The organism is Algibacter lectus, assembly GCF_900112395.1.
GTDB classification, from domain to species: Bacteria; Bacteroidota; Bacteroidia; order Flavobacteriales; family Flavobacteriaceae; genus Algibacter; species Algibacter lectus.
This window is the reverse complement of record NZ_FOLN01000003.1, coordinates 57,672-115,342: the sequence shown is the minus strand read 5'-3', so window position 1 is coordinate 115,342 and position 57,671 is coordinate 57,672. Positions and strand designations below refer to the sequence as shown.

The 57,671-nt window shown below is 31.5% G+C and carries 52 protein-coding genes and 1 tRNA gene (2 of these 53 cut by a window edge); 38 read left to right on the top strand and 15 right to left on the bottom strand.

From position 1 onward, the window contains the following. From BM246_RS06330 to BM246_RS06295, 8 genes are all read left to right on the top strand, one after another. On the top strand, window positions 1-1,837 hold the 3' portion of the coding sequence (locus BM246_RS06330; protein ID WP_074936582.1) for a M1 family metallopeptidase. 11 nt of this gene lie to the left of the window's left edge; only the last 1,837 of its 1,848 coding nucleotides appear in the window; the start codon falls outside the window, past its left edge; its stop codon occupies window positions 1,835-1,837. Between the two features lie 243 nt (window positions 1,838-2,080). Further along, the gene (locus BM246_RS06325) at window positions 2,081-2,926 is read left to right on the top strand and encodes a hypothetical protein (RefSeq protein WP_139221860.1); all 846 of its coding nucleotides are present in this window, start codon (window positions 2,081-2,083) and stop codon (window positions 2,924-2,926) included. A 5-nt stretch (window positions 2,927-2,931) separates the two neighbouring features. Then, window positions 2,932-3,324, top strand: a complete 393-nt coding sequence (locus BM246_RS06320) for a hypothetical protein (RefSeq protein ID WP_074936578.1) — start codon at window positions 2,932-2,934, stop codon at window positions 3,322-3,324. A gap of 49 nt (window positions 3,325-3,373) precedes the next feature. Next, a complete protein-coding gene (locus BM246_RS06315; protein WP_074936576.1) occupies window positions 3,374-3,982 on the top strand; it encodes a hypothetical protein in 609 nt (202 codons plus the stop codon). Window positions 3,983-4,215: 233 nt separating this feature from the next. Beyond that, window positions 4,216-4,590, top strand: coding sequence for a ribonuclease P protein component (gene rnpA, locus BM246_RS06310; RefSeq protein WP_042496266.1), 375 nt, complete (start codon window positions 4,216-4,218; stop codon window positions 4,588-4,590). 11 nt (window positions 4,591-4,601) lie between these two features. Next, window positions 4,602-6,236: a S41 family peptidase gene (locus BM246_RS06305; RefSeq protein WP_074936574.1), complete on the top strand. Its 1,635-nt coding sequence runs from the start codon at window positions 4,602-4,604 to the stop codon at window positions 6,234-6,236. Window positions 6,237-6,350: 114 nt separating this feature from the next. Beyond that, a complete protein-coding gene (locus BM246_RS06300; protein WP_074936572.1) occupies window positions 6,351-7,229 on the top strand; it encodes an OmpA family protein in 879 nt (292 codons plus the stop codon). A 6-nt stretch (window positions 7,230-7,235) separates the two neighbouring features. Beyond that, window positions 7,236-8,642 carry a T9SS type B sorting domain-containing protein gene (locus BM246_RS06295; RefSeq protein ID WP_042496270.1) on the top strand — a complete coding sequence of 469 codons (1,407 nt, stop codon included), beginning with the start codon at window positions 7,236-7,238 and terminating at the stop codon, window positions 8,640-8,642. A 5-nt stretch (window positions 8,643-8,647) separates the two neighbouring features. Here the strand turns inward: BM246_RS06295 and BM246_RS06290 are convergent, their stop codons facing one another. The 3 genes from BM246_RS06290 to BM246_RS06280 are packed head-to-tail and all read right to left on the bottom strand — an operon-like array spanning window position 8,648 to window position 10,525. Then, window positions 8,648-9,091 (bottom strand): GNAT family N-acetyltransferase, encoded by a 444-nt coding sequence (locus BM246_RS06290; RefSeq protein WP_074936570.1) that lies wholly within the window; start codon window positions 9,089-9,091, stop codon window positions 8,648-8,650. A 36-nt stretch (window positions 9,092-9,127) separates the two neighbouring features. Continuing rightward, complete coding sequence (locus BM246_RS06285) at window positions 9,128-10,048, bottom strand: cation diffusion facilitator family transporter (protein WP_042496274.1); 921 nt, start codon at window positions 10,046-10,048, stop codon at window positions 9,128-9,130. Window positions 10,049-10,090: 42 nt separating this feature from the next. After that, a complete protein-coding gene (locus BM246_RS06280; RefSeq protein WP_042496276.1) occupies window positions 10,091-10,525 on the bottom strand; it encodes an RpiB/LacA/LacB family sugar-phosphate isomerase in 435 nt (144 codons plus the stop codon). A gap of 917 nt (window positions 10,526-11,442) precedes the next feature. Here BM246_RS06280 and rnr point away from each other — a divergent pair. Next, entirely contained in the window at window positions 11,443-13,647 is a 2,205-nt protein-coding gene (gene rnr, locus BM246_RS06275; protein ID WP_074936568.1) for a ribonuclease R, read from the top strand. Between the two features lie 398 nt (window positions 13,648-14,045). Here the strand turns inward: rnr and BM246_RS06270 are convergent, their stop codons facing one another. After that, complete coding sequence (locus tag BM246_RS06270; protein ID WP_042496279.1) at window positions 14,046-14,576, bottom strand: sigma-70 family RNA polymerase sigma factor; 531 nt, start codon at window positions 14,574-14,576, stop codon at window positions 14,046-14,048. 360 nt (window positions 14,577-14,936) lie between these two features. On the opposite strand from BM246_RS06270, the gene BM246_RS06265 reads away from it, so the two are divergent. From BM246_RS06265 to BM246_RS06255, 3 genes are all read left to right on the top strand, one after another. Beyond that, on the top strand, window positions 14,937-15,236 hold the full coding sequence (locus tag BM246_RS06265) for a heavy metal-binding domain-containing protein (RefSeq protein ID WP_042496281.1): 300 nt from the start codon (window positions 14,937-14,939) through the stop codon (window positions 15,234-15,236). 114 nt (window positions 15,237-15,350) lie between these two features. Next, window positions 15,351-16,025: a head GIN domain-containing protein gene (locus BM246_RS06260; RefSeq protein WP_074936566.1), complete on the top strand. Its 675-nt coding sequence runs from the start codon at window positions 15,351-15,353 to the stop codon at window positions 16,023-16,025. A 133-nt stretch (window positions 16,026-16,158) separates the two neighbouring features. Next, window positions 16,159-18,582 carry a hybrid sensor histidine kinase/response regulator gene (locus tag BM246_RS06255; RefSeq protein ID WP_074936564.1) on the top strand — a complete coding sequence of 808 codons (2,424 nt, stop codon included), beginning with the start codon at window positions 16,159-16,161 and terminating at the stop codon, window positions 18,580-18,582. Here the strand turns inward: BM246_RS06255 and BM246_RS06250 are convergent. The 4 genes from BM246_RS06250 to BM246_RS06235 all read right to left on the bottom strand — a co-directional run bounded on the left by BM246_RS06250 (window position 18,575) and on the right by BM246_RS06235 (window position 21,119). Beyond that, the gene (locus tag BM246_RS06250) at window positions 18,575-19,915 is read right to left on the bottom strand and encodes a sigma-54-dependent transcriptional regulator (RefSeq protein WP_042504172.1); all 1,341 of its coding nucleotides are present in this window, start codon (window positions 19,913-19,915) and stop codon (window positions 18,575-18,577) included. The genes BM246_RS06255 and BM246_RS06250 overlap by 8 nt on opposite strands. Before the next feature lie 114 nt (window positions 19,916-20,029). Beyond that, window positions 20,030-20,359: a hypothetical protein gene (locus tag BM246_RS06245; RefSeq protein ID WP_042496289.1), complete on the bottom strand. Its 330-nt coding sequence runs from the start codon at window positions 20,357-20,359 to the stop codon at window positions 20,030-20,032. Window positions 20,360-20,402: 43 nt separating this feature from the next. Beyond that, window positions 20,403-20,747 carry a hypothetical protein gene (locus BM246_RS06240; RefSeq protein WP_042496291.1) on the bottom strand — a complete coding sequence of 115 codons (345 nt, stop codon included), beginning with the start codon at window positions 20,745-20,747 and terminating at the stop codon, window positions 20,403-20,405. A gap of 42 nt (window positions 20,748-20,789) precedes the next feature. Beyond that, window positions 20,790-21,119, bottom strand: coding sequence for a hypothetical protein (locus BM246_RS06235; RefSeq protein ID WP_042504170.1), 330 nt, complete (start codon window positions 21,117-21,119; stop codon window positions 20,790-20,792). 383 nt (window positions 21,120-21,502) lie between these two features. Between BM246_RS06235 and BM246_RS06230 the strand changes: the two genes are divergently transcribed. Beyond that, on the top strand, window positions 21,503-22,090 hold the full coding sequence (locus tag BM246_RS06230) for a DUF3575 domain-containing protein (RefSeq protein ID WP_081959133.1): 588 nt from the start codon (window positions 21,503-21,505) through the stop codon (window positions 22,088-22,090). A gap of 84 nt (window positions 22,091-22,174) precedes the next feature. After that, window positions 22,175-22,855 carry a LysE family translocator gene (locus tag BM246_RS06225; protein ID WP_042496295.1) on the top strand — a complete coding sequence of 227 codons (681 nt, stop codon included), beginning with the start codon at window positions 22,175-22,177 and terminating at the stop codon, window positions 22,853-22,855. An 86-nt stretch (window positions 22,856-22,941) separates the two neighbouring features. Here the strand turns inward: BM246_RS06225 and BM246_RS06220 are convergent. The 3 genes from BM246_RS06220 to BM246_RS06210 form a co-directional block, all read right to left on the bottom strand. After that, a tRNA-Cys gene (locus tag BM246_RS06220) sits at window positions 22,942-23,012 on the bottom strand. A gap of 50 nt (window positions 23,013-23,062) precedes the next feature. Next, the gene (gene folB, locus BM246_RS06215; RefSeq protein ID WP_042496298.1) at window positions 23,063-23,425 is read right to left on the bottom strand and encodes a dihydroneopterin aldolase; all 363 of its coding nucleotides are present in this window, start codon (window positions 23,423-23,425) and stop codon (window positions 23,063-23,065) included. Further along, window positions 23,425-23,634, bottom strand: a complete 210-nt coding sequence (locus BM246_RS06210) for a zinc ribbon domain-containing protein (protein WP_074936562.1) — start codon at window positions 23,632-23,634, stop codon at window positions 23,425-23,427. Before BM246_RS06210 ends, folB begins: the two co-directional genes overlap by 1 nt. 114 nt (window positions 23,635-23,748) lie before the next feature. Between BM246_RS06210 and BM246_RS06205 the strand changes: the two genes are divergently transcribed. From BM246_RS06205 to BM246_RS06190, 4 genes are all read left to right on the top strand, one after another. After that, window positions 23,749-25,758 (top strand): glutamine--tRNA ligase/YqeY domain fusion protein, encoded by a 2,010-nt coding sequence (locus BM246_RS06205; protein ID WP_074936560.1) that lies wholly within the window; start codon window positions 23,749-23,751, stop codon window positions 25,756-25,758. A 21-nt stretch (window positions 25,759-25,779) separates the two neighbouring features. After that, window positions 25,780-26,883: a TPM domain-containing protein gene (locus BM246_RS06200; protein WP_074936558.1), complete on the top strand. Its 1,104-nt coding sequence runs from the start codon at window positions 25,780-25,782 to the stop codon at window positions 26,881-26,883. Between the two features lie 75 nt (window positions 26,884-26,958). After that, complete coding sequence (locus BM246_RS06195) at window positions 26,959-27,444, top strand: DUF1761 domain-containing protein (protein WP_042496305.1); 486 nt, start codon at window positions 26,959-26,961, stop codon at window positions 27,442-27,444. Between the two features lie 66 nt (window positions 27,445-27,510). Then, the gene (locus BM246_RS06190) at window positions 27,511-28,671 is read left to right on the top strand and encodes a GNAT family N-acetyltransferase (protein ID WP_042496307.1); all 1,161 of its coding nucleotides are present in this window, start codon (window positions 27,511-27,513) and stop codon (window positions 28,669-28,671) included. Window positions 28,672-28,739: 68 nt separating this feature from the next. Here BM246_RS06190 and BM246_RS06185 read toward each other — a convergent pair whose 3' ends face one another. Continuing rightward, a complete protein-coding gene (locus BM246_RS06185; RefSeq protein WP_074936556.1) occupies window positions 28,740-29,666 on the bottom strand; it encodes an SPFH domain-containing protein in 927 nt (308 codons plus the stop codon). 77 nt (window positions 29,667-29,743) lie between these two features. On the opposite strand from BM246_RS06185, the gene BM246_RS06180 reads away from it, so the two are divergent. Both BM246_RS06180 and BM246_RS06175 read left to right on the top strand, forming a co-directional pair. Beyond that, window positions 29,744-30,427 carry a hypothetical protein gene (locus BM246_RS06180; RefSeq protein WP_042504208.1) on the top strand — a complete coding sequence of 228 codons (684 nt, stop codon included), beginning with the start codon at window positions 29,744-29,746 and terminating at the stop codon, window positions 30,425-30,427. Window positions 30,428-30,443: 16 nt separating this feature from the next. Continuing rightward, complete coding sequence (locus BM246_RS06175; RefSeq protein ID WP_083415725.1) at window positions 30,444-31,559, top strand: glycoside hydrolase family protein; 1,116 nt, start codon at window positions 30,444-30,446, stop codon at window positions 31,557-31,559. An 82-nt stretch (window positions 31,560-31,641) separates the two neighbouring features. On the opposite strand, the gene gltX is transcribed toward BM246_RS06175, so the two are convergent. After that, the gene (gltX, locus tag BM246_RS06170) at window positions 31,642-33,153 is read right to left on the bottom strand and encodes a glutamate--tRNA ligase (RefSeq protein ID WP_074936554.1); all 1,512 of its coding nucleotides are present in this window, start codon (window positions 33,151-33,153) and stop codon (window positions 31,642-31,644) included. Between the two features lie 191 nt (window positions 33,154-33,344). Between gltX and BM246_RS06165 the strand changes: the two genes are divergently transcribed. From BM246_RS06165 to BM246_RS06145, 5 genes are all read left to right on the top strand, one after another. After that, window positions 33,345-36,791 carry a hypothetical protein gene (locus BM246_RS06165; RefSeq protein WP_074936552.1) on the top strand — a complete coding sequence of 1,149 codons (3,447 nt, stop codon included), beginning with the start codon at window positions 33,345-33,347 and terminating at the stop codon, window positions 36,789-36,791. Next, window positions 36,784-37,194 carry an rRNA maturation RNase YbeY gene (gene ybeY, locus BM246_RS06160; protein WP_042504164.1) on the top strand — a complete coding sequence of 137 codons (411 nt, stop codon included), beginning with the start codon at window positions 36,784-36,786 and terminating at the stop codon, window positions 37,192-37,194. Before BM246_RS06165 ends, ybeY begins: the two co-directional genes overlap by 8 nt. Before the next feature lie 84 nt (window positions 37,195-37,278). After that, window positions 37,279-39,150, top strand: a complete 1,872-nt coding sequence (gene mnmG, locus BM246_RS06155) for a tRNA uridine-5-carboxymethylaminomethyl(34) synthesis enzyme MnmG (protein WP_074936550.1) — start codon at window positions 37,279-37,281, stop codon at window positions 39,148-39,150. A gap of 618 nt (window positions 39,151-39,768) precedes the next feature. Next, complete coding sequence (locus BM246_RS06150) at window positions 39,769-40,629, top strand: class I SAM-dependent methyltransferase (protein ID WP_042504161.1); 861 nt, start codon at window positions 39,769-39,771, stop codon at window positions 40,627-40,629. Window positions 40,630-40,880: 251 nt separating this feature from the next. Beyond that, entirely contained in the window at window positions 40,881-41,411 is a 531-nt protein-coding gene (locus BM246_RS06145) for an OmpH/Skp family outer membrane protein (RefSeq protein WP_074936548.1), read from the top strand. Window positions 41,412-41,497: 86 nt separating this feature from the next. Here the strand turns inward: BM246_RS06145 and BM246_RS06140 are convergent, their stop codons facing one another. Next, window positions 41,498-42,652 (bottom strand): DNA polymerase III subunit, encoded by a 1,155-nt coding sequence (locus BM246_RS06140; RefSeq protein WP_074936546.1) that lies wholly within the window; start codon window positions 42,650-42,652, stop codon window positions 41,498-41,500. Between the two features lie 206 nt (window positions 42,653-42,858). Here BM246_RS06140 and BM246_RS06135 point away from each other — a divergent pair, with 206 nt between their 5' ends. From BM246_RS06135 to BM246_RS06125, 3 genes are all read left to right on the top strand, one after another. After that, window positions 42,859-44,046, top strand: coding sequence for a phosphoglycerate kinase (locus tag BM246_RS06135; RefSeq protein WP_074936544.1), 1,188 nt, complete (start codon window positions 42,859-42,861; stop codon window positions 44,044-44,046). Between the two features lie 296 nt (window positions 44,047-44,342). Beyond that, window positions 44,343-45,929: a lytic transglycosylase domain-containing protein gene (locus BM246_RS06130; RefSeq protein WP_042504152.1), complete on the top strand. Its 1,587-nt coding sequence runs from the start codon at window positions 44,343-44,345 to the stop codon at window positions 45,927-45,929. A gap of 17 nt (window positions 45,930-45,946) precedes the next feature. Then, window positions 45,947-46,954 (top strand): DUF4837 family protein, encoded by a 1,008-nt coding sequence (locus BM246_RS06125; protein ID WP_042504150.1) that lies wholly within the window; start codon window positions 45,947-45,949, stop codon window positions 46,952-46,954. A 73-nt stretch (window positions 46,955-47,027) separates the two neighbouring features. Here the strand turns inward: BM246_RS06125 and tatA are convergent, their stop codons facing one another. After that, entirely contained in the window at window positions 47,028-47,213 is a 186-nt protein-coding gene (gene tatA / locus BM246_RS06120; protein ID WP_042504148.1) for a twin-arginine translocase TatA/TatE family subunit, read from the bottom strand. Between the two features lie 141 nt (window positions 47,214-47,354). Between tatA and BM246_RS06115 the strand changes: the two genes are divergently transcribed. The 10 genes from BM246_RS06115 to BM246_RS06070 form a co-directional block, all read left to right on the top strand. Next, on the top strand, window positions 47,355-48,224 hold the full coding sequence (locus BM246_RS06115) for a M23 family metallopeptidase (protein WP_074936542.1): 870 nt from the start codon (window positions 47,355-47,357) through the stop codon (window positions 48,222-48,224). A gap of 289 nt (window positions 48,225-48,513) precedes the next feature. Further along, the gene (locus BM246_RS06110; RefSeq protein WP_074936540.1) at window positions 48,514-49,998 is read left to right on the top strand and encodes a GH3 auxin-responsive promoter family protein; all 1,485 of its coding nucleotides are present in this window, start codon (window positions 48,514-48,516) and stop codon (window positions 49,996-49,998) included. A 46-nt stretch (window positions 49,999-50,044) separates the two neighbouring features. Further along, window positions 50,045-51,736, top strand: coding sequence for a DUF6909 family protein (locus BM246_RS06105; protein ID WP_074936537.1), 1,692 nt, complete (start codon window positions 50,045-50,047; stop codon window positions 51,734-51,736). A 4-nt stretch (window positions 51,737-51,740) separates the two neighbouring features. Further along, window positions 51,741-52,811: a hypothetical protein gene (locus tag BM246_RS06100; RefSeq protein WP_074936535.1), complete on the top strand. Its 1,071-nt coding sequence runs from the start codon at window positions 51,741-51,743 to the stop codon at window positions 52,809-52,811. Between the two features lie 60 nt (window positions 52,812-52,871). After that, a complete protein-coding gene (gene rfbB, locus BM246_RS06095; protein WP_074936533.1) occupies window positions 52,872-53,924 on the top strand; it encodes a dTDP-glucose 4,6-dehydratase in 1,053 nt (350 codons plus the stop codon). A gap of 11 nt (window positions 53,925-53,935) precedes the next feature. Next, window positions 53,936-54,802, top strand: a complete 867-nt coding sequence (rfbA, locus tag BM246_RS06090; RefSeq protein ID WP_074936531.1) for a glucose-1-phosphate thymidylyltransferase RfbA — start codon at window positions 53,936-53,938, stop codon at window positions 54,800-54,802. Further along, on the top strand, window positions 54,802-55,347 hold the full coding sequence (gene rfbC / locus BM246_RS06085) for a dTDP-4-dehydrorhamnose 3,5-epimerase (RefSeq protein WP_074936529.1): 546 nt from the start codon (window positions 54,802-54,804) through the stop codon (window positions 55,345-55,347). The genes rfbA and rfbC overlap by 1 nt, the downstream gene beginning before the upstream one ends. A gap of 2 nt (window positions 55,348-55,349) precedes the next feature. Then, window positions 55,350-56,129, top strand: a complete 780-nt coding sequence (gene rfbD / locus BM246_RS06080) for a dTDP-4-dehydrorhamnose reductase (RefSeq protein ID WP_074936527.1) — start codon at window positions 55,350-55,352, stop codon at window positions 56,127-56,129. Between the two features lie 34 nt (window positions 56,130-56,163). Beyond that, on the top strand, window positions 56,164-57,351 hold the full coding sequence (locus BM246_RS06075) for a UDP-N-acetylglucosamine 4,6-dehydratase (protein ID WP_074937121.1): 1,188 nt from the start codon (window positions 56,164-56,166) through the stop codon (window positions 57,349-57,351). Between the two features lie 4 nt (window positions 57,352-57,355). Continuing rightward, window positions 57,356-57,671: the 5' end (the start) of a LegC family aminotransferase gene (locus BM246_RS06070; RefSeq protein WP_074936525.1), read on the top strand. 824 nt of this gene lie beyond the right edge of the window; the window shows 316 of its 1,140 coding nt (coding positions 1-316); it begins with the start codon at window positions 57,356-57,358; its stop codon lies beyond the right edge, outside the window.

The following is a 57,671-nucleotide window of genomic DNA, read 5'->3' as shown; positions in this document are numbered from 1 at the left end:
ATATATTTCAATTTTAAGTATCGCTTTACTAGCCTCTTGTACAAGTACCAAAACGGTAACAAATACAACAAGTTCTAGCACATCTATGGTTTTAAATTCTCCTGCAACAGCCACGTATTGGCAACAGCATGTAGATTATAAAATGGATATTGATATGGATGTAAACAACTATCAATACCAAGGGAAACAAACATTGGTTTATACCAACAATTCTCCCGATGTTTTAGATCGTGTGTATTATCATTTATTTTTCAATGCCTTTCAACCAGGTAGCGAAATGGATGTACGCTCGCAAACTATTGCCGATCCAGACGCTCGTGTTGGTAGCAGAATTGGCCAATTAAAACCAAACGAAATTGGTTACATTAAAGTAAACAGTTTAAAACAAAACGGAACAACTTTAACACACGAAACCGTAGGTACAGTTTTAGAAGTTAAACTAGCAAACCCTATTAAACCAGGAGAAAAAGTAACGTTCACTATGGATTTTGATGCACAAGTTCCTGCACAAATTCGTAGAACGGGTAGAAACAATGCCGAAGGTGTTGCTTTATCTATGGCACAATGGTATCCCAAATTAGCCGAATACGATTTTGAAGGTTGGCATGCCGATCCATATATTGGTCGTGAGTTTCACGGTGTATGGGGAGATTTTGATGTAAAATTAACTATTAATAAAGATTATACAGTTGCAGGTTCTGGTTACTTACAAAACCCAAATCAAATTGGTCATGGTTATGAAACTGGAGCGGTTACAAAATCGAATTCAGATAAATTAACTTGGCATTTTGTTGCACCAAACGTGCACGATTTTACTTGGGCTGCAGATAAAGATTATATCCACGATACTAAACAAGTACCAAACGGACCGCTTTTACATTTTTTCTATAAAAATAATTTAGATGCTGAGCATAAAGGTTACTGGAAAAAAATGCAACCAAAAACTGTAGAGCTTATGGAATACTACAGCGAAAATATTGGTAAATACCCATACAAGCAATACTCAGTTATTCAAGGTGGCGATGGTGGTATGGAGTATGCCATGAGTACTTTAATTACAGGTAATAGAAGTTACGGTAGTTTAGTTGGTGTAACAGCTCACGAATTAGCACACACTTGGTTTCAGTTTTTATTAGCTTCAAATGAATCTAAGCACGAATGGATGGACGAAGGTTTTACAACCTATATCAGTAATATGGCCATGAACGATATTATGGATGAAGGCAAAGAAAATCCTTTAGCCAACGCTTACAAAGGCTATATTTATTTAGCAAATTCTGGAAAAGAACAACCACTTACCACACATTCCGATCGTTATGCTTACAATCGCTCATACAGCATTGCCGCATACAGTAAAGGCGCTGTGTTTTTAAGTCAATTAGGTTATGTTATCGGAGCCGAAAACTTAAAGAAAACTATAAAAAAATATTATACCGATTTCTCATTTAAACATCCAAAACCATTAGATATCGTGCGTACCGCAGAACGCGTATCTGGCTTAGAGTTAGATTGGTATTTAATAGATTTCGGACAAACAACAAACACCATTGATTATAGCGTAAAAGCTATAGAAGGTAATAACATTACTTTAGAGCGTATTGGTTTAATGCCAATGCCTATAGATTTAAAAGTAACGTATGTAGATGGTACTTCGGAAGATTTCTACATTCCTTTACAAATGATGCGTGGTGAAAAACCAACCACAGCTACTATAGTTAGCGATTGGGCTTGGGCCTACCCAACTTACAGCTTCGATGCAAAAAAAGCTGTAAAAACAGTTGAAATTGATCCTTCTGGATTAATGGCCGATGTAGATAGCTCGAACAACAAAAAATAATACATTTTAATACCTTTTTAAAAGCCTTTTTGTGAAAACAGAAAGGCTTTTTTATTTTCTAAACTTTCCAAATAAAAATAAATTTTAACTGATTATCAATCACTTAAAATAATACAAGTTATAAAATATTGATTTCACCAGAAAAAAGATATAAATTAGTAGGGTAAATACTTCATACACAATTCGTGCTAATTTTAATTTAACACAAGCTATTTACTTAAACCAATAAAGTTCCCTTAAAAAATGATGAAACCTCTTAAAATTTACGGTCTATTATTCATGGCCATGCTTTGTGTTTCTAGCTGCGTAAATTTAAAACATGTGAATACTTATTCTTCAGAATCGTTAACAGGCGTTCAATATTTTGAAACCTTAAACTATAGTTTTCAACAAAGTTGTTTAGATAAATGTTTTGAAGAAAAAATTAATGCTTTAGAATTTCTAGATCAAAATTGCAATTGTAAACAAGAAAAAGTGGCCGATAGCATTACCTTAAAAATTTACGCTTCTGTTTTTGGGTATTTTGATGGTTTAACAAATTTATCGGATAACGATTTAACATCTTACAAAACCGAGGCTTTATCAAACGCTTTATCCGAAGGTGATTTTGGCTCCATTACTATTAAAAAGGAACATGTAGAATCTTATACCAAAGTATCGCAACTTTTAATTCATGCCTTTACCGATTCATACAGAAAAAAGAAAATTAAAACATACGTTAAAGATGCTAATGCCTCTGTAAAATATTTAATTTCATTTCTAGATTTTAATATTTCATCTAATTTAAACGGAAAATTAGAAGTGAAAAAAAACAGACTGAAAGCCGATTATTTCGATTTAGTAAAAGATACCTCACTCTCTAATTTTGAAAAGCGAAATACCATAAAAGAATACTACAATAGTATTTTAGAAATTGAACAACAACAAGCTAAATTTACGGCATACTCAAAAACCTTATCGGCTATATCTGCTGGACACCAAAAGCTTTATGATGATATTGAGCATGTATCGTCAAAGGCTGTAAAACAAGAACTTTTACAGTCGGCTAGTGAAATTAAATCGATTATTTCTGAATTAAAAAAATTATAAAAACCATGGCAAAATTAACTTCAAAACAGGTGAATGAGCTGGCTAATTATTTTTTAGCATTAGCACAATCTATGGGTGATTATAGAATTTTAAACTTCGATAAGTTAACTAAACTTGAAAATAAAAAACTAAGAGAAACGCATAGAAAAACATTAGAGTATTCCGATGATTTATTCACCATGTCGGCCACCTTTGTTTTAGACGATGTAACGGCTTCTCTCGAAACCTTGGATGCGATTACCAAAAAAATTAATAAATCGTACAAGGGTTTACAAGATGTTCAAAAAGCCATCGACATATCTACACATGTTGTTACGCTAGGTGCTTCTATTTTCACTTTTAATACATTGGCTATTATTGATAGCTTAGATAACTTAAAAGCATCTATAAAGGCTTAATTAAAATTTAGAAATGAAAAATTATTAATAGTTGTACACAATATTAGATATGAACCAAAAGGTTGATAAAAAATTAAAAGAACTAGAAAAACTAGAATCAAAAATCATCTCACTAGGAAAGGAAATGCACAAAAACAAAACCTTTCCTATTGACCTTTTAGCTAATGCAGTTCTAGATCGAAGTTTAAAACTAATTTTTGGCTTTACTACTTTAATTAAAAACGAAAATTATATTGCTGCTTGTCATCTTGTTAGGTGTCATTTAGATAATATACTTCGTTTTTCTGGTGCTTGGTTAGTTGAAAACCCTCATGCATTTGCAACAGAAATAATTAACGGAAAACAAATGGACAAAATTAAAGATAGAGAGGGAAACTATCTAAAAGACTGGTATTTGAGAAATAAAATGAACGAAGAGTTTCCTTGGATAGAAAATGTTTATAAAGAAACATCAGGTTTTATACATTTAAGTGATAAGCATTTTTTTGCAGCAACAAAACTAATTGACAGTAAAGAAAATATTATTGAACTAAGCATAAGTAAAAAAGACATCATTATAAATGACAATTTGAGAATTGAAGCCATACATGGAATGATTGAGATAACAAAAATTCTATTTTCATACATTGAAGGTTGGATTTCGACAAAACAAAATTAAAGAAACGTAAAAAATATTGGTAAAATATTATATAAAAATAATGAGTAAGTTTTTTTTTTAAATAAAAAGCTCATACTTATTTTCTTATATATAATTTTCCTTCGGAAAATCCTCGGACTCAAACTACGCACTATTCTTAATGCATAACCATCAACACCCTCTAAAATATTTACTACAAACCACTTCACTCCGGTTTTTTTATTTCATTACCTTTGAGCAATAATAAAAAGACATTGAGTTTTACATACCCACAACAAGAAAAATTAAAAAGCAAAAAGCTAATTGAAAAGCTGTTTACCGAAGGAAAATCGGTTTCGGCATATCCGTTACGTATGGTTTATTTATCAACGCGTTTTAATGAAGATATTTTGGCAAAAACCGGAGTATCGGTAAGTAAACGAAACTTTAAAAAAGCCCCAGACAGAAACCGTATAAAGCGCTTGTTACGCGAAGCTTACAGATTAAATAAAGCCGAGTATTTTAACAATTTAACCGCTCAACATGCGTTTATGATTTTGTACATTGGCAAAGAAAAGCCCACATTTGTGCAGGTTGAAACTAAAATGAAACAAGTTTTCGAAAAGTTTTCAAATAAAATTTCAGAATAAAATTACTTTACATGAAACAATTCTTCAAAAAGAAAATAATAATTCCAGTTTTAGCTTGTTCGCTGTTTTTTACAACCACAGCTTTTAAAAACGATTTTTTTGAAATTGCAAAACAGCTAGAAATTTTTACCACACTATTTAAAGAACTCAACATGAATTATGTTGATGAAACCAACCCTGGCGACTTAATGGATATCGCTATAAAAAGCATGCTAGCTAGTTTGGATCCGTACACAAATTTTATGAACGAGCAAGATGTGGAAGCCGCTAGAATTAACAATACCGGCGATTACACAGGTATTGGTGCTAGAATAAAAACATTTAAAGATAAACTTGTTGTTGTTGAACCATACAAAGATTATCCTGCCGATAAAGCCGGTTTAAAAGCTGGAGACGAGATTATAAAAGTGGGTAATGTTTTAATTGAAACGTATAAAGATTACGCAGGTGATTTATTAAAAGGGGCTCCAAATTCTGAAGTTGAAGTCACTTACAATCGCCAAGGGAAAACCCAAACAGCAACCATAAAGCGTGCCGAAGTAGAAATAAAAGCCGTGCCTTATTTTTCAATGATAAACGAAAAAACAGGTTACATTGTTTTAAGTAAGTTTAATAAAAAAGCACACAAAGAAACCAATTATGCATTACGCGATTTAAAAGCCCAAGGTGCCGAAAAAATAATTTTAGATTTACGCGGCAATCCAGGTGGTTTATTAAACGAAGCTATTAAAATTGTTAATCTTTTTGTGCCAAAAGGCCAGCTGGTAGTAACTACAAAATCTAAGGTAAAACAATACAATAAAACCTATTACACACAAAGCGAACCTATTGATACAGAAATTCCGTTAGTCGTTTTAATTAACGGCAGAAGTGCATCGGCAAGTGAAATTGTTTCGGGTGCTTTGCAAGATTTAGATCGTGCCGTTGTGGTTGGATCTCGTAGTTTTGGAAAAGGATTAGTACAACGCCCAAAGTTATTAACATACGGTACACAAGTTAAAATTACCATTTCTAGATATTATACACCTTCTGGGCGCTGTATACAGGCTTTAGATTATTGGCATCGTGATGAAAACGGAGAAGCTGTACGTGTAAAACAAGAACAATACAATGCCTTTAAAACTAAAAACGGTCGTCAAGTCTTTGATGGTGGAGGTGTTTATCCAGATGTTTTAGTGGGGCAAAATAAAAAATCGCCGGTAGCTACTGCAATTGTTAATAACGATTTAATTTTTAACTACGCAACCAACTATTATTACTCACATAAAATTGATGATATTAACACTTTTGAATTATCGGATGCTGATTTTATAGACTTTAAAAAGTATTTAAAAACAAACAATTTTTCTTTTGAAACCGAAACTGAAAAAGCACTTAGTAAAGCTTTTGAAACTGCAACAAATGAAGAACTTAACGATAATATTGAAAAAGACTATAACACCTTAATGGCGAATTTAAAACAATCGAAATCTGATGTTATAGATGAAAATAAAGCTTTTTTAATGGAATCCTTAACTGAAGATATCGTGAAACAATACGCCTACCGAGAAGGCCTATTTGATTACTACAAAACTCACGATGCTAGAATTAAAAAAGCAACCGAAATTCTTAGTAATCCTTCAAAATATTCTGAGTATTTAGAGTAAATCTCAAGTGGATTTTACGTTAGTTTATTTGGTTTCAAAGTTGGCTAAGTTTACATTCATAGAGGTTAAAATCTCAAAAACTGTATATTTACAGCCCCAATAGCCTTTAAAACTATGTATAAATTTATTTTATCGATACTTTTCATTTTAACAACTGGTAGCACTTTTTCGCAAAGTGAACTAAGCCACGATGTTTATTTTGATACCGATAAATTTGATGTGCCTTCTACCGAAAAAAATAGGTTACTCCTTTTTATTTCAACCCTACAAGATATGGACATAGAATCCATTTCTATCTATGGTTTTTGTGATGATGTTGGTGCCGACACCTATAATTTAAAACTATCTCAAAACCGAGCTAATGCCATAAAATCTATTTTTTCAGATAATGAAATTAGCGAAGATTTAATTACTAATGTTGATGGTAAAGGTGAAATTTTACTCAAAATTATTGAAGACAATAACATTTTAAACATTAGAGGCTTAAATAGAAAAGTAGAAATTAATGTTAAACCAAAACCACCTGTTGTAGAAGAGGTTGTAATAGAGGACATTGTAGAAGTTGAAGAACCACCAAAACCTAAATTACCTAAAAATGCACCAGAAAAACTGCAGGGTAAACTAAATATTGGTGATAAAATTATACTAGATAATATTCTTTTTAAAACGGGTTATAGCACCATTTTACCTTCATCTAAAAAAACATTAGATACACTTGCTAAAATATTGGTAGCGCGTAAAAATCTTTATTTTACTATACAAGGCCACGTGTGTTGCACGCAACTTACTAGAGATGCTGTAGATAGAAAAACAAAAGAACGTAATTTATCGGAAACACGAGCTAAATTTGTTTACGACTATTTTGTAAAAAAAGGTGTAAATAAAAGACGCATGCGTTACATGGGTATGCGCCGTAAATTTCCGCTTGGTGGCGATCCAAAACTAGATAGACGTGTAGAGGTTTTAATAACGCACGTTGGTGATACAAACTAATATATTATGAACAGGAAAACCTATTTTTTATTTGTTTACCTGTGCATAGTTTGTAATTATATTCAATCTCAAAATACTTTTGTTCCAGATGATAATTTCGAACAGTTTTTAATAGATGCTGGTGCAGATTCTGGACCTTTAGATAATTTGGTTCCAACTGCGAATATTAGCAGTATAACCAATTTAGATCTAGAATCTCAAAATATAACGGACCTTACCGGAATTGAAGATTTTACAGCATTATCCATACTTAATTGCTCCGATAATAACTTATCGTCTTTATCAGTTATTAACAATGTAAACTTAACCGAGTTATACTGTAGTAACAATAGTATTACCAGCTTAGATGTAACATCACTTAGTGCTTTGAAAATATTTTGGTGTGCTAATAATCAACTTTCTAATCTCGATGTTACTCAAAACCTAAATTTAATTTCTTTGGTTTGCGATGCTAATTTTTTAAATTATTTAGATACTACCGAAAACGGAAAACTCACTGTATTATCTTCTGCTAATAATACATTATTAGATTTAAATGTAACCGAAAACAAGAATTTAAATTCTTTGTTAATAAACGGCAATAGGCTAGCAAACATAGACCTTACGGAGAATTCTATTTTAACTATTTTAGACTGTAGTTTCAACTTATTAACAACCTTAGATCTTTCATTTAATAGAAATATTAGAACAGTGACTTGCAATGATAATGCGCTCTCTACATTAGAAACTTCTAATAATGGTGATTTAGTGGCTTTAAACTGCAGTAATAATAACTTATGCATACTAAATATTAAAAACGGAAACAATAGCAGTTTAAACAGCTTAGATTTTAGTTTAAATACTAATCTAAACTGTGTTGTAGTAGATAATCCGGAAAATAGCTATACACATTGGGAACCAACAACGTTTACAAATTACGTAAATTCTACAGAAGCATGCAGCGTTACTATACCTGTTGATAGCCTCGAAAATTATATTGGCATTAGCTATACATTACCACAAATTACTAACGGAAAATATTTTACTCAAGCTAATGGAAACGGTCTAGAATTAAGACCTGGCGAAGTTATTAACAATACACAAACCATATTTATTTTTAATGAAACGATATGCGATAGTAATCAGTCGTTTTTTACAGTTACCATTATAAACGATGCTTTTTATATCCCTAAATATTTTACACCCAATAATGATGGTAATCACGATTTTTGGCAGATTTACGATACTTTAAATTTAGTAGATCGTATTTATGTGTTTAACAGACATGGCAAGCTACTAAAAAGCTTCGATACCAATTATGTAGGTTGGAATGGTGTTTACAATGGTCAGTTATTGCCTCCTACCGATTATTGGTATTTAGTGACATTAAAAACAAAAGAAACGCTAAAAGGGCATTTTACACTAAAACGGTAGTTGTTTTACTGTTTTATCATGGCAATATGCGGAATACCATCTTCTAAATAAGATGCTCCAATTTCAGAAAAACCTAAATTATTATAGAATTTTTTAAGATATACTTGTGCTGAAATTTTTATAACCGTTTGGCTAAAGTGTGTTTGTATCGCTTCCGCGGAAGCGTGCATAATATCGTAACCATATTTATGCTGTCTTTCATTTTTAGCCACTACTACCCTACCAATGCTTGATTCTTCGAAATAATCGCCTGGTTTAAAAATACGCGTATAAGCAACAATTTTGTCATTTTTGATTCCTAAAACATGCAATGCTTTTTGATCTTTACCATCAATATCTTGATAAACACAATCTTGTTCTACACCAAAAACTTCGCTACGTAATTGTAACAAACTATATAATTCTTGCTTTGTTAAAGCTTCGAAGGTTTTTACTTCAATATTAATCATAAATAAGGGTAAATGGAGTTATTAACAATTGGAGATTTAATCTTGTACTATTATGTCTTTAGAGTCGTTTTTATCAAATTCTGGCTGAATAGTAACATGGTTAATATCATGATTTTCATGTAAATAAGTTTCTATCCTACTTAAAATAGCATCGAACTCAGTTATTAACACATTTTCTTCTAAATCCAAATGCGCCTCTAAATGTAGCTCATTATCACTTAAATTCCAGATATGCACATGGTGCAATAATTTCACCTTTTCGAACTTATTAACATCACTAACTAGGCTATTAATATCAATATGTTCGGGTGTAAATAGCATCAACATTTTGGTAGAAGTCTTTAAAAGATCAAAACCCACCCAAATTAAGTACAAAGCTATCAGAAATGTTAATAAACTATCGACCCAAAAAAGCTGGTAATATTTCATTAACATACCACCAATAAATACGGCTACACTAGCCAGCATATCGGTTAATAGGTGAATATAAGCCGATTTGATATTAATATTATTACCGGCATCTTTTTTTAACAACAACACGCTAAAACCGTTACCAGCAATAGCTAACAGGGCTAAAACAATAACTAAGTTAGACTCGATAACCTGCGGATTTTGAAACCGCACTACTGCTTCTTTAATTAAAATAAAAGCAACAATTACTAATGTAGATGCATTGATAAAAGCTGCTAAAATTTCTGCTCGTTTATAACCAAACGTACGGTGTTCGGAGGCTTTCCTTTTAGATAATTTTGAAGCTAGATAACTTACTACTAGCGAAATAACATCGCTAAAATTATGAAGCGCATCACTCAATAAAGATAGACTACCAGAAATTAAACCACCAATAACTTGAGCTACCGTAATAACGATATTTAAGAGAATAGAAATCAATAGATTTTTATCCTTCATATCATGATGGTGATGCTGCGAATGATTATGCCCGTGGTTGTGGCTCATTTATTTTATTTCAACTGTAGTTTATTAAAAAGAAAACTCTTATTAACAAGATAAAGGTATTTTATCTATACGGTTTTGGTGACGTCCGCCTTCAAATTCTGTATTTAAAAATACATCTACCATTTCTATAACTTGCTGTACAGCAGTAAAACGCGCTGGAATACATAAAATATTAGCATTATTATGGCTACGTATTAAATGTACAATTTCTTTATTCCAGCATAATCCTGCTCTAATTTTTTGATGTTTATTAGCCGTCATAGCTACACCATTAGCACTACCACAAATTAAAATACCAAAAGTAGATTTCTCGTTTTCAACATCGTCTGCAACTGGATGTACAAAATCTGCATAATCCACACTATCGTTAACATCTGTACCGTGGTTAATAATAGTGATTCCTTTTGCTTCTAAATGCTTAATAATAGCAAATTTATACTCAGTTCCTGCGTGATCGTTTCCTATGGAGATTGTCATTATATATATATTAAAGTAAACTTAAACAAAGGTACTAAATAATGTACTGCTATTATATATTTGCAATGTGCTAACTATAGGTATACGTGCTAAATTTACGTTAAAAGCTATTAATACTTTACAAATCAATACCTTGTAAATACTAAGCTTAAAAAGTGCTAGGGTTATTAACAATTGTAATACTAATGTGTATTACTGTATTCATTACTTGTTAATAAGTGTTGATTAGTTTGTAAAAGAAAATCATTGAATATCCAATAATTTTTACAATCCATAACATTTAGGTAACATGCAAATAAGTTAGCGTAAATTTTTGGTTAAGTTATTAGCATTAAAAATGGTAGTTTTTAGAATTGTTAATATCGAGAGTTATTAAAAATTGTTGTTAATATGGTTTATTAACAATTGTTAATAGCATTTTTAAAAAGCTTTAAATTAAATGAGTTAGAGTGTTTAAAGCTGTTCATTTGTTATCAACAACATTCAATAAAATACAAATCAAAATAAAGCTTGTAAAAGTTATACCGCTATTCACAAGCTATAATAAGCACTATTATTTTTTTTAAATTTAAAAGAAAAACTGATTATATATATATATATGTGGATAACTCTAAAATTTAAGGAAAATTGAGTTTTTACTTAAAATAGGGAAAACGCTATATTTTACTTTTTATAAATATCTTTTTAAATTATTAATTCTATTTACTTTAAAAAATATAGTTATAATTAAACTATTTGTTGATAAGCTAAAAAACGTTCTAAAGCACTTAGTTTTCATTAATTTAACCTTTAGAAAATATCATTTAATATATAAATTGTAGCTTTGTATAAAATAAATAGCGCATCTTCTCCTAAAATTACGCTATTAGATAACAGAATTTCCATTATCTTAGGAAATCAAAATGATTACAAATTAAATGACAAGAAAGAAAAAAGGAAAATCCAAAAGTAAAGGGATTTCCAACCTATCAAATACAATCTTAAGTATATTAAAAAAAGAAAGAAACCAAACTTTTAACTACAAGCAAATAGCAGCAAAAATTGGTGTTAACGATGCGAGTAGCCGAAATCAAATTATAAAGAAACTTCGCGATTTACAAGGTAAAAAAGAAATTGAAGAAGTAGAGCGTGGTAAGTTTAAAGCCGTTATAAATGCGGAATACCACACCGGAATTTTAGATTTAGCAGCCAAAGGAAATGGCTATATTATTTGCGACGATTTTGAAGACGATGTATTTATTGCCTCAAACAATATTAATAAAGCTTTAAATGGTGACGAAGTAGAATTTTACGCTTACAAACGTAGAGTTCGTGGTAAAATGGAAGGTGAAATTACTAACATTATTAAACGTGCTAAAAGCGAATATGTTGGTGTAATTCAAATTCACGAAAAAAAGAATTTTGCTTTTGTAGTATGTGATAGCAATAAAATGTACAAAGATATTTTTGTACCAATAAATAAAATTAATAAAGCTGAAGATGGTGATAAAGTACTGGTTTCTCTAGAAGATTGGCCAGAAAAATCCGATTCTCCAAATGGAAAAGTTTTAAAAGTACTAGGTAAACCAGGCGAACATAATACCGAAATTCATGCTATTTTAGCAGAGTACGGGTTGCCAATGGAATTTCCTCATGAAGTAGAAGAGTTTGCGAACAATATTGATACTACAATAACTGAAGAAGAGATTTCTAAGCGTCGAGATATGCGTAAAGATTTAACTTTTACCATAGATCCAAAAGATGCCAAAGATTTCGATGATGCCTTATCTTTTGAGGTGTTAGACAACGGTTTATACGAAATAGGAATTCATATTGCCGATGTTTCACATTATTTACAAGAAGGTACCATTTTAGACGATGAGGCTTACGAGCGCGCTACATCGGTTTATTTAGTAGATAGGGTAGTTCCTATGCTTCCAGAGGTTTTATCGAATAACGCTTGTTCGCTGCGTCCACACGAAGAGAAATTAACATTCTCTGCAGTGTTTCAAATGAATGATAAATGTGAAATTAAAAACGAATGGTATGGCCGTACGGTAACGTATAGTGATGCACGTTTTGCTTACGAAGAGGCGCAAGCCATTATTGAAAGCAACACAAATAACATTCCTAAAGAAGTTTCGTTAACAGGAGAAGCTTACAAAGCCGATCAAAAAGTTGCCGATGCCATTTTAAAAATGGACGATTTAGCAAAATTAATGCGTGGTAAACGTATGACGTCTGGAGCTATTTCTTTTGATAAGGTAGAAGTAAAATTTGACTTAGACGAAAATGCAAACCCAGTAGGAGTCTTCTTTAAAACCAGTAAAGACGCTAATAAATTAATTGAAGAATTTATGTTATTAGCAAACCGAAAAGTATCGGAATTTGTTGGTAAAAAAGATCCTAAAAAGACCTTTGTTTACCGTACGCACGATGAGCCAGACGATAGCAAACTAGATAATTTACAGAATGTTGTGTCTAAATTTGGTTACAAATTAGATTTTAAAGATCGTAAATCTGTATCAGCATCGCTTAATAATTTACTTAAAGATGTTAACGGTAAAAAAGAACAAAACCTGGTCGATACTTTAACGATTAGAACCATGAGTAAAGCCGAATATACTACCAAAAATATTGGGCATTACGGTTTAGCTTTCGATTATTACAGTCACTTTACATCGCCAATTCGTCGATATCCAGATGTTATGGCGCATAGATTATTGCAGTTGTATTTAGACGGAGGAAAATCGGCAAATCAAGATGTTTACGAAGAAAAATGTCAGCATTCCAGCAACATGGAAGGTTTGGCAACTAGAGCCGAGCGCGATTCTATAAAATACATGCAAATTAAATTCATGCAAGATCATCAAGATGAAGAATTTGTTGGTGTTATTTCTGGAGTAACCGATTGGGGAATTTATGTAGAAATTATTTCTAATAAATGTGAAGGTATGGTAAGTGTTCGTGACATGAAAGACGATCATTACGCCTTCGATCAAGATACTTACAGTATGGTTGGTAGCAAAAATAAAATTTCTTACCAGCTTGGAGAAGAGATTATTGTGAGCGTTAAAAATGCAGATTTAGTTAAAAAACACTTAGATTTTCATTTAATAGGTAAGCCAGAAAATCAAGAATAAAATAAGTTGTGCATTACTCTAACCGCGCTTTTAAGGCGCAGTTAGAGTCGGGCTTTCACTACTCAATCTTTTTGTTTTTGAAAGAAAAAACAAAAAGGATTTCAAACAAACCGTTCAATCCCTAACGCACATATTTATTGCGTTTTTGGTTAATTGAATGGTTTTTTTTGTCCTTTTTTATCATTGCTTCAAAAAAACTTTTCGTTAAGTGATGTCTGCATACGTCGACATGACTATCAACATTTTATAAGTATTTGGATGAAATTTTAAAGAGGTATAACTAAATATTTCACCACATTTTTCTTGTTATTTTGAGGCTAGAAAAAATCACATAATCATACTTATTTCTTGTAAAAAAGCTTCGATTTGTCTTAATTTTTAAAGGTTTCGAGAAGTTATTAACAAGGATTACAAATGGTACAATCGGGCTCACCAATTAAGTTTCCTTTTTTATCCAATTCGTATTTACAACAGGCCTTAAAATTTGTTTTTAAAATTTCCTTAGATCTTTTTATTCTAGCTTTTACATTTTCTAGGCTTATATCTAGAGTACTCGCTACTTCTTTTTGTTTTAAGCCTTTAATGTAAACTAGTTCAATAACATCCTGATAAATTTTTGGTAAATCGGTTATAAAACGGTCAAAACAACATACGTCTTCATTAATATCTTGAGAAATTTCTTTGTTAGTATTTACTTCTTCACCTGCATAAAGAGCCTCTTTATTAAAGTGGTTTGTAATTTCATTTCTAGCAATCTGAAAAATCCAAGCTTTTACTTTTTCTTCATTTTTAAGTTTATCTAGATTTTTATGAATTTTTAAAAAGGTATTTTGGAAAATATCATTGGTATCGTTTTTATTTTTTACACGTTTAAGTATAAAAAAATAAAGTTCGTCGTTGAAAGTATTCCATATGTTTTGGGTTTCCATATTCAAAAATAAAAAAAGGTTAGTTTTAAAACTAACCTTATATTGGGTTTAACAACAGTTACATGTATCGCATTCGCATTTTTCGCAAAGGCATTTACTTTCTAAACAATTTGTACAGTTGCAATTAGTACAACTACAGTTTGTGCATTTACAATTATTCATAGCATTTAAATTTTATTATTCACTAAGTAGACTGGCGAAGGTTAAAAAAGATACATTTTTTATTCGATTTAATTCTTTTTTAACATTTTATTTCAATTAAAAATACTAAAGCTTGTTTTTAACACATATTTTCAAAAAATAGTAAATAACTGTAACTTTATTGCGGTTTTTTATACTTATAAACAAAACGATAAAGACATGATTTTAACAACAACAAACACTATTGAAGGACACAGCATTAAAAACTATTTAGGTGTTGTAAGTGGCGTAGATGTTAATATGCCAAAAACTACAATTTCGTTTAATATGGAAAAATATTACGAAAATTACGAGAATAAAATCAATGAAGTAAAGGAAGCAGCTTTTCAAAAACTGCATGCTAATGCTAACAAATTAGGCGCAAATGCCGTTGTTGGTATTGCGTTAGATATAGAAACGATGCCAAATTCGGGTATTATTATAGTCTCTATTACCGGTACAGCAGTTATGGTGGTTTAGTTATTGCTTAACTTGCCTAATGATAATGTTTTGCTAAAGTTTTACACTTCGGAATAATTATTGATAATTTTACATTTCATTATATCATTGAAATTAAAAAAATAAAATATACAGATGAAAACATTAGTTAAAATTTTAGTACTATGTATCACGACAACCTTATTTGCAAATAACGAAATAGATAAGGAAATTGGAGAATTTAAAACCTTGAAAGTTTACGATTTAATAGAGGTAGAGCTGGTAAAAGATAATGTTAACAAGGTTGAAATTACCGGTAGAAATGCTGAAGATGTTGTAATTGTTAATAAAAACGGGTTACTTAAAATAAAAATGAGTTTAAACGAAATTTTTGATGGCAACAACATTAAAATTAAACTGCATTATACAGCTTTAGATGTTATTGATGTTAACGAAGGATCTAAAGTGTTTTCTAACGATACCATCGAGCAATTCGAGATCGATTTAAGAGCGCAAGAGGGTGCATCTATCAAGATACCTTTAAAAGTGAGTTACGCGAATATTAAAGCTAATTCTGGCGGTATAGTAGAAGCGACTGGTACATCTACAAGTCAAAAAATATCATTGTACACAGGTGGTATTTACAATGGTGAAAATTTAAAAACAACCAAAACCGATGTGGCTATTAAAGCTGCAGGAGAAGCTCACGTAACAGCTACCGACGAGGTGGATGTAAATATTAGAGCTGGTGGTGATGTGTATATACACGGAAAACCAAAGAATGTTACCGAAAATAAAGCATTTGGCGGACGTGTGAAATATGTAGATTAAGATAATTTCTTTTTTTTAAATAGTATAAAATTCATGTGGTTAAAATTCTAACTGCATGAATTTTATTTTTTTATGCTAGTTGCTTAGTTGTATATTATCATTTATTTTTAGAGTTAACACAACATGTATTTTTATGAAATATGCTAGACGCGCTATTACTTTTAAAGTTATAATTGGCTATATAATACTTGCTAGTTTAGCTACCGTTTCGGGGTTTTTAATTTTTCATGAAATAAAAACGTTTACAAGTTTACAGAAAGAAGATATTACCGATAGAAGTAAAATTATTAGAGCAGGAAGTTTAATTGCCGATATTTACGAAAATGAAAGTTTAGCCAGAGCTGCAATTCAGTTAAAATCTTCAGAAAAATTTGATGAGTATGTTTTTGAAAACGAACAACTTCTTTTAAAAATAGATTCACTTAGATCACTTATTAACAGTGATAGTCAACAACATATTTTAGATAGTATTAAAGTTTATGTAAACCAAAAGTTTGAAAATATCAAGGAGTTAAAAGAATTGAAAACCCGCGATAATGCAGATGAATCTATAAACAAAGCTATTAATAAACTTACCTCTATAGACTCTCATTTAGGCAAGGTTTCCATAAACGATTTAGTTAAAAATCCTGATGCTTTAGATAAAAAAACGCGTTCGAATTTTGAAGAGTATGTTAAAATACTTAATAAATATAATCCTAGAGATTCTATAAAACAAACCGACCAAGTAGAGATCGATTCGTTGCTGTCCATTTCTAAAAGTATGCTGAAAGATGTGCAGGTTAAATCGAATAATCAGCGGGTATTTTTACAGAAAAAAGAAAGTGAACTTATTCAAAACGATTTAATAATTTTTAGAAAATTACAACAATTATTAAGTGCCTTAGAGCGCGATATTGTAGACTATAGCAGTGTTATTAATCAACAAAGAGAGTTAACAATTAATCGTAGTAAAAATATAATTTTAGCATCTGCAGCTATAAGTTTTATTGTAATTATTATTTTTTCGATTATCATTTTAAACGAGTTTAGAAAAACACAGCGTTACCGAAAACAACTCGAAGAAGCTAATGAAACCACATCGTCACTTTTAAAAAGTAGAGAGCAATTAATTTCTATGGTAAGTCACGATTTACGAACCCCTTTAAGTACTATTACTGGGTTTAGCGAATTATTACAACAATCGGTTCTAGAAAAAAAAGATAAAAATTATATAGAACATATTTCTAGTGCTTCTAATTATATGGGAAAACTAGTGGACGATCTTTTAGAATTTTCGAAATTAGAAAACGGAAATATCACCATAGAATCTATACCATTCAATTTAGAAAATCATATAGAAGAAATTGTTCAACATGTAAAAAATAGCATTAAAAATAAGCCTGTTGAATTTATTTTGGAGCATGATCAATCTATAGAAAATCTCATTATTACAGACCCATTTCGATTAAAGCAAGTGTTGTTTAATTTGGTTATCAATGCGTATAAATTCACAAATGAAGGTAGTATTACCGTATCGAGTTTATTAAAAGAAGATGTATTAGAAATTAAAGTGAGCGATACTGGAGTTGGAATTAATGATAATCAAAAAGAACATATTTTTAAAGAATTTGCTCAGGCAGATAATAATCAAAATAGTAATGATAAAGGGTTTGGATTAGGTTTAACCATTTCTAAAAAATTAGTTGAAATTTTAGGCGGAGATTTAACTTTAGAGAGCGAATTAAACAAAGGCAGTATATTTACTTTAAAAATACCTGTAAAGCGTTCTAATAAGCCTTTAAATGCGAATAACACATCTACAGAGGTATTAGTAAAACCTATTTTTAATTTAAAAGCCATAGTTGTGGAAGATGATGCCTCTATGCAGCAATTTATTCACGATGTTTTAAAACAATACGGTATACAAGCTTATGTATTTGGAAATGCAAAAAATGCTTTAGATGAAATAAAACAGATAGATTTCGATTTTGTTTTAACAGATATCCAGCTGCCAAAAATGAATGGTATTCAATTTATGGAAATTATTAAAACAGATACTTCTTATAAAAATCAACCTATAATTGCGATGACGGGTCGTGCAAAAATGTCTACTAAAGATTATTTAAATAATGGTTTTTCCGAAGTGATCATAAAACCATTTAATTCTAGTAAAATTCAACATGTTTTAGAATCGTTTTTTAGTAGTGAAGGTACTTATATTAAAGAAAAAAATATTAATGAAGAACCTATAGAACCAGAAGGATTTAATATTGTGTCCTTAAGTACTTTTTTTAATAATGATACCGATGCGGTTAAAGGGATATTAAAAACGTTTTTAGACGATACTAAGAAGAATGATGAGTTATTAACTGTTGCTAAAAACACTAATGATATTAACACCATTAATAGCTTAAGCCATAAAATGCTTACTATGTTTAAACAGTTAAATGTTGAAGCAGTTATTCCTTTTTTGGAAACCTTCGAATTGAGTAAAACTATAGAAAATAACGATTTTATAGCTTTTAAAAAAGAGTTAGAAAAGTTTATTAAAACTTTAGAAGATTACATTAATTAATATCGTATTCCTTGATTTTATTGTAAAGTGTTTTTCTAGTAATATTCAATAATTTGGCAGCGTTAGTTTTATTATTATTTGCTTCTTTTAAAGCATTTATAATAAGTGTTTTTTCGTTTTCTTTTGTCGAAAAACTAGCGTTACTCTGGGCCGTTTCTTTAGATTGCGTTAACTCGCTTGGTAAAACATTGGTATCAATAAGTTCTGTTTGTGTTAGCAAGGTGGCGCGTTTAATAACATTAGATAATTCTCTTAAATTACCAGGCCAAGCATAATCTAAAAATATATTAAGCACGCTTTTAGAAAAACCAATAACCGATTTGTTTAATTGCTTATTAGCTTTTTCTAAAAAGAAATCGGCATAAAGAATTAAGTCGTTGTTTCTCTCTTTTAGATTAGGTATTTTAATAGAGAACTCATTCAATCTATGATATAAATCTTCACGAAAAGTCCCTTTTTCAACAGCATTAAGTAGATCTTCATTTGTTGCAGTTATCAACCTAATATCAACATTAATTTCAGTATTGCTACCTACAGGTTTAACTTTTCTTTCTTGTAAAGCACGAAGTAATTGTATTTGATTTTCGTAGGTTAAATTTCCAACTTCATCTAAAAATAAAGTACCACCATTTGCGGCTTCAAAATGACCTATTTTATCTTCTGTTGCACCGGTAAAAGAACCTTTTTTATGTCCAAAAAATTCACTCGAAGCGATCTCTTTTGGAATGGCCCCACAATCTACAGGGATAAATGGTTTATCTTTTCTTAAACTTTCTAAATGAATTGTTTTTGCAACAACCTCTTTACCTGTACCACTTTCACCAGTAATTAAAACCGATAAATCTGTTGGAGCAACTAATTTAATATACTCATTTAAGGTTTTAGAAGCGGCACTAATACCTTTAACAAACTCTGTATTTGTGCTATTTTTTTTATCTGTATTTATTTTTTCTGGTGTACTATTAGTAGTTGCTTTTTGTTCTAAAGCATTATTAATAACCTCTAAAACTTCATCTGGATTAAAAGGTTTAGAAATGTAGTCGAAAGCACCTTGTTTCATGGCTTGTACAGCGGTAGAAACTTCAGCATAACCCGTCATTAAAACAACAGGAACAGTGTTTTTATCCTTTTTTATTTGCTTCAATAAATCAATACCACTACCATCTGGTAGTCTTAAATCGGTAAAAACTAAATCGTATTTTTGATTTTTTAAAAGGGTAGAAGCGCTATTAATATTATAGCTTAAAGTTACTGCATATTGATGGCGTTCTAAAAAATGTTTTAGCATTTTAGAAAAAGAGACATCATCTTCAATTAATAAGATTTGCTTCATAAAAAAGTATTGTTCTACAAATGTATTAAGTTTAATGGATAGGTAAATTTTATAAACACAAAAAAAGACGTTTTATTTCAAAACGTCTTTTTTTTAGAATGGTGTTATATAACACTATTCCATAGTTTCTTGAGTTGCCTCAACATCTTTTGCTTGTAACCAGTTACCATCTTTATCGGCATATACAACATTGTCTGTACCGTCCATAGTAATTTCAAGTTTGTATTGCTCGCTGCTGTTTACATAAGCTTTGTTTAAAGTTGCTGTAGATAAATCTTTAGCTACGGCATCAGTTACTGCAGTTGGTACATTTTCTAAAGCAACTTCTTTAAAATCTTCAGTGATAGAAACCGTTGAGATTTCAGTTTGAATAGGGTTTACTGTTAAAGCGAAAGTTGATAATCCACTTGCTACGATTGCTACTGCTAAAATTAATTTTTTCATGATTTTTTATGTTTTAAATGTTTACTTAATTATTTATAAAATATTACTCTTCAATAGTTTCTTCAGTATCTTGAGCTGGAGCTTCAACGTCTGATGCTTTTAACCAGTTACCATCTTTATCGGCATATACAACATTGTCTGTACCGTCCATAGTAATTTCAAGTTTGTATTGCTCACTACTGTTTACATAAGCTTTGCTGATGGTAGCTGTAGAAAAATCTTTTGCTACTGCTGCAGTAACTTCTGCTGGTAAGCTTTCTAAAGCAATTTCTTTAAATTCTTCAGAGATAGAAACCGTTGTGATTTCAGTTTGAATAGGGTTTACTGTTAAAGCGAAAGTTGATAATCCACTTGCTACGATTGCTACTGCTAAAATTAATTTTTTCATGATTTTTTTGTTTTTAAATGTTTACTAATTATTTATAAAATATTATTGTTCAGTTGATGGTGTTATTTCGATATCTGTCAATTTTAACCAGTTACCATCCTTATCAACATAAACTACATTGTCTGTACCATCAATACTAAGTTCAAGTTTATATTGCTCGCTACTATTTACATAAGCTTTTTTTAAAGTAGCTGTAGAGAAATTTTTAGTTACTGCCTCGGTAACTGCAGTTGGTACATTTTCTAAAGCAACTTCTTTAAATTCTTCCGTGATAGAAATCGTTGTTATTTCAGATGGAATAGGGTTTATTGTTAATGCGTAAGTTGATAATCCACTTGCTACAACTGCTACTGCTAAAATTAATTTTTTCATGATTTTTTCGTTTTATGATTATTGTAAATTGTTTTACGATGAGTTAATTGAAATAAATATGCCGTAACTGAAATTAAATGAATTATTATATGTAATAAGTTGATAATTAAGTGTTTAATTATTTTGTTTAAAAAAAGACCAATTTTTTTTTGTGTAAAAAGTGTATAAAAAAGAATATTCATGGGTAAATATTACCCAACTAATGTGTTTATTTTCTTCGGAAGAAGGAATGCGTGAAAAATAAATATCAAGATTAAAAATTTTAGAGGCTTCATTTTATAGTTTAGAACCTATTTTTAAAAAATGGATACCGTTAAAAACCTTAAATTTGTAACATATCTGATATAGATATCATTAAGTTTAACCAACTAAAAACCAACCAAATGAATTTTAAATTATATACATTCAGTATTATTCTATGTATAGGAAGTTTTCAAATATATGCCCAAGAAGATTCCATTACAGTACAAAAAGAAACATACATAAAAGGTAATGGAGCAACCATTTTATTGGCTGTTCCACATATAGGTATAGAAACTACGGTTGGTAAAAAGTTTAGTTATCAATTTGATGTTATGGCTTCGTTTTGGAATTCTATAGATGGTTTACCTTATAAATTTGGCATTGCCACTTCGGAATTAAGATATCATTTCAAAAAACGTTTTCACGGAATTTATGCTGGTGCACATGTAGCGGGCACAACCTTTAAAATAGCTAAAAACTTTAGAGTCCGCGATTTCGAATATCAGCAAGGTTTGGGGTATATGGTTGGATCTACTATTGGTTTTCAAAAGAAATTAAAAGGCAAATGGATGCTCGATGTTTTTATAGGTGGTGGTTGGCATCAAGGGTATTACAAAGGCTATCATGTAGATACTGGTGAACGTCTAGAACCTGCAACTAAATACAATAAAAGCGGGGAGTGGTTACCTTACCGAGGTGGTATTATGCTAGCGTATAAAATTAACTAGATAAAACAATCTCTAAATTTGATGCATAAATAAAAAATGGTTTATAAAATATTTCATTACTTTGTGTAAACCTCTATTAAATTTATGTTCGACGATATTTTAAGAGCTATTCCTTTCGGAATTATTTTAGCATTCACCATTGGTCCAGTATTTTTTGTACTGCTAGAAACTAGCGCTACAAAAGGATTTAGGAGTGCTTTAATATTTGATAGTGGCGTTATGTTGGCCGATATACTTTTTATATTGGTAGCATTTTTTAGTACTAATAAACTTCTTGAAAAAATAAAAGACGATCCTAATTTTCTAATCTTTGGTGGTGTACTTTTATTGGTTTACGGTTTAATTTCATTTATAAAAACATCAAAATCTTTTAGAGAAATTGTTCGCGAATACCATAAAGTTGAAATAAAAAAAGGCTATGGAAAGTTATTTTTAAAAGGCTTTTTACTCAATTTTATTAATATTGGAGTGTTGCTAGGTTGGGTTGCTTTTATTGTTTTAGCAAACTCGCTTACCACATCAAAAAATGGTGTAGTTGTATTTTTGAGCACTATTTTAATTGTTTATTTTATAACCGATTTAGCAAAAATAGTAGTTGCTAAAAAGCTTAAAAATAAGTTAACACCTCGCTTAATCTACAAAACTAAAAAAGTAATTGCATTGGTTATTTTAGGTTTTGGAGTGTTGCTTTTGGCACAGGCTTTCTTTCCTAAAGAAAAGGAATTACTTAAAGAAAAGTTTGAGCAAATTAATCCAATAAATTAATATTTAAGAATACTAATGGCTTTTAGAGCTATATAAATATTGGTATATAAAAAAAGCTTCCTAAAATTTAGGAAGCTTTTTTGTTGAGGTGTCGAGCGGATTCGAACCGCTGTAGCAGCTTTTGCAGAGCTGAGCCTAGCCACTCGGCCACGACACCTTATTGGAGGTGCAAATTTAAAAAATTTTTACAATTTCCAACACTTTAAATTACTTTTTATGCTTTTCGGTCATTTTTATAGTTACTCGAGCCACGTCGCCACCAATGGGAGGGTTTAATTTACTTACCCAAACTGTTGCTTTGCTCACCATGGTATCTTCTTCAAAAATACGATTTAAAATACGCTTGGCTACCGTTTCTAAAAGATAAGACGGAATATCCATTTCTTCTTTTATAACACGATTTAAAAATACGTAATCTACAGTATCACTAAGTTTATCTGTTTTAGCAGATTCTTGTAAATTAGCTTTAACCTTTAAATCTACGCGGTAATCGCTACCAATTTTTGTTTCTTCTTTTAAACAACCGTGGTATGCAAATACTCGAATGTTTTCAACTTTTATTATTCCCATTAGTTTGTAAATAAATCAAAAATGTTACTCAAGGCGCTCGTTTTGGCTTTGTAAAATTCGGTATATGTACAACGTTTGCACGTTACCGAAGTAAATTTTTTGTTCTGTATATCAAATATTTTAGACCATCGGCCACCAGTGGCGCGCATTTCACCGGTTTCAAATTCTCTATTTCCGCATTTAGGACAAGTGTAATTATTATTTTTCATAGCATAGCTTTTAAAATATTAGTTACAAATAATCCAAATTTGTTACGCTTCTTAAGTAGAATTAGGTCAAAAATAACTTGAATTTATGTAATTTTGAAGCTTATTGATTTAAATATGTCTGAAGAAAGAAAATCACTCAATTTTTTAGAGCAAATTATAGAAGAAGATTTGGCAAATGGAATGCCAAAAGAAAATCTTCGTTTTAGATTTCCGCCAGAGCCTAATGGGTATTTACACATTGGCCACACTAAAGCTATAGGTATTAGTTTTGGTTTAGGTGAAAAATATAATGCACCCGTAAACTTACGTTTTGATGATACAAACCCGGCTAAAGAAGAGCAGGAGTATGTAGATGCCATTAAGGAAGATGTATCGTGGTTAGGTTATAAATGGGATAAGGAATTATTCTCGTCAGATTATTTCCAGCAGCTTTACGATTGGGCTGTATATTTTATAAAGGAAGGAAAGGCTTATATCGATTCGCAGTCTAGCGAAGCTATGGCCGAACAAAAAGGAACGCCTACACAACCAGGTGTTGATGGACCTTTTAGAAATAGAAGCGTTGAAGAAAACCTCGATTTATTCGAACGTATGAAAGCGGGAGAATTTAATGAAGGTGAACATATTTTACGTGCTAAAATCGATATGCAACATGTAAATATGTTAATGCGTGACCCGATTATGTATCGTATTCTAAAGAAGCATCATCATAGAACGGCAAACGATTGGTGTATTTACCCAATGTACGATTGGACGCATGGTGAAAGTGATTACTTAGAGCAAGTATCACACTCGTTGTGTTCGCTAGAATTTAAACCTCATAGAGAGCTTTACGATTGGTTTTTAGACCAAGTGGTTACAGAAGACAAATTACGACCAAAACAACGTGAATTTGCACGTTTAAACCTAAGTTACACCATAATGAGTAAACGTAAGTTGCTTAAATTGGTAGAAGATGGTGTGGTAAACGGTTGGGACGATCCACGTATGCCAACCATTTCTGGTTTGCGTCGTAGAGGTTATACGCCAACAGCTATTAGAAAATTTGTTGAAACTGTAGGTGTTGCTAAACGTGAAAACGTGATAGATGTATCGCTTTTAGAATTTTGTATTCGTGAAGATTTAAATAAAACGGCACCACGTGTTATGGCGGTTTTAGACCCGATTAAAGTGGTAATTACAAACTATCCAGAAGATAAAGAGGAATGGTTTGAAGCTGAGAATAATCAAGAAGATGATGCCGCTGGTTTTAGAAAAGTGCCATTTTCTCGTGAAATTTATATAGAAAAAGAAGATTTTAAAGAAGAAGCGAGTAATAAGTTTTTCCGTTTGAAATTAGGCGGAGAAGTACGATTGAAAAACGCTTATATTATTAAAGCAGAATCGGTTTTAAAGGATGCTAACGGTAATATTACAGAAGTACATTGTACATATTGCGATGGTACGGAACGTCGTGTAAAAGGAACCTTGCATTGGGTTTCTATGAAACATGCTGTAAAAGCAGAAGTTAGAGAATACGATCGTTTATTTTTAGATGAATCTCCAGATAGTCATCAAGACAAAGACTTTATGGAGTTTATAAATCCAGATTCTTTAAAATTGGTTGAAGCTTTTGTTGAGCCAAGTTTACAAGATGCTGAGGTAGGGCAAAGGTTCCAATTTCAACGTTTGGGTTATTTTAATGTGGATAACGATTCGTCTTCAGATAAATTAGTATTTAATAAAACCGTTGGATTGCGTGATTCTTGGGCTAAGGTTAAACCACAACCAGCAGCTAATACAAATGCGAATACTAACAAGCAAAAGCCACAACAACAGTCGCAAAGAAAAGCAATTGATGTGATTCAAAAATTAGGTAAAAAGTATACCAATTTACCTGAAGAAAAACGCCTAAAAGTTAGAACTGAAATTTTAGAACTAGCCAAAGACGTGACTTACGATGAGGTTGAACCACTTTTTAACACTGCTGTTAAGAAAGTAGGAACTCGAATTGCTGTGGCCCTTATTTTGAAAGTTTTAGTAGAAAACGGACAAACCAAAAATGATGATGTTAATAGCTTTATTGAAAAAGCATTGGAAGATAAAAATGAGTTATTAGTAGAAGAAGCTAAAACGTTCAATTAAATACTTGGTTACTTACAACATTTGAGTAAAATAAAATTAATAATCCTCTTGTTTTTTGTTTGGTTTCAACATACCAACGGGCAAGAGGATTTTCCTATTCTAACCGAAATAGTAACCGATAAAGCGGCTCTTTTCAGCGAAAGCGAAACTTTAGAACTTAGAAAAAAACTAAAGGCTTACGAAACTAAAACTACGCACCAAATAGTAGTTTTAACTGTTAATTCTTTAGAAAATAATACAGTTGAAAACTATGCTTTACAGGTTTTTGAAAAGAATGAACTCGGACAAGAAGAAGCCGATAATGGACTCTTAATTTTAGTAGCAAAAAACGATAGAAAGTTTAGAATTGAAGTAGGTTATGGTCTAGAACCCATAATTACCGATGCTTTCGCGTCTAGAATTATTCGAGAAACCATGACGCCTGAGTTTAAAAAAGGCGATTTTTATAAGGGTGTAGATTTAGCAACTTCAAAAATTATTAAACTTATTGACGATCCCAAATATAGAGATGAATTTACCAATTTAGTAGAACAAGAAGGTAAAATGCCTTTATGGGGAAAAATAATTATAGGGTTTATTTTACTTATATTTTTGAGTCTTTTTATTGGGGTTGGATCTACTGTATTTTATAAAGGTTTTAAGCAATTAATAAACGTATTTCGCGGTTTAATTACCGGTAAAGTAAGTGTTGTATTATTTCCATTTTTATTAGTGTCTTCATTATTAACAATTGGTTTTAGTTTACCTTTTATTATTATGCCGCTCCTTTTTGGTATTTTTATTATTGGTATCGCATCAGAAAATAATATAGATATTGATCCTTTTGAATATTTAGAAAGTTTACCATTAACAGCAATACCAATTACTATGGTTTCGTTAGTTGTAATATTTATTATTCTACCCTTAATTATTGCTATTTACACGAGATCTAATAAAGACTATGAGTCTGTTAAATTTTCATTTTTAAAAAGTGATAAAAGTTTTATGAGTAAGAATTTCTCTTCTAGTGTTTCTAGCTCTAGTTATAGCCGGTCAGGTTCAGGTTATAGCAGTTCATCCTCAAGTAGTAGTTTTTCTGGAGGTGGAGGAAGTTCTGGAGGTGGTGGTGCTAGCGGAAGTTGGTAATAGTAGTTTGTTGTAAATAAACAAGTTGTAACCTAAATTTAATTACCTTTAAACACGAATTGAACTTTAAATATTATGGATTTTTTTAACCCTATTGCGCTTTTATTAGCGGCTGTTTCTGCGTTGGTTGTTGGTTTTGTTTGGTATAACCCAAAAGTATTTGGAACTATTTGGATGAATGAAGCTGGTTTAACCGAAGAAAGTATGAAAGGTGCAAACATGGCTAAAATTTTTGTTTTGGCTTTTATTTTTGCCTTTTTATTAGCGATGACTATGATGCAAATGAGTATTCATCAAACCGGAGCCTTGAGTTTGGTTGGTGGTGATGCTTCTAAGGCTTTACCATCTTACACGGCTTTTATGGCCGATTACGGTAATCATTTTAGAACTTATAAACACGGCGCTCTACACGGTGTTTTAGCAGGCGTATTTGTCGCTTTACCTATTTTAGGTACCAATGCATTGTTTGAACGTAAGAGTGCTAAATACATCCTTATAAATGCAGGATATTGGATTGTTACTTTAGGTGTTATGGGTGCTATTATTTGTGGTTGGAAATAGTATTTTTGTAAACTATTAACTTATTTAGAGACTGAGAATTAAAATTTTCGGTCTTTTATTTTTCTATTGATACACTATAAAATTTATAACGCATGTAATGAACTTCCAAAAAACTGGGACGTTCTTGTAAAACATGATATTTTCTTGCAAACAGGCTATTTACAGGCCTTAGAAAATGCAGCGCCAAATAATTTGGAGTTGTTTTATATTGGTGTATTTAAAAACGATGTTTTGGTTGGTGCGGCTGTTACACAACGTGTACAATTGTATCTGCATGATATGTTTAGAAAAACCGATACGTCGTGTTTTAAAAACTATATGCGCGATTTAATTTCTAAAATTTTGAAAGGAAATATTCTTGTTATCGGGAATTTAACGCATACTGGGCAACATGGTTTGTTTTTTAAAAGAAACGAGATCTCTCAGGAAGCTTTTTTTAAAATTACACAAACGGCTTTACATGAAATAAAGTCTGTTATAAAAGCCAAGCAGAATAAAACTATTAGAATGTTTGTGTTGAAGGATTATTTTGAAAATGATCCAATTCATAAAGAGAAAGATAGCTTAGATATTGCTAAACTGCATCAGGTGGTTATGCAACCTAATATGATGTTTTCTATAAAAAAAGATTGGCTTACTATTGAAGATTATACTGCAGCCTTACAGAAAAAATATAGAGACCGTTATAAGCGGGCTAGAAAGAAATTAAACGACATAAAGGCGATAGAATTATCTACAGAGGATGTTAAGAATAATAATGAAACCTTACATCAATTATATTTAAACGTTTCTAATAATGCCAAGTTTAATACCTTCATTTTACCCGAAAATCACTTTTATAGTTTAAAACTTCAACTAAAAGATAATTTTAAAGTCTTTGGTTATTATTTAGAAGATAAATTGGTTGGTTTTTATACTTTAATTCAGAACAAAAGAGTACTAGAAACTTATTTCCTTGGGTATGATAGTGAACATCAATACTCCAATCAATTGTATTTAAACATGCTTTACGATATGCTTAAATTTGGTATAGAAAACCGATTTAAAACTATTGTTTATGCACGTACTGCAATGGAAATTAAAAGTTCGGTAGGCGCAGAGGCTAAACCAATGTTGGTGTATTTAAAGCATACTAATGCCATAATGAATGGCTTATTAAAGCAAATATTTAAATTGATGAACCCGTCGCAAGATTGGGAAGAACGCCATCCTTTTAAAACTTCTTAATAGAACAAAAAAAATCCTTAAAGTTTATACCTTAAGGATTTCATTTTAATTAAAAAAATAGAGTTATACTATTCTTTAATTTCTTTCTTTTTATTGTTTTTCATTGCTTCACCAATTTGGTTACTCGCTGCAAAACTAGCTACCATATCGTTTAGCATATTACTTCCTGCTTGTGGCGAATTTGGTAGTAAAATTAAGTTACTATTAGTTTCGCTACCAATGGCTTGTAAAGTATCGTAATGCTGTGTTACCACTATTAGCGCCGATGCTTCTTGGCTATTAATACCTACTTTGTTTAAAACCTCTACAGATTCTTCTAAACCACGAGCAATTTTGCGACGTTGATCTGCAATACCTTGCCCTTGTAAACGTTTACTTTCAGCTTCAGCTTTAGCACGTTCTACAATTAAAATACGTGCAGCATCACCTTCATATTGAGCAGCTGTTTTTTCTCTATCGGCAGCATTAATACGGTTCATGGCTTCTTTTACTTGCGCATCTGGATCAATATCTGTTACTAAAGTTTTTATAATATCGTAACCATAGTTTTGCATGGCATCGTTTAATTCTGATTTTACAGCAATCGCGATATCATCTTTTCTTAAAAATACATCATCCAAAATCATTTTTGGAACTTCGGCACGTACCACATCAAATACATAACTTGTAATTTGATCGTGCGGATAATCTAGTTTGTAAAAAGCGTCTTCTACTTTTTCTTTAATTACTTTATACTGCACAGAAACTTTTAGACGCACAAATACATCATCTTTAGTTTTAGTTTCTACAATAACATCTAATTGCTGAATTTTTAAACTTAAACGGCCTGCAATTCTGTCTACTAATGGAACTTTCCAATTTAAACCAGATTGGCGTATACCTTGGAAGCGCCCAAAGCGTTCTACAATAGCAGCAGTTTGTTGCTTTACCGTAAAGAATGAAGAAATTAAAATAAATAGCCCAAATACAATAAGGGGAATGAAAACGAAATCCATAGAATTTTTATTAAATGATTAGAAAAATTAAGATACGAAAATTAAACTATATTTGGAGATTTATATCCGGAACTAGTATGAAATTTATTCGACCTTTACTGTTAGTAGCCATTACCCTATGTTTTGTTACAAAATCTTTTTCTCAAAAAGGAAATATACGTATTACAAACAGTATAAATATCGGTGGTGGTATTACACAATTTAATATTGATACCGATAATTTTGAAACCAAAAGTGCTCAAGGTTTTTTAGCCGGAACAGCTGCAATTGTAGATTTACCGCATAAATTTTATAATATGAGTTTTGGTTTGCAGCTCTCTGAAAACCATATTGAAATACTAGGTAGACCAAGTTTAATTAGCTCAGAAGAGGCCTATATAGATTATAAAATATTTGCTGCTCAGTTTGCTTTATTAATGCATATAAAGGTAATACCAAAGCATTTTACTATCGATATTGGGCCAATGTTGCAATATAATAGTAGGTTGGAGTTTGATGATAAAGGGCAAGATGATTATTACATTGCGAATTATACTAATTTATCGGCTAAGGATATTACAAATATTTCTCAATTTAATTTCAACGGAGCCGTAGGTGCATCAGTTGGAATAAACAACTTCAAACTTAAAGCTCAATATATTTACGGATTTACAAACATTCTTAATAAAATTGAAAATCAAAGCTTAGACTTTTCTGGTGGAGATTCTCGTTTTAAAGGCAATCAAAATATGTTAGTTTTGGGTGCGATAGTTATGTTTTAAATTAAAAAAAATAGACATGAAAAGAAGAACATTTATTGAAACCTCTATCAAAGGATCTATAGCATTATCATCTGTTGGTTTATTATCTTGTATAAGTGAGAATAAACCACCCGAAGCATTTATAGATCGCGTTTTGCCTGCTCCAATAGGTGGTGGTTTTCGTGATGATAATTATTGGATTTGGGGTTCATCAGTAATTAAAGGTGAAGACGGAAAATATCATATGTTTGCTTCTAGATGGTCTAAAGATGTTGGTTTTGGTAATTGGGTTACAAACTCTGAAGTAGTTCGTGCTGTGGCCGATACACCAGTTGGACCTTACAAGTTTCAAGAAGTAGTACTCCCTGTTCGTGGACCAGAATTTTTCGATGGTATGTGTACGCACAACCCAAGAATTGTAAAGTATAAAGACAAGTACTTATTATATCATTTTGGGACGACTTACGATTTTGATCAACCCACAAAAGACAATCCAAAACCAGATGGTTATGATTGGAATAAAGCTTGGTTAAACAAACGTGTTGGTTTGGCAATTAGTGATTCTATTTTTGGTCCTTGGGAACGTGTTGATAAACCTGTTATCGAACCTAGACCAGGACATTGGGATGCTACAATTACATCAAACCCTTCGCCAGCAGTAGATCCAAAAACTGGTAAAATTTTATTGATGTATAAATCTTCTGTAACTCCAAAGCCACCATTGTTGTTAGGTGTTGCTATGGCAGATAGCCCAAAAGGAGAGTACAAACGCTTAATTGAAGAACCTGTTTTTAGGTTTGAAACTCCTGGTAATAGTCATGTAGATGTTGAAGATCCATACATTTGGTGGGCAGGTGATAGGTACGAAGGTGTTATGAAAGATCGTTCTGGTCAAATTTGTGGAGAAGAAGGTGGAGGCATCCATATTTGGTCTAAAGATGGTGTAAAATGGAACTTATTCGAAAACGTAAAAGCATATAGTCGTGATGTATTATGGGACGATGGATCTACATCGCACCAAAATCATTTTGAACGTCCTTTTGTTTTAGTTGAAGATGGAAAACCTACGCATTTATTTGCCGCAGTTGGAAATGGACCTGAAGCTTGGAAGTTTGAAAACACTTGGAATATGGTGATTCCTTTGAAGTATTAGGAAAGTATTTATAAAGAAAAAGGTCTCTAAATAGTTTTAAAAACTACTTAGAGACCTTTTTTTATTTTAAGGAAACCTAAACTTATATTGTAGCAATTAGCTTTTCAATACGCTTAACCGTTTCGTTTTTTCCAATCATGTAGATAATATCGAAAACATCAGGGCCTTGTAGAGCGCCAACAAGTGCTAAACGCAAAGGCATCATTACTTTTCCAAAACTGATTTCGTTGCTTGTTATCCAACCTTTTATTTCCGTAGTAAGTGTTTCTACCGAAAAATCGGTATTCACGTTTAAAATAGCTATAAGTTGCTTCATAAGGTCGTCTGTACCTTCTTTTAAAGCTTTTTTAGATGCTTTTTCATCATAAGATGTTGGTGTAACAAAAAAGAAATGGCTTAAATCCCAAAAATCGCTCACAAAAGTAGCGCGTTCTTTAATTAAATTTATGGCCATTGCAATGTAGCTTGTATCGATATCTGCTAATTCTGCTTTTGAATTTTTGAATATATCTGCTAACTCTTCATTGTTTTGTTCTTGCATATAATGGTGGTTAAACCATTTAATTTTATCTGGATCAAAACGTGCACCAGATTTGTTTACTTTTTTCAAATCGAAAGCAGCAATCAATTCTTCTAATGAGAAAATCTCTTGTTCTGTTCCTGGATTCCAGCCTAAAAAGGCAAGGAAATTTACCATAGCATCGGCAAAATATCCATCTTCTTTATAACCTCTAGAAACTTCATTAGTTTTTGGATCTTCCCACAATAATGGAAAAACAGGGAATCCTAATTTATCGCCATCACGCTTGCTTAATTTTCCTTTTCCTGTTGGTTTTAAAATAAGTGGAAGGTGTGCAAATTCTGGTGCATCCCATCCAAAAGCTTTGTATAACTGGTAGTGTAATGCCAAAGATGGTAGCCACTCTTCACCACGAATTACATGAGAGATTTCCATTAAATGGTCGTCTACAATATTCGCTAAATGGTAGGTTGGCATGCCATCACTTTTAAATAAAACTTTATCATCTAAAATGTTGGTATCAATTTTTATGTCGCCACGAATGATGTCTTTTAGATGAAGTGTTTCATCTTGCGGACTTTTAAAACGGATTACATAATCGTCTCCAGCATCTAATTTAGCCTGAGTTTCTTCCGCGCTAAGCGATAAAGAATTACTTAATTTTAAGCGATTATGCCAGTTGTAAATAAAGGTTTCTTTATTGGCTTCGCATTGTTTTCTTTCGGCATCTAATGTTTCGGCAGTATCAAAAGCATAGTAAGCATTTCCTGAAGCAATTAATTCTTTAGCGTAAGCTTTATAAAGAGATTTACGTTCGCTTTGGCGGTATGGTCCAAATTTCTCGTTAGTTCCTGGGCCTTCATCAAAAGGCATTCCGCACCAATTTAATGCATCAATAATATACTGCTCTGCACCTTCTACATAACGGTTTTGGTCGGTATCTTCTATTCTTAAAATAAAAGTTCCGTTGTGTTTTTTTGCAAATAAATAATTGAATAAAGCAGTACGAACACCGCCAATATGTAACGGTCCTGTTGGGCTTGGTGCAAAACGCACTCGAACATTTTTGGTCATTTTGTAATTTATAATAAAGCTTAAATTTTTATATTTAAGTGTTAATAGAAACGGTTTTAATCTTTAAAAACTAAGTTTTGTTTCAAGATTTGCGACAAAGATACAATTAACAACTAATTATAAACCTTGTAAAAAATAAAATTGTAGTTTAGTGGGTTAATACGTTAGTACCGAATAGTTTTTAGAAACACATGGATAATTTTAAAAATATACAGCACAAATTAGAGGCATTTATTAATCGATTTTATACTAATGAATTGCTTAAAGGGGCCATTTTATTTTTCGCTATAGGTTTGTTGTATTTTCTATTTACAGTTTTTATTGAGTATGTGTTATGGTTAAATACAACAGCGCGTAGTGTATTATTTTGGTTATTTATTGCTGTAGAATTGGCTTTACTTGTTAAGTTTATTGTGGTGCCGTTGGCTAAATTATTTAAACTTCAAAAAGGGATTAATTATAAGGAAGCATCCAAATTAATTGGTGAACATTTTCCGGAGGTTAACGATAAGTTATTAAATGTATTACAGCTTAATGAAAGTGATTCTAAATCGGAATTATTACTAGCGAGTATCGATCAGAAATCTTTAGAGTTAAATCCAATTCCATTTAAACTAGCTATAAATTTTAGGAAGAATCTTGGGTATTTGAAGTATGCGGCTATTCCGGTTTTAATTTTATTACTTACTTTTTTTACAGGAAATTTTAATTGGTTTAGCGATAGTTATACACGTGTTGTAAATTATAAAACAGCTTACGAGCCGCCTGCACCGTTTCAGTTTTTTGTGGTGAACCAAAATTTAAATGCCATAGAAAATAAAGATTTTAAGCTTATTGTAAAAACGGCTGGCGAAGTTATGCCAGAAAGTGCTCAAATTATTTATAATAACGAAACGTATTTTTTACAACAAAAAGGAATAGGGGAGTTTGAGTATATTTTTCCGCAACCTAAAACAGAAATTAATTTTCAGCTATCTGCAAATAAGGTTACTTCAAAACGGTATACTATAAATGTTGTTGAGGTGCCTTCTCTTTTAGATTTTGAAATGGTTTTAGATTTTCCGAGTCATACCAGTAAAAAAACTGAAACTTTAAAAAGTACAGGTAATGCCATAGTGCCTGAGGGAACGGAAATTATTTGGAAGTTAAAAACAAAATCGACTACTTCTGTCAATTTATTTTCTAAGGATACTATAATTTTCCAAAAATCGGCTCCTGGCATATTTGGCTTAAAACGAAAAATTTTTAAAAATTTTTCATATACGCTAAGCACGAGCAACGCAGATTTAACAAATTATGAGAACCTAGCCTTTAATATAAATGTTGTTAAAGATGAATTTCCAGAATTAAAATTAAAAGTTGAAACAGATTCTGTCGATTTGCAAAGTTTATATTTTTATGGACAAGTAAGCGACGATTATGGTTTTAGTAAATTACAGTTGGTTTATTATCCATCGGAAGATGAAAAAAATAAACAGATAGAAAATATTCCTATTTCAAATTCTAATATTTCGGAATTTATAAGTGCTTTTCCTAATAATTTAAAGATTGAAGAAGGAATTTCTTATAATTTATATTTTCAAGTATTTGATAATGATTTAGTTAATAGGTTTAAAAGTACAAAAAGCAAGGTTTTTTCTTATAGAAAACGCACAAAAGCCGAAGAAGAGCAAAAACAACTGGAAGAGCAGAAAGAAAATATTCAGGATTTAAATAAATCTCTAGAAAATTTTGAAAAGCAAGAGAAGCAACTACAAGAGGTTACTAAAACTCAGAAAGAGAAGTCGAACTTAAACTTTAACGATAAAAAGAAATTAGAGTCATTCTTTAAGCGCCAGAAGGAACAGGACGAAATGATGAAAAATTTCAATAAGAAGTTAAAAGATAATTTAGATGAATTTAAAAAGGATAACTCAAAGGAAGACGAATTTAAAGAAGATTTAAAAAAGCGTTTGGAGGAGAATGAAGAGAAATTAAAAGAAGATGAAAAGTTGCTTGAGCAATTAAAACATCTTCAACAAAAAATTAGAAAAGATGACTTGGTTCAAAAGTTGGATGAGCTTGTTAAGCAGAATAAAAATAAAAAGAAAAGTTTACAGCAATTACTAGAATTAACGAAGCGTTTTTATGTTGAAAAGAAACTAGAAAAACTAAAAGAAGATTTAATGAAGCTGTCCTTAGATCAAGAAAAGTTGGCCAATAAAACGGATGAGGAAAACACCAAAGAAAAGCAGGATGCATTAAATAAAGAATTCGAAAAGTTTAAGGAAGATATCAAAAACTTAGAAGAGGAAAGTAAAGGATTAAAAAAGCCTATTGATATTCCAAGAGATAAATTGGATGAGAAGGAAGTTGAGAATGAGCAGCAAAAAGCATCTGAAGCTTTAGATAAGAAAGAACAGGAGCAGGCTGGCCAAAAACCAAATGGAGAACCAAAGGAAAGTAAAGATCAAAATTCAAAAGACGCTAAGGATAGTCAGAAGAAAGCAGCCAAAAAAATGAAGCAGATGAGTGAGCAAATGGGTGCTGCTATGAGTGGAATGCAAGGCGATCAAATGCAGGAAGATGTAGAAATGCTTCGTCAAGTTTTGGATAACTTGGTTTTGTTTTCTTTCGATCAAGAAGCCTTAATGAATAACTTTAAATCTATAGAGGTTAACAATAATAAGTTTGCTTCATACTTAAAAAAACAAAATAATTTAAAGGAGAATTTTGAGCACGTTGATGATAGTCTGTTTGCTCTATCGTTGCGTCAACCTAAAATATCTGAGACTGTAAATAAAGAAATTACTGAGGTGTACTATAATATAGATCGCGCTTTAGATTTACTAGCTGAAAACAGATTGTATCAAGGAGTATCTAATCAGCAATTTGCTATAACCGCTGCTAATAATTTAGCAAATATTTTAAGTGATGTTTTAGATAATATGCAAGAGAGCATGAGTATGTCTATGGGCAAAGGTCAAGGTGGCGATATGCAATTACCCGATATTATTATGAGCCAAGAGCAGTTGAATAAGATGATGCAGGAAGGTATGAAAAAAGGCGAAAATGGAAAGCCAAAAAGTGGTGAGGGTAAAAAAGAAGGTGAAGGTGAAAAGGATGGAGAAGGGAAGAAGGAAGGTGAAGATGGTAAAGATGGCTCTGGTGGTGATCAAGAAGGAAAAGGTGAAAACGGGAATGAACCGGGAGAAGGTCAAGACGGATTTAGTGAAGATCTAAATGGTGAGCTTTTTAAAATTTACCAGCAGCAACAAGAATTACGTCAAGCTTTAGAAGAGCAACTAAATAAGGAAGGTAAGTTTGGTAAAGGTGGTAATGGAGATAAGTTAGTTAAGCAAATGGAAGATATAGAATTGGAGTTGTTAAATAGAGGTTTTAATAATAGAACGCTTCAAAAAATGATGCAGTTAAAGCATCAGTTACTTAAATTTGAAAAGGCAAGTTTTCGGCAAGGTGAAGATAATAAGCGGGAATCTGAATCGAATACTAATGAGTTTAACAACAGTTCTAATAACCAAATACCTACAGCAAAACAATATTTTAATACTACTGAAATATTGAATAGACAAAGCTTACCTTTGCAGCAAATTTACAAACAGAAGGTTCAAGAATATTTTAAGCAAAGCAATGATTAATTTTAATTACGAAATAGATTTTAATTTAGAGGAAGAAGAGGTAGTTTCTAAATGGATAATAGATGCAATTTCTAATGAAGGTTTTAAATTAGAAGAAATAAACTATGTGTTTTGTGACGATGAATATCTGCATAAATTGAATGTGGAATTTTTGGATCACGATACTTTAACAGATGTTATTAGCTTTGATTATTCGGTTGGAAAAATTGTTCAAGGCGATATATTTATTTCTGTAGAAAGGGTAATTGATAATGCAAAGGATTTTGAAGTGGAGTTTGATAGCGAGTTAAAACGCGTTATGGTTCACGGTGTTTTGCATTACTGTGGGTATAAAGATAAAACGGAATCGGACGCTAGTTTGATGCGAGAAAAAGAAGAGTATTATTTAAACTTAATTAAGTAGAAACTTCGGTTTAGGTTTATTGATTTTAATATAAAAATATTTGTGTTCCACGTGGAACATTACTAGTTAAAAAAAAGGAAAAGCATGTTTAATGATGTTTATGATGTTATAGTTGTTGGCGCTGGGCACGCAGGAAGCGAAGCCGCTGCCGCTGCTGCTAATATGGGTAGTAAAACACTGTTAGTTACTATGAATTTACAAAACATCGCTCAGATGTCTTGTAATCCAGCGATGGGTGGTATTGCTAAAGGACAAATAGTTCGAGAGATAGATGCGCTTGGTGGGTATAGCGGAATTGTTTCCGATACATCGGCTATTCAATTTAAAATGTTGAATAAATCTAAAGGGCCTGCAATGTGGAGTCCGAGAGTTCAAAGTGATAGAATGCGTTTTGCTGAAGACTGGAGAATGCTTTTAGAAGGAACGCCTAATCTTGATTTTTATCAAGATATGGTTTCTAGTTTAATTGTAGAAAATCATAAAGTGGTTGGTGTAAAAACCTCTTTAGGAATTAGTATAAAAGCTAAATCTGTTGTGCTTACAAATGGTACTTTTTTAAATGGCTTAATTCATATCGGAGATAAAAATTTTGGTGGTGGTAGAGCAGGAGAAAGAGCGGCAACTGGAATTACAGAACAGCTTGTAGAATTAGGTTTTGAATCTGGTAGAATGAAAACTGGAACACCTCCAAGAGTTGATGGTCGTAGTTTAGATTATTCTAAAATGCTTGAACAACCTGGAGATGTAAATCCAGAAAAATTCTCTTATTTGGATATTACAAAACCTTTGGAAAAACAACGTTCTTGTTACATGACTTACACGAGTCTTGAAGTGCATGATTTGCTTCGCGAAGGCTTTGATAGGTCTCCGATGTTTAACGGTAGAATTAAAAGTTTAGGACCGCGTTATTGCCCTTCTATTGAAGATAAAATTAATCGCTTTGCCGATAAGGATCGTCATCAATTATTTATAGAGCCGGAGGGTTGGAATACCTGTGAGGTTTATGTTAATGGCTTTTCTACATCTCTACCAGAAGATGTTCAGTTTAAAGCTCTGCGTGGTGTGGTTGGTTTTGAGAACGTGAAGTTTTTTAGACCAGGATATGCTATTGAATACGATTATTTCCCGCCTACACAATTACAGCATACACTAGAAACTAAGTTGGTAGAAGGCTTGTATTTCGCAGGTCAAATAAATGGAACTACAGGTTATGAAGAAGCTGCTTCTCAAGGTTTAATGGCTGGTATAAATGCAAGTTTAAAAACCCAGGAGAAAGATCCTTTTACTCTAAAAAGAGATGAGGCATATATAGGTGTTTTGGTTGATGATTTGATTACTAAAGGAACAGAGGAGCCTTATAGAATGTTTACATCTCGTGCCGAATATAGAACACTTTTACGTCAGGATAATGCAGATATTAGGTTAACGCCAAAAGGATTTGAGTTGGGTTTAGCTTCTGAAAAACGTTTAAAACGTATGGAGGAAAAGCATGATGCTGCTGCTAAATTTGTAAGCTTTTTTGAAACTCAAAGCGTGAAACCGGAGGAGATTAATCCGATATTAGAGTCTAAAAATTCTGCGCTTGTTAATCAATCTGGAAAGCTTTTTAAAGTGTTCGCTAGGCCTAATGTGGATATGGAAGATGTGCGTAAAGTTGAAAGTGTTGAGGCGTATATTCAAGACAATAATTTGGATAGGGAAGTGATAGAGCAGACCGAAATTCAGGTAAAATACTCTGGGTATATTGCAAAGGAGAAAGTGAATGCAGATAAGTTATCACGTTTAGAGTATGTAAAAATACCTGCTAATTTTGATTACTCGCAGATTAAATCTATGAGTTTAGAAGCTCGTGAAAAACTTAAAAAAGTACAACCCGCAACAGTATCTCAGGCATCAAGAATTAGTGGTGTTTCACCAAATGATATTTCTGTTTTACTGGTTTATATGGGAAGGTAATCCATAATAGTTGTTTAAAAGAAAAGTTATTTGAGTGAAATTAAATAGCTTTTTTTAATGTTCCACGTGGAACGTTTTGAGATTTAAATCTGATATTTTTTGTGTTTTTTAGGTTTTAGAATATAAAAACCAGAATATAAAATCTAAAAAGAGTATCGATTTTTGAATTGAATTTTCTGAAAAAAAAGTTATTTGCATGAATCTTGATCTTGTTTATGAAGAATTTGAATCTGATTTTTTTTAATTTTTGTAGAAAGAAATAGATATCATTTCTAAATTTAAAATAAGATTAGCTTCAGTAAATTTATCTAAAAAGTGTTTTGGTTTATAAAATAATATTGAAGTTTTGTGTTGAATTAGTTGTTGGGATTTAATTTTAAAACTCTAAAAAAAGATTAAAACAGAAATAAAACATTTAATTTAAAGTGAAAAATAATTAAAATATAGATGTCGTTTTGAGGTTGAGACCTAAATTAAAGATGGTTGTTTTTTAAATTTGTAAGACTGAAAATAGTTTTAATTTTAACTTTAATCTATAATAATAAATAAGAAAACGGGCTTCAATTATTTATAGAAGTAATCGTTTTTAAAGTGTCAATTAAATAAATTACGTGGTTCGTGGTAAAAAATCAATCAACAAATAAGTACTTAAAAGTAAAAGATTATTCTGTTTCTGGAGAAGAATTTGAGTTAATAGAAAACCAAGAATATGGTTTTTTAGAAACTACACCGCAACCAACTTTAGATAAATTACCTGGGTATTATCAAAGTGAAGATTATATTTCACACACCGATTCTAAGAGAAATGCCTTCGAAAAGGTGTATCATTTGGTGAGAAGTATTTCACTAAAAAAGAAACTTAAGCTTATTAATTCTTTTTCTTCGGAAGCAAAACAGCTTTTAGATGTAGGTTGTGGTACAGGTGATTTTTTACAAACCGCACAACAAAATGGTTGGTTGGTTTCTGGTATTGAACCAAACGAAGAGGCTAGAGGTATAGCGAATAGTAAAACAAATAAGTCTGTTTTTGATACAGAACAACTTCAAAAATTTGAATCGAAACAATTTGATGTTATTACGCTTTGGCATGTTTTGGAACATTTACCGAATTTAGAAGATCATATAAAAACCTTTAAAACACTTTTAAAAGACAACGGAACTTTACTTATTGCTGTTCCTAATTACAAAAGTTTTGATGCAAAACACTATAAAGAATTTTGGGCGGCATTTGATGTGCCTAGACATCTTTGGCATTTTAATCAAGTTTCTATTTCTAATTTAGTTTCTAAACAAAACATGAGTGTTGTAAAAACAAAACCCATGCTGTTTGATGCGTTTTATGTGAGTATGCTTTCTGAAAAATATAAAACAGGCAAGATGAATCCGGTTAAAGGATTTTGGTACGGTTTACGTTCTAACTTGAAATCTATAAGCTCAAAAGAGGCTTCTTCGTTAATTTATATCATTAAAAACAGCTAAAAATTATTTTTAGCTATCTATTTTAGATTATTTAACGTTATAACGTCTAAATATAAGTCGGTTTTTTTTAAATCGCTTAGAGCGCTTTATATGAAGCTGTTTTTGATAGTAATTATTTATTTAGACTTTAAATCGGTATAAGTTTTTGTTATATGTTAAAATCCGAATAATTACATGATGTTTTAAAGCTTACTTTATTACATTTGTTCGGATTAAAAAAATTAACCAAAATATAATCAAAAAAAATAAAAATGAAGAACATACTTTATGTTGCCATCGCGATGCTTGTTTTAGCATCTTGTGAAAAACCAAATAAAATTGGATTTGTAGATAACGGAGTCGTTATTAATGATTATCAAGAAAAAATTGACTTAGAAGTAAAATACAAAGCTAAAGATGAAGCTTTTAGAAAAAGAGCAGATAGTATTGGATTAGCTTTTCAAACAGAAGCTCAAAAAACACAAGCCGAAGCGCAAAGAATTGCTAGAAGCAATAGAAAAAAAGCAGAGGAGTTAATGACGGGTTTACAGCAAAAACAACAACAGTTACAACAGCAAATGCAAGTTGAACAACAACAATTAACACAAGCTTTTCAAGCAGATATAGATTCTGTAATTGTAAAAGTTAAAGATTTTGTTGGGGCTTACGGTAAAACAAATGGTTATAACTATATCTTAGGAACTAGCGAAGCTGCTGCTACAGTAATGTACGGTGAAGAGAAAAGCGATCTTACTAAAGCAATTGTTGAAGCTATCAATGCTGATTATAAGAAAGCAGAATAAGCTTTTAGATTATAAAACGGAAAAGGCCTATTAAATAATTTAATAGGCCTTTTTTTATGCTGTAAACTAACTAGTTTAAAACGTTTTTAATCTGCTTTTTTATGTAGTAAACGCGTTAGTTTTATAGACAAATCGGTAAGTATAATTTTAGAGTTTCCGTTACGTTCTATATGGTAGATGGCATCTTGAAGCTCATTACTAATGTCCATAATGTTGTTTCCGTGTACGTAAGGAGCAAAATTTTCTAGCTTAAATTTATCAGATTTAGGTTCAAAAAACACCAAATCATCAGCTTTATAATTAAGTAGTAAAGCTTGTCTAAAAAAGTCTAAACAGAAGTTTAAAAATTGCTTTTGAGTTTCACGTCCTGTTTTAGCAATATCTTCACTCCAAGAAATTAAATCTAGAATAGCAGCCTTGTTTCCTTTAGCTTTAAAGGCGCTTCGAATCCACATAATAAACCAAGTTTCAAACTGGTTATCTTCGGTATCTTGATATACTAAATCGCATGCTTTATTGTAATTCCCATTGCTTTGGTGTGCTATTTTAGTAGCTACATTTCTATCAATATTAAATTGCTTCACTAACGCGTCTACAATAACATCTTCGGCTAGTGGCGGAAAGTGTAAAATTTGACAACGCGAACGTATGGTGTTTATAATTTGCTCTTCTTCTTCAGCAATTAATATAAAAACGGTTTTATTTGGTGGCTCTTCAATTAGCTTTAAAAGCTTATTGGCACAGGCGCCGTTCATTTTTTCGGCCATCCAGATAAGCATGACTTTATAACCGCCTTCGTAAGACTTCAGTGTAAGCGATTTTACAATATTTAGCGCTTCGTCTACACCAATTTGGCCTTGTTTATTATCTACGCCAAGTAGTTTGTACCAATCGAATAAGTTTCCGTAAGGTTGTTCTTTTAAAAGTTTTCTCCATTCTTCTAAGTAAAAACTAGACACCGGTTTACTTTTTACTTTATCGCTGGTAGTTACCGGAAAAGCAAAGTGTAAATCGGGATGCGAAATACTATTAAATTTTAAATTGCAAGCTTCGTTTCCAGAGGTGTTTTCTCCTCCAGAATTTGAGCATAGCAAGTATTGTGCATAAGCGATAGCCATGGGTAATGTACCCGAACCTTCGTTACCTACAAATAATTGCGCGTGTGCAATTCGTCCATTATCAACACTCGTGGTTAAATGGTTTTTTATGTGATCTTGACCTAAAACATCTTTAAAAAGCATGAAACAAACGTACATAAAATTTAGTTATTTTTTTGTAATTTATCTATGAATATCTACTAAAACGGGTTGTATCTAGAGTGTACATTTCTAGTTTTTAAAAATTATCGCTTCGCTACATCGTTTTCGTTAAAAAACACGTTTTAAATGGCTGTTTATTTAGTTACATTTGTGAATCAAATAGTTAAAAATTAAAACATATAAATAAAATGAAAACGCTTAACGATTTTAATTTCGAGAATAAAAAAGCATTAATTCGCGTAGATTTTAATGTGCCTTTAAATGATAAGTTTGAAGTTACTGATGCTACGAGAATTGTATCTGCAAAACCAACAATTATTAAAATTTTAGAAGATGGTGGAAGCTGTATTTTAATGTCTCATTTAGGTCGTCCAAAAGGTTTTCAAGATGAGTTTTCTTTAAAGCACATTGCTAGTAAAGTAGAAGATATTTTAGGTGTTGAAGTTAAAACAGTTGCCGATTGTGTTGGTGTAGATGTTGAAGCTGCTGCTGCAAGCTTAGAGCCAGGACAAGTTTTATTATTAGAAAACTTACGTTTTTACAAAGAGGAAACTGCTGGAGATAAAGATTTTGCTGAAAAACTATCTAAGTTAGGTGATATTTATGTGAATGACGCTTTTGGTACAGCACACCGTGCGCACGCATCTACAACTATTATTGCTCAATTTTTTAACGGTAAAAAATGTTTTGGTAGTTTATTAGCACAAGAAATAGAAAGTATTAATAAAGTAATGGAAACTGGGGAGAAGCCTGTTTTAGCTATTCTTGGAGGAGCAAAAGTATCGTCTAAAATTACTATTATCGAAAACATTTTGGATAAAGTAGATCACCTTATTATTGGTGGTGGTATGGCATTTACTTTTGTAAAAGCACAAGGTGGTAAAATTGGTAATTCTATTTGTGAGGATGATAAAATGCCTTTAGCTTTAGATATTTTAAAACAAGCAAAAGAGAAAAACGTTCAAATTCATATTCCTGTAGATACTGTTGCTGCAGATGATTTTAGTAACGATGCTAATACACAAATTGTTGATATTAACGAAATTCCTGATGGTTGGGAAGGTGTAGATGCTGGACCAAAATCTAGAAAACAATTTCATGATGTTGTAATGCAATGTAAAACCATACTTTGGAATGGGCCATTAGGTGTTTTTGAAATGGAAAGTTTTGCTGGTGGAACTATAGAATTAGGGAATTCTATTGCCGAAGCTACTAAAAAAGGAGCGTTTTCTTTAGTTGGTGGTGGAGATTCTGTTGCTGCTGTTAAGCAATTTGGTTTTGAGCATAAAGTAAGTTACGTAAGTACTGGTGGTGGTGCTATGTTAGAAAGCTTAGAAGGAAAAACACTTCCTGGTATTGCTGCTATTTTAGAATAGGCAGTATATCGTTTTAAGGATATAAAAATCATCTTGGTTTTCTTTTTTATTGAAAGAGTCTAAGGTGATTTTTTTGTACGTATTAGTTTCGTTTAAGCTAAATTTTGGTATATATTTTGCGGTGAGGTTTTAGAGTTGTTTTTAGAATTAAAAAGATGGTTTTGTAGTGTTTACGGACGTTTTAACATGCTTTGTTTTTTTTGAATTAGAAAGTAATTAATATTTAGTTTTCTAATTCTCATAAAAAAACACGACTTTAGCCATAACATCGTTGAATAACGAACTGAACAGATTTTATGAATTTCCGATTTTATATAGTTTTATTTATCTTTAATATTAGCTTTTGTTATGCTCAAAAGGCCGATTCTACATTGGTACAAGGCGTAAAAGTTAAAGATTCCCTTGTTCAGAAAACGAGCATGATGCAAGATTCTTTAATCGATAGAACAACGCAAGGTGTTAAAGAAATCTTGGTTTTAAAAGATAGTTTGTCTTTCAAAACATTAAAAGATGATGCTTACGCGGCTAAAATTGACCAAAAGTGGTTGGAAGAACTGTATAGCAATGCCCTTTATGATACTATTTACAAGTCTGTAAGCGAGTTAAAGTACGATCCTGTTGATTACCCTGAATTATCTACAGACACTTTAAAAGCGCGCTTAAAAAGGCTTGATGCGCGTACACCTTTTAATGTGGAATATAATCCATCGTTAGAAAGTGTTATAAAGTCGTATTTAAAGCATAGAAGGCGTCATTTACAAACATTAATTACGGCGAGTGCATTTTATTTCCCGATGTTTGAGCGTGAGTTAGATAATCAAAATATTCCTTTAGAGATTAAATATTTGGCCATTGTAGAATCTGCATTAAAACCTCGTGCAAAATCTAGAGTTGGCGCTACCGGTTTGTGGCAGTTTATGTTTGCTACCGGAAAGCAATATGGCTTAGACGTTAGTAGTTATGTAGACGAGCGTAGCGACCCAATAAAATCCACAATAGCGGCTTCTAAATACTTATCAGATTTGTACCGTATTTTTGGTGATTGGGATTTGGCTTTAGCTGCTTATAATTCGGGACCAGGAAACGTTTCTAAAGCTATTAGGCGTTCTGGAGGTTACAGGAATTATTGGAATATTCGACATAATTTACCACGTGAAACAGCTGGATATCTACCTGCTTTTTTGGCAAACATGTATATTTTTGAATATGCAGAAGAGCATGGGTTTACAAAGTATAAACCCGAAATAGCATATTTTGAAACCGATACTATTCGTGTAAAACGTATGATTACCTTAGATCAAGTTTCGGAAGTTACAAGTGTGCCTATAGAGAAATTACAGTTCTTAAATCCTTCATATAAATTAGATGTTGTTCCTTTTATAAAAGAAGAAAATTATAGCTTAAGGTTACCAAATGAAGTGATAGGAACCTTTGTAAATAATGAAGATTCTATTTATGCTTACGCTAAAGCGGAATTTGAAAAAAGAGAAAAACCATTACCGCAATTTTTTGAGGCGGATGATAAAATTACCTATCGTGTAAAATCTGGCGATTACTTAGGTAAAATTTCTAGAATGTATGCGGTTAGGGTTAGTGATATAAAACGTTGGAATGGCTTACGTAGTAATAGCTTAAAAATTGGGCAGCGATTAACTATTTTCCCTAAAAAACCTCATACTTCAACATCTAGCGCACCAAAGGCAGCTGTTAAAATAAAGCCTATTAAAGGCGAGGTAGTTTATTATACGGTAAGTGATGGAGATTCGTTATGGAGTATTTCTCAAAAATTTCCTGAAGTTTCTGTTCAAGATATTAAAGAATGGAACGGTATTAGTGGTAGTAAATTGAAAATAGGTATGAAACTTAAAATAGCTAAACTTTAAAAAAACAATATATCATTATGCGAAAAATTATTTTTTCTGCCATGGCTTTAATATTATTAGTGTCTTGTGGCGATAAGAAAACTTCAGATAATTCTATGTTACCAGATTCTTCTGGAAATATTAGTCATGTTTCTGTGGTTTTAGGTAACGATTTATGGGACGGTAGTGTAGGAGAAGCGATTAGAAATATACTGGGAACACCTATTTATGGACTTCCGCAAGATGAGCCTATGTTTTCTGTAAGTCAGATTCCGGCATCGGTTTTCTCTGGTTTTGTAACTAAAAACAGAACGATTTTAAAGATTGTTCCGAATAAAGAAGCTGGAATTAAATATGTTGATGATGTGTATGCAAAGCCCCAAAAAGTAATTACCGTTTCGGGGAAAACACGAGAAGAGATTATTAGCACGCTTAATGCAAATGCCGATAAAATTATTGAAACTTTCAGAAATGTCGAGCTTACGGAGCGTTTGCGTCAAATGAGTAAATCTAATCACACGCATACATCTATAGAAGAAAAGTTGGGATTAACCATTGATTTTCCTTCTATTTATAGAATAGCGAAGGAGAGTGATAATTTCTTTTGGGTAAGAAAAGAGATAACAACCGGAACTAATAATTTAATGATTTATACTCTACCGTTTGATGCAATAACGCGAAATGATAGTGTGGTTAATCAAATTATAAAAGTAAGAGATTCTGTTGGTGAATTATACATTCGAGGAAGACAAGACGGTGAGTTAAAGGCTAACGGTGATAAAATAGAGTCGTATATGATTACTGAGAACGCGTATACGCCTTTTCATGGTGAAACTATTGTAGATAATAAGCCAACTTTAGAGACTAAGGGTTTGTGGGATTTAAAAGCCGATTTTATGGGCGGACCATTTATTAACTATGCTATTGAAGATAAAATTAATAAACGTTGGGTAGTTATTGAAGGTTTTGCTTTCGCACCATCGGTAGAAAAACGTAACTATATGTTGGAACTTGAAGCTATTATTAGATCGGTTAAAATAAAGTAAGTTAAGAAAACAGCATAAAAAAAGACCAACATTTACATGAAATGTTGGTCTTTTTTTTAAACTAAAATTAGTTTTATTCTTTTTTGTTGCTTGCTGTATCTTCTTCTTTACTAGCGTCTTTAAATTCTTTAATTCCACTACCAAGTCCGCGCATTAATTCAGGTATTTTTTTACCTCCAAATAAAAGTAAAACAACCACTACAATTAAAATAATTTGTGGAGCCCCAATCATTCCTAAAAATATGTTCGATAACATCATAACTTTCAATTTTGTTTTGCAAAGTTAATAATTAAACTTAAATAACATCGTTTTAAACATAACTTTAGCATATTGCCAAACACGTATTTAAATAGTTGAATTTGTAATTACTTAATAAATTCTATTTATTTTTGTTTTAACATGAAAGAAAAAAAGAAAAAGCCAAAGAAAATAAAACGCAAACTGCTTGATAGGTATAAGCTTGTTATACTTAACGAAAATACGTTTGAGGAGCGTTTATCGCTTAACTTAACGCGTTTAAATGTGTTTGTTTTAATATCGGTGTCTGCTATATTTTTAGTGGCAGCAACTTATGCTTTAATTGCATTTACACCACTTAGGGAGTATATTCCTGGTTATTCTTCAACAGCATTGAAAAGAAAAGCTACCGAATTGAATTATAAAACGGATTCTTTACAGAAAGCGATTTCGGTAAATGAATTGTATTATGCATCAATAAAAAAGGTTTTAAAGGGAGATTTAAGCCCGGAAAATTTTGATAAAGATTCCATTATTCAAGCAGTTCAATTAGAGGCTAGTGAGGTAGATTTAAATCCGTCTTCAGCCGATTCTTTGCTTCGTGAAAAGGTAGATAAAGAAGATAAATATAATTTGTTTGAGTCGGCAACATCGGCGACCAACTTTATATTATTTCCTCCAGCAAGTGGAACTATTAGTGCATCTTACAATGTAAAAGAAAAGCATTATGCTGTAGATGTTGTAGTCGCAAAAGATACACCAATTAAGGCTACAGCCGATGGTATTGTAATTTTTGCCGAATGGACCGCTAGTACAGGTTACGTGGCGATAATAGAGCATAGTTATGGTTTAATATCTGTATACAAGCACAATGCAAGTTTAACAAAAGCACAAGGTGATTTGGTAAAAGCAGGCGAGGTTATTGCTACTGCGGGAAATACAGGTGAGTTATCTACTGGGCCACATTTACATTTTGAGCTTTGGAATGATGGTTATCCTATTAATCCAACAAATTTTATAGATTTTAAATAATATGTTCAGTTTAAATTAGGTTTTGAATCTTTTGACTTTTATGTTATTTTCTTTAGTTGAAATTAAATAAAAACACCCTATTTCACTTGTAAAAACCTAGTTGTTTGTAGAATGAAAATAATGGTAGAAGCTTTATATATTAAGGTTAAATTTTATAAGAGTAACCAAAATAATTTTGCTAAATTACGTTACTTAAATAGTTCGAAAAATTTAGCTATATTTTATCAAATTTAACTGACGAACGTGATAGTTTAATTATTAATTGGTTTAAAACGCATTCAAAATAAATATGTTTTCATTAAAAGCTGCATTAGCAAAACCCTTTGCAAAACGTGTTTTTAAATCCATTCAAAAATGGAGCAATAACCCTGTGGAAACTCAAGAAAAGGTGTTTCGTGAGTTAATTACAAAAGCTACGGCAACTCAATTTGGTGAGGATCATGATTTTGTTAGTATAAACTCGCATACCGATTTTGTAAAACGAGTACCTGTTCGAGATTATGAAGCCTTAAAACCTTATGTAGAACGAGTAGTTGCTGGCGAAAAAGATATTCTTTGGTCCGGGAAACCATTATATTTTGCAAAAACTTCGGGAACAACCTCTGGCGCAAAATATATTCCTATTACCAAAGAAAGTATGCCAAGCCATGTAGAAGCGGCTCGAAATGCGATTTTAATGTATATACACGAAACTGGTAATGCTAAGTTTGTAGACGGAAAAATGATTTTTTTACAAGGAAGTCCTATTTTAAAAGAGCAAAACGGAGTGCAATTAGGACGTCTTTCAGGTATTGTGGCGCATTATGTGCCTAAATATCTTCAGAAAAACAGATTACCATCTCTAGAAACTAATTGTATTGACGATTGGGAAACCAAGGTAGATGCCATAGTAGAAGAAACATTACCGGAGGATATGACTATTATTTCTGGAATTCCATCTTGGGTACAGATGTATTTTGAGAAGCTTCAGGAAAAAACGGGTAAAAAAGTTGGCGATATTTTTAAAAATTTCAACTTGTTTATTTTCGGAGGTGTGAATTACGAGCCTTATCGTGCTAAATTTGAAAACCTTATCGGAAGAAAAGTAGATAGTATTGAACTCTATCCTGCAAGTGAAGGTTTTTTTGCTTTCCAAGATAAACAGAATGAAAAAGGCATGTTACTTCAATTAAATTCTGGCATATTTTACGAGTTTATAAAAGCCGATGAGTTTTTTGATGATAACCCGAAACGAATTACTATTGGTGCTGTTGAGATTGGTGTAAATTATGTAATGATTATTTCGTCTAACGCTGGGCTTTGGGCTTATAATATTGGTGATACTGTTGAGTTTACTTCGGTAACACCATATCGTGTTATTGTTTCGGGGCGTATAAAACATTTTATCTCGGCCTTTGGAGAGCACGTAATTGGTAAAGAAGTAGAGCAGGCCATGCAAGAAGCAACGGCAAATACAGATATTCGCGTTTCAGAATTTACTGTGGCACCACAAATTAATCCTTCGGAAGGATTGCCTTATCATGAATGGTTTGTAGAATTTGAAAATAACCCTGAAGACCTTTCCGCTTTAGCGAAAAAAATAGACCAGTCATTACAGATCCAAAATAGTTATTATTTCGACCTAATAAAAGGCAAGGTATTACAGCCTTTAAAAATCACAAAAGTTGAGAAAGATGGATTTCAAAATTATATGAAGTCTATTGGTAAATTGGGCGGACAGAACAAAATTCCAAGGCTTTCAAACGACCGTAAAATAGTTGATTTATTACGGTAAGAAAATTAATTAAAATAGTATTACCTTTGACCCACCAAATTAAATTATGAGTAATAAAAAACATCACGAAAGAACGAGAGCTCAGGAGAGTTCGAATGCTATTGAGCGCTTGTATATTACTATGCGCCACTTATTTAATCGCGGTTTCTATAAACCCATGGGGATTTCTGGTGAAACACTAAGGAGCTCTTTACTTTTATTGAGACCAGAAATTTACGGTTCTATTGGCGACGAAAAAGCTGAGCTTGAAGGTTTGCTTTACGTAATTGATAGATTACCCATTGGTATTGAAGAGTGCATGTTTATAAATTTAACCAGTGATGAAGGTTATGGAGATTCGCATTTTGAACCTATAATTCCACCAAAAAGACGTCGTAATTGCTACCGTATTGATGATGAGCAGATGAATATTGAAATTACACGCGGTCGCTCTGAAATTTACGATATTTTAACTCACCTTACTTTTCTGTTTGTAGAGTCTCATAAAATTAGCACACGTGTATTAATTAATGATGAAGGTGATACAACGCGCGATTGGATAAAACTAGAAAATGCTGTTTTATCTAAAAAGAAATTTACACAAGAAGAACGTGAAGTTGCTATTACACATACTGCAAATATTTTAGGCAGAACGTTTAAAGAAATTACGGATGTATATAGCGCATTTTCTACGGCTTCGCAGCCAGAGCGTTTGTTGCATATTGTGTATTGGTTAGGTAAATTGGCGATAGAAGAACTGGTTGGTAATAATAAACGAACTATTACTTTTAGCCCGGTTTTAAGAGAGCGTATTGGTCATCATATCCATGGTGAAATATGGTCGAATACCATTAAGGAAACATTACACAAAAATAATTTATTAGAACGACCAATTCATATTATAAGTGCAAATATGCACAGTGTTATGAATACGCTTTTTACTCCAAATGCTTTAAAAACTATTGTTGCTAAAAAAGATATATTTGAAGTTTATGAGTCTTTGAGTCATAAAGAAAATGAGAGTTTACGCAATAAAATTTCTAAGGAAGCGTTGCAAAAAGGGATGTTTTATATTAAAGATACATCGGGAGCAAACATTGATGTGCAAATATTTGACACCAGTAAAATTGATAATTCTAAGTTAGATATTAAAGCTTGTGAAACCGTTTTAAAAGAAAAGAAGCCCGTAATTATAGTAATGGACTATGCTTTTGGAGAGCAAGCTTACGAAACGATAGACGAACTTTTAAAGCCATATAAACCTAAAGGGAAAGAGAAAGTACATATGAATGTAGAATCTCTATCTATAATGGGTAAAGCGGGTATTTTAGAAGGTGGTAAAGGTGATATTATGATACCATCGGCGCATATTTTTGAAGGTACGGCAGATAACTATCCTTTTGATAACGAATTAAAACGTGAAGATTTAGAAGGAAAAGGTGTAAATGTTTATGATGGTTCTATGATAACCGTTTTAGGAACATCGCTTCAAAATAAAGATATTTTGAAATTCTTTTATAATTCCACATGGAATGTGATTGGATTAGAAATGGAAGGTGCACATTACCAAAAAGCAATACAAGCTGCATCTAAAGTACGTGGAAGTATAAGTCCAGATGTAAAAGTGCGTTATGCATATTACGCTAGTGATAACCCGTTAGAAACAGGAGCAACATTAGCCTCAGGAGGTTTAGGTGCCTCAGGAGTAAGGCCAACATACTTAATTACAAGAACCATATTAGAACAAATATTAAATTAAAATTATGAGTAAAGAGTTACCACAACCGCAACAATCTGAAGAGGTAGATTTAGGACAGTTATTTAAACTTATAGGAAATGCTTTTGATAGACTTTTTAAGTTTATTGGAGGGTTTTTTACAAAAATATTTGGATTATTTATAGGTGTTCTATCTCATTTTTTTAAAAGAAAAATTTGGTATGCTTCGGTTGTTATAATTGGTTTTGCAATAGGTTTCTTTATGGATTCAACGTCTGATAAAACTTATGGAGCAAATATGTTTATCGAGACTAATTTTAATTCCGCTAGGCAGGTTTACGAAAATATTCAAGAATTTCATCAATTAGCCAATAAAGATAAAGATTTTGTAGAGCTTTCTAAGCGATTAAATATCACAGAAGAGGAAGCGAAAACATTAAAAGGGTTTTATATTCAACCAGATGCAGATGAAAATTTTATCGTAGAGAAATATTCAGGTTTTTATAAAAAATTAGATTCTATTTCAAGATTGGAGATGGATTATGAACGGTTTAAAGAATCTTTATCATCTTATGATTTTAGAATCCATAAAATTGGTGTAGCAACAACAAATAAAAAGATTTATAAGAGTATAGAGGAAGCTTTTATTAAAGAAATATCTCGTAATATTTATTTAGAAGAAATTGTAGAGGTTAATCTTGAAAACTTAAATAGAAAAGATGATGCTCTTTTAGTGCAGATACAAAAAACAGACTCGTTGGTAAAAGAATATTTAAGCATAAGAATAAACGAATCTAAAAAAGAGAACTTGACTGGTTCTGGGACAAATTTATATATGGGTAATGCGGAATCTGGAAGTTTAATTGTGGATGAGTCTGTGATTATAGAAAAACGTCTTGATCTAGAGGCTCAAAGAAGAATGATTAATAAAGATAAGGTTGAGCAAAAAAATGTTATTAATGTGATAGCTAATTTCCCTACTAATGGTTATGATATTAGTAATTGGTATGAGAAGAAGAAATTTCTAATACCTTTAGTTTTATTTGTATTAACTTTTTCCGTTTTTATTACTATTGGTTTAGGACAATACTTAAAAAAGAAAGAAGGTAATAGTTAAGGGTTTCTTGTACTATTTAAATTAGTGTTTATAGTGTTAAAATAAATTCTGTTAAAAATTATGAAGCCTAAGTCTATTTTAATAACGGGAGGAGCTGGATTTATAGGTTCTCATGTTGTTAAATTATACGTACAAAAATATCCTCATTATAAAATTATTAATTTGGATGCCCTTACATATGCTGGTAATTTAGAAAATTTAAGAGAAATTGAATTAAAGAATAATTATAATTTTATAAAAGGAGACATTACGGAAGAGGTTTTTGTGAATGAGCTCTTTAAAAAATATTTATTTGATAAAGTAATTCATTTAGCTGCGGAGTCTCATGTAGATAGGTCTATAGAAGACCCTTTAGCTTTTGTTAAAACAAATGTCATAGGGACTTTGAATTTGTTAAATGCTTTTAAAGATACTTGGGAGAATAATTTTGATGATAAGCTTTTTTATCATGTAAGTACAGATGAGGTCTATGGAAGTTTAGGTGAAACAGGCTTGTTTAATGAAAAAACCGCATATGATCCAAATTCTCCTTATTCAGCCTCTAAAGCCAGTTCAGATCATTTTGTTAGAGCGTATGGAGAAACTTATGGTATGCCATACATTATTACAAATTGCTCTAATAATTACGGAGAAAATCAGTTTCCGGAGAAGTTAATTCCTTTATTTATAAATAATGTCATTAACAATAAGTCATTACCAGTTTATGGAGACGGAAACTACACTAGAGATTGGCTTTATGTACAAGATCATGCTGCGGCTATTGATTTAGTTTTTCATAAAGGAATAAATAAAGAAACTTATAATATTGGAGGCTCTAATGAGTGGAAGAACATCGATTTGGTAAAACTGCTATGTAAGCAATTAGATGAAAAATTAAATAGAAAAGAAGGGAGTTCCGAAAACTTAATAACTTATGTCAAAGATCGCCCTGGTCATGATTTACGATATGCTATTGATGCTTCAAAAATAAAAAATGAATTAGGTTGGACGCCTTCTGTAACATTTGAAGAAGGTTTAAGCAAAACCATAGACTGGTATTTAAATAACCAAAAATGGTTAGAGAAAGTAACCAGTGGAACTTATAAATTATACTACGAAGAACAGTATAATTAAAATATTATAAAATGAAAGGAATTATATTGGCAGGAGGATCGGGGACAAGGCTTCATCCATTAACATTATCAATAAGCAAGCAGTTGATGCCTGTTTATGATAAGCCAATGATATATTATCCTTTATCTACACTTATTTATGCTGGTATTAAGGAGATATTAATTATTTCTACACCTAAGGATTTACCATTATTTCAAGATTTATTAGGAGACGGAGCTAAATATGGTTGTCATTTTGAATATGCAGAACAAGAGAAACCTAACGGGTTAGCGGAAGCCTTTATTATTGGTTCCGATTTTATCGGTAAAGATAAAGTCGCTTTAATTCTAGGCGACAATATATTTTACGGAACAGGTTTGGCAAAATTGTTACAGGCAAATAATGAACCCAATGGTGGTATTATTTATGCTTACAGAGTTCAAGACCCTGAGCGATATGGTGTTGTAGAATTTGATAAAGATGGTCAAGCTATCTCTATTGAAGAAAAACCACAATCTCCAAAATCTAATTTTGCTGTTCCAGGTATTTATTTTTACGATAATTCGGTTGTTGAAATTGCTAAAAAATTAAGTCCCAGTAAAAGAGGAGAATTAGAGATTACAGATATTAATAAGGTTTATTTAAATCAAGGAAATCTTCACGTAAGTATTTTAGATAGGGGTACGGCTTGGTTAGATACAGGTACTTTTCAATCACTTATGCAGGCAGCTCAGTTTGTTGAGGTTATAGAAGAACGTCAAGGTTTAAAAATAGGGGCTATTGAGGGCGCAGCTTTTGAAATGGGTTTTATTAATGAAGAAGAATTAAAGGTTTTAGCTGAGCCATTAATGAAAAGTGGTTATGGTAAAAACCTATTAGGTTTATTGAAAAGAGAATAATGACTGTAAAAGAAACCGAATTAAAAGATTGTTTTATATTGGAACCTGAAGTGTTTTTAGATAAAAGGGGGTGTTTTATAGAAAGTTATAATAAAAGAGTATTTTATGAACTTACGGGACAAAAGATTGATTTTGTTCAAGACAACGAATCGTTTTCTAAAAGAGGCGTTTTAAGAGGTCTTCATTTTCAAAAAGGAGAATATGCTCAATCTAAACTTGTAAGAGTGATTACAGGTCGTATTTTAGATGTTGTGGTTGATTTAAGAGAGGATTCTAACTCTTTTGGAAAACATTTTTCTACTGAATTATCTGAAGAGAATAAAAAACAGTTATTTATTCCAAGAGGTTTTGCTCACGGATTTATTGTTTTAAGTAATACCGTGCTTTTTTCATATAAATGTGATAATTTTTATAATAAAGAATCCGAATCTGGGATTATTTATAACGACAGGGTTTTAAATATTGATTGGAAACTTCCTGAGAATGAATTTATTGTTTCTGACAAAGATTTAATTTTACCAACCTTTAATGATTTGTTCAAATAAATATGAAAATATTAGTCACAGGAGCGAATGGCCAATTAGGTAAAACTATAGAAGAGTTATATCAAAACAATAATGAAGGAATAGATTTTACATTTGTTAGTAAATCTAAATTAGATATTACAAACCTTAAATCAATACAATCTTTTTTTGAAAAAGAAACGTTTGATTATTGCATAAATTGTGCCGCATACACTAATGTAGAACAAGCCGAAAAAACACCAAAAATAGCATTTTATGTAAATGGAGAGGGTGTTAAGAACCTGGCTAAAGTATGTAAAGAATTTGGGGCTATTTTAATTCATATTTCAACGGATTATGTTTTTGATGGAGAAAAAGAAGGGGGATATACTGTAAACGATGTGCCTAATCCAATCAATGAATATGGGAAATCAAAATTACAAGGAGAAAAGTATATTCAAGATACAATGGAGCGCTATTTTATTATACGAACCTCATGGCTGTATAGTATGAAATATGGGCAAAATTTTTATAAATCTATTTTAGAGAAATCCAAAGCAGAAAAAGAAATTTCTGTTACTGATATGCAAGTAGGCTGCCCTACTAATACAGAAAATTTATCCCGTAATATAATAAGTTTAATAAAAACAAATAGTAAGAATTTTAATATATTACATTTTTGTGATAACGAAGCTATGACTTGGTATGAATTTGCAAAACGAATACTTAGTGATAATGGTTTGTTAAAGAAAACAAAATTGGTTAAAGCTAAGAATTACATTACTTTTGCAAAGCGGCCAAGATATAGTGTTTTGCTTAAATAAAAATTTATCATCTTCGGTTATAACAAATTATTGTATGAATAAATTAGAGTTAATTGGTAGAGAAAAGGAACTTTTTACCCAAGATATAGATAATTATGAAAAAGAGTTAAAGGAGATTGTTTCTTCTTCTTCTTTTTTAGTAATTGGTGGAGCTGGTTCTATTGGCCAGGCAGTTGTTAAAGAAATTTTTAAAAGAAGCCCTTTAAAATTGCATGTTGTTGATATTAGTGAAAATAATCTTGTTGAAGTTGTTAGGGATTTACGAAGTTCTTACGGTTATATCGATGGCGATTTTCAAACTTTTGCTTTAGATATTGGTTCTATTGAGTATGATGCATTTATTGAATCAGATGGTAAGTATGACTATGTTTTAAATCTATCTGCGTTAAAACATGTTAGAAGCGAGAAAGATCCATATACTTTAATGAGAATGATTAATGTAAATGTTTTTAATACTGAAAAAACATTACAACAATCTATCGATAAAGGCGTGAAGAAATATTTTTGTGTTTCTACAGATAAAGCCGCTAACCCTGTTAATATGATGGGAGCCTCAAAACGTATTATGGAAATGTTTTTGATGCGAAAAAGTAAAGATATAAAAATATCTACGGCGCGTTTTGCTAATGTAGCATTCTCCGATGGGTCATTATTACACGGTTTTGATCAAAGAATAAAGAAAAAACAACCCATTGTTGCTCCAAACGATATTAAGAGATACTTTGTAATACCTAAAGAATCTGGTGAGTTATGTTTAATGTCATGTATATTTGGTGAAAATAGAGATATCTTTTTCCCTAAATTAAGTGAAAAATTAGATTTAATCTCTTTTGCAGATATTGCCATTAAATACCTTAAAGAGTTAGGATACGAAGCGTATTTGTGTAAAGATGAAGATGAAGCAAGAAGACTAACAGAGACTTTACCTCAACAAGGAAAATGGCCTTGCTTGTTTTCTGCTAGTGACACCACAGGGGAAAAAGATTATGAGGAGTTTTTTACTAGTAAAGAAGTTTTAGATATGGTTCGTTTCGAAAGCCTCGGGGTTATAAAAAACGAGTTAAACTTTGATAGCGAAAAATTAGATTTTTTCACTAAACGTATCCAAGGTTTTAAAGAAAATAAAGAATGGACTAAAGATGAAATTGTGGATCTGTTTTTTACAATGATTCCCGATTTTGGACATAAAGAAACCGGGAAGTATTTAGACAGTAAAATGTAAAATTATGTATCAAGAATTTATATCATTTACAAAAAAAACGTTTAATACAGAAGCGTTTATTCCGCTTCATGCTCCAATATTTCTTGGTAATGAGAAAAAATATTTGAATGAATGTATAGATTCTACATTTGTTTCAAGTGTGGGTAAATTTGTAGATCAATTTGAAGCAGATGTTGCTAAGTTTACAGGCGCCAAACATGCTATAGCAACGTCTAATGGTACCTCTGCTCTTCATATAGGTCTTTTAATGGCTGGTGTATCAAAAGAAGATGAAGTAATTACACAGCCTTTAACTTTTATAGCAACATGTAATGCAATAA

Bases quoted from the DNA above. Each gene is read 5' to 3' on its own strand.
- BM246_RS06325 (WP_139221860.1), top strand. From the start codon at position 2,081: ATGATGAAACCTCTTAAAATTTACGGTCTATTATTCATGGCCATGCTT.
- BM246_RS06320 (WP_074936578.1), top strand. From the start codon at position 2,932: ATGGCAAAATTAACTTCAAAACAGGTGAATGAGCTGGCTAATTATTTT.
- BM246_RS06315 (WP_074936576.1), top strand. From the start codon at position 3,374: ATGAACCAAAAGGTTGATAAAAAATTAAAAGAACTAGAAAAACTAGAA.
- BM246_RS06305 (WP_074936574.1), top strand. From the start codon at position 4,602: ATGAAACAATTCTTCAAAAAGAAAATAATAATTCCAGTTTTAGCTTGT.
- BM246_RS06300 (WP_074936572.1), top strand. From the start codon at position 6,351: ATGTATAAATTTATTTTATCGATACTTTTCATTTTAACAACTGGTAGC.
- BM246_RS06295 (WP_042496270.1), top strand. From the start codon at position 7,236: ATGAACAGGAAAACCTATTTTTTATTTGTTTACCTGTGCATAGTTTGT.
- BM246_RS06290 (WP_074936570.1), bottom strand. From the start codon at position 9,091: ATGATTAATATTGAAGTAAAAACCTTCGAAGCTTTAACAAAGCAAGAA.
- BM246_RS06285 (WP_042496274.1), bottom strand. From the start codon at position 10,048: ATGAGCCACAACCACGGGCATAATCATTCGCAGCATCACCATCATGAT.
- BM246_RS06280 (WP_042496276.1), bottom strand. From the start codon at position 10,525: ATGACAATCTCCATAGGAAACGATCACGCAGGAACTGAGTATAAATTT.
- rnr (WP_074936568.1), top strand. From the start codon at position 11,443: ATGACAAGAAAGAAAAAAGGAAAATCCAAAAGTAAAGGGATTTCCAAC.
- BM246_RS06270 (WP_042496279.1), bottom strand. From the start codon at position 14,576: ATGGAAACCCAAAACATATGGAATACTTTCAACGACGAACTTTATTTT.
- BM246_RS06265 (WP_042496281.1), top strand. From the start codon at position 14,937: ATGATTTTAACAACAACAAACACTATTGAAGGACACAGCATTAAAAAC.
- BM246_RS06260 (WP_074936566.1), top strand. From the start codon at position 15,351: ATGAAAACATTAGTTAAAATTTTAGTACTATGTATCACGACAACCTTA.
- BM246_RS06255 (WP_074936564.1), top strand. From the start codon at position 16,159: ATGAAATATGCTAGACGCGCTATTACTTTTAAAGTTATAATTGGCTAT.
- BM246_RS06250 (WP_042504172.1), bottom strand. From the start codon at position 19,915: ATGAAGCAAATCTTATTAATTGAAGATGATGTCTCTTTTTCTAAAATG.
- BM246_RS06245 (WP_042496289.1), bottom strand. From the start codon at position 20,359: ATGAAAAAATTAATTTTAGCAGTAGCAATCGTAGCAAGTGGATTATCA.
- BM246_RS06240 (WP_042496291.1), bottom strand. From the start codon at position 20,747: ATGAAAAAATTAATTTTAGCAGTAGCAATCGTAGCAAGTGGATTATCA.
- BM246_RS06235 (WP_042504170.1), bottom strand. From the start codon at position 21,119: ATGAAAAAATTAATTTTAGCAGTAGCAGTTGTAGCAAGTGGATTATCA.
- BM246_RS06230 (WP_081959133.1), top strand. From the start codon at position 21,503: ATGAATTTTAAATTATATACATTCAGTATTATTCTATGTATAGGAAGT.
- BM246_RS06225 (WP_042496295.1), top strand. From the start codon at position 22,175: ATGTTCGACGATATTTTAAGAGCTATTCCTTTCGGAATTATTTTAGCA.
- folB (WP_042496298.1), bottom strand. From the start codon at position 23,425: ATGGGAATAATAAAAGTTGAAAACATTCGAGTATTTGCATACCACGGT.
- BM246_RS06210 (WP_074936562.1), bottom strand. From the start codon at position 23,634: ATGAAAAATAATAATTACACTTGTCCTAAATGCGGAAATAGAGAATTT.
- BM246_RS06205 (WP_074936560.1), top strand. From the start codon at position 23,749: ATGTCTGAAGAAAGAAAATCACTCAATTTTTTAGAGCAAATTATAGAA.
- BM246_RS06195 (WP_042496305.1), top strand. From the start codon at position 26,959: ATGGATTTTTTTAACCCTATTGCGCTTTTATTAGCGGCTGTTTCTGCG.
- BM246_RS06185 (WP_074936556.1), bottom strand. From the start codon at position 29,666: ATGGATTTCGTTTTCATTCCCCTTATTGTATTTGGGCTATTTATTTTA.
- BM246_RS06180 (WP_042504208.1), top strand. From the start codon at position 29,744: ATGAAATTTATTCGACCTTTACTGTTAGTAGCCATTACCCTATGTTTT.
- BM246_RS06175 (WP_083415725.1), top strand. From the start codon at position 30,444: ATGAAAAGAAGAACATTTATTGAAACCTCTATCAAAGGATCTATAGCA.
- gltX (WP_074936554.1), bottom strand. From the start codon at position 33,153: ATGACCAAAAATGTTCGAGTGCGTTTTGCACCAAGCCCAACAGGACCG.
- BM246_RS06165 (WP_074936552.1), top strand. From the start codon at position 33,345: ATGGATAATTTTAAAAATATACAGCACAAATTAGAGGCATTTATTAAT.
- ybeY (WP_042504164.1), top strand. From the start codon at position 36,784: ATGATTAATTTTAATTACGAAATAGATTTTAATTTAGAGGAAGAAGAG.
- mnmG (WP_074936550.1), top strand. From the start codon at position 37,279: ATGTTTAATGATGTTTATGATGTTATAGTTGTTGGCGCTGGGCACGCA.
- BM246_RS06145 (WP_074936548.1), top strand. From the start codon at position 40,881: ATGAAGAACATACTTTATGTTGCCATCGCGATGCTTGTTTTAGCATCT.
- BM246_RS06140 (WP_074936546.1), bottom strand. From the start codon at position 42,652: ATGCTTTTTAAAGATGTTTTAGGTCAAGATCACATAAAAAACCATTTA.
- BM246_RS06135 (WP_074936544.1), top strand. From the start codon at position 42,859: ATGAAAACGCTTAACGATTTTAATTTCGAGAATAAAAAAGCATTAATT.
- BM246_RS06130 (WP_042504152.1), top strand. From the start codon at position 44,343: ATGAATTTCCGATTTTATATAGTTTTATTTATCTTTAATATTAGCTTT.
- BM246_RS06125 (WP_042504150.1), top strand. From the start codon at position 45,947: ATGCGAAAAATTATTTTTTCTGCCATGGCTTTAATATTATTAGTGTCT.
- tatA (WP_042504148.1), bottom strand. From the start codon at position 47,213: ATGATGTTATCGAACATATTTTTAGGAATGATTGGGGCTCCACAAATT.
- BM246_RS06115 (WP_074936542.1), top strand. From the start codon at position 47,355: ATGAAAGAAAAAAAGAAAAAGCCAAAGAAAATAAAACGCAAACTGCTT.
- BM246_RS06110 (WP_074936540.1), top strand. From the start codon at position 48,514: ATGTTTTCATTAAAAGCTGCATTAGCAAAACCCTTTGCAAAACGTGTT.
- BM246_RS06105 (WP_074936537.1), top strand. From the start codon at position 50,045: ATGAGTAATAAAAAACATCACGAAAGAACGAGAGCTCAGGAGAGTTCG.
- BM246_RS06100 (WP_074936535.1), top strand. From the start codon at position 51,741: ATGAGTAAAGAGTTACCACAACCGCAACAATCTGAAGAGGTAGATTTA.
- rfbB (WP_074936533.1), top strand. From the start codon at position 52,872: ATGAAGCCTAAGTCTATTTTAATAACGGGAGGAGCTGGATTTATAGGT.
- rfbA (WP_074936531.1), top strand. From the start codon at position 53,936: ATGAAAGGAATTATATTGGCAGGAGGATCGGGGACAAGGCTTCATCCA.
- rfbC (WP_074936529.1), top strand. From the start codon at position 54,802: ATGACTGTAAAAGAAACCGAATTAAAAGATTGTTTTATATTGGAACCT.
- rfbD (WP_074936527.1), top strand. From the start codon at position 55,350: ATGAAAATATTAGTCACAGGAGCGAATGGCCAATTAGGTAAAACTATA.
- BM246_RS06075 (WP_074937121.1), top strand. From the start codon at position 56,164: ATGAATAAATTAGAGTTAATTGGTAGAGAAAAGGAACTTTTTACCCAA.